This window comes from Porphyromonas canoris (assembly GCF_000769115.1).
Taxonomy (GTDB): Bacteria; Bacteroidota; Bacteroidia; order Bacteroidales; family Porphyromonadaceae; genus Porphyromonas_A; species Porphyromonas_A canoris.
In genome coordinates this window covers 57,672-115,342 of the sequence record NZ_JQZV01000008.1, presented here as the reverse complement: position 1 = coordinate 115,342, position 57,671 = coordinate 57,672, and the positions used below count along the sequence as shown (strand labels likewise).

52 protein-coding genes and 1 pseudogene (2 of these 53 cut by a window edge) are annotated in these 57,671 nt (G+C 45.8%); 30 read left to right on the top strand and 23 right to left on the bottom strand.

All coding sequences use genetic code 11. The features are described from left to right. Both HQ43_RS09455 and HQ43_RS04285 read right to left on the bottom strand, forming a co-directional pair. On the bottom strand, positions 1-133 hold the beginning of the coding sequence (locus HQ43_RS09455; protein ID WP_052089973.1) for a helix-turn-helix transcriptional regulator. 743 nt of this gene lie to the left of the window's left edge; 133 of the gene's 876 nt are visible here — the first part of the coding sequence; its start codon is at positions 131-133; its stop codon lies off the left edge, out of view. Between the two features lie 335 nt (positions 134-468). Further along, positions 469-1,623: an iron-containing alcohol dehydrogenase gene (locus HQ43_RS04285; protein WP_036790155.1), complete on the bottom strand. Its 1,155-nt coding sequence runs from the start codon at positions 1,621-1,623 to the stop codon at positions 469-471. 126 nt (positions 1,624-1,749) lie between these two features. Between HQ43_RS04285 and pepT the strand changes: the two genes are divergently transcribed. Next, the gene (gene pepT, locus HQ43_RS04280) at positions 1,750-2,988 is read left to right on the top strand and encodes a peptidase T (protein WP_036790153.1); all 1,239 of its coding nucleotides are present in this window, start codon (positions 1,750-1,752) and stop codon (positions 2,986-2,988) included. Between the two features lie 39 nt (positions 2,989-3,027). Further along, positions 3,028-4,116 (top strand): glycine cleavage system aminomethyltransferase GcvT, encoded by a 1,089-nt coding sequence (gene gcvT / locus HQ43_RS04275; protein ID WP_036790151.1) that lies wholly within the window; start codon positions 3,028-3,030, stop codon positions 4,114-4,116. Positions 4,117-4,586: 470 nt separating this feature from the next. On the opposite strand, the gene HQ43_RS04270 is transcribed toward gcvT, so the two are convergent. Continuing rightward, complete coding sequence (locus HQ43_RS04270; RefSeq protein ID WP_036790149.1) at positions 4,587-5,813, bottom strand: NADase-type glycan-binding domain-containing protein; 1,227 nt, start codon at positions 5,811-5,813, stop codon at positions 4,587-4,589. 202 nt (positions 5,814-6,015) lie between these two features. Between HQ43_RS04270 and nadB the strand changes: the two genes are divergently transcribed. The 3 genes from nadB to nadA are packed head-to-tail and all read left to right on the top strand — an operon-like array spanning position 6,016 to position 9,437. Further along, positions 6,016-7,593 carry an L-aspartate oxidase gene (gene nadB, locus HQ43_RS04265; protein WP_036790146.1) on the top strand — a complete coding sequence of 526 codons (1,578 nt, stop codon included), beginning with the start codon at positions 6,016-6,018 and terminating at the stop codon, positions 7,591-7,593. A 2-nt stretch (positions 7,594-7,595) separates the two neighbouring features. Further along, complete coding sequence (gene nadC, locus HQ43_RS04260; protein WP_036790143.1) at positions 7,596-8,438, top strand: carboxylating nicotinate-nucleotide diphosphorylase; 843 nt, start codon at positions 7,596-7,598, stop codon at positions 8,436-8,438. A gap of 9 nt (positions 8,439-8,447) precedes the next feature. After that, entirely contained in the window at positions 8,448-9,437 is a 990-nt protein-coding gene (nadA, locus tag HQ43_RS04255) for a quinolinate synthase NadA (protein ID WP_036790140.1), read from the top strand. 296 nt (positions 9,438-9,733) lie between these two features. Here the strand turns inward: nadA and HQ43_RS04250 are convergent, their stop codons facing one another. The 5 genes from HQ43_RS04250 to HQ43_RS04220 form a co-directional block, all read right to left on the bottom strand. Then, positions 9,734-10,786, bottom strand: a complete 1,053-nt coding sequence (locus tag HQ43_RS04250) for an RHS repeat domain-containing protein (RefSeq protein WP_036790137.1) — start codon at positions 10,784-10,786, stop codon at positions 9,734-9,736. Positions 10,787-10,928: 142 nt separating this feature from the next. Further along, complete coding sequence (locus tag HQ43_RS04245) at positions 10,929-12,629, bottom strand: glycosyltransferase (protein ID WP_036790218.1); 1,701 nt, start codon at positions 12,627-12,629, stop codon at positions 10,929-10,931. 113 nt (positions 12,630-12,742) lie between these two features. Continuing rightward, the gene (locus tag HQ43_RS04240) at positions 12,743-13,678 is read right to left on the bottom strand and encodes a DMT family transporter (protein WP_052079514.1); all 936 of its coding nucleotides are present in this window, start codon (positions 13,676-13,678) and stop codon (positions 12,743-12,745) included. 925 nt (positions 13,679-14,603) lie between these two features. Continuing rightward, on the bottom strand, positions 14,604-16,250 hold the full coding sequence (locus tag HQ43_RS04225) for a diphosphate--fructose-6-phosphate 1-phosphotransferase (RefSeq protein WP_036790212.1): 1,647 nt from the start codon (positions 16,248-16,250) through the stop codon (positions 14,604-14,606). A 41-nt stretch (positions 16,251-16,291) separates the two neighbouring features. Then, positions 16,292-16,507 carry a hypothetical protein gene (locus tag HQ43_RS04220; protein WP_036790128.1) on the bottom strand — a complete coding sequence of 72 codons (216 nt, stop codon included), beginning with the start codon at positions 16,505-16,507 and terminating at the stop codon, positions 16,292-16,294. An 80-nt stretch (positions 16,508-16,587) separates the two neighbouring features. Between HQ43_RS04220 and HQ43_RS04215 the strand changes: the two genes are divergently transcribed. The 16 genes and pseudogenes from HQ43_RS04215 (at position 16,588) to HQ43_RS04125 (ending at position 32,640) form a co-directional block, all read left to right on the top strand. Then, positions 16,588-16,911, top strand: a complete 324-nt coding sequence (locus tag HQ43_RS04215; RefSeq protein ID WP_152567480.1) for a hypothetical protein — start codon at positions 16,588-16,590, stop codon at positions 16,909-16,911. Positions 16,912-16,919: 8 nt separating this feature from the next. Next, positions 16,920-17,276, top strand: coding sequence for a cell division protein ZapA (locus HQ43_RS04210; protein ID WP_036790122.1), 357 nt, complete (start codon positions 16,920-16,922; stop codon positions 17,274-17,276). A 114-nt stretch (positions 17,277-17,390) separates the two neighbouring features. Continuing rightward, entirely contained in the window at positions 17,391-18,935 is a 1,545-nt protein-coding gene (rny, locus tag HQ43_RS04205) for a ribonuclease Y (protein WP_235305942.1), read from the top strand. Between the two features lie 810 nt (positions 18,936-19,745). Continuing rightward, a complete protein-coding gene (locus tag HQ43_RS04190; RefSeq protein WP_036790113.1) occupies positions 19,746-21,122 on the top strand; it encodes a zinc-dependent metalloproteinase lipoprotein in 1,377 nt (458 codons plus the stop codon). Positions 21,123-21,202: 80 nt separating this feature from the next. Continuing rightward, positions 21,203-22,319 (top strand): peptide chain release factor 2 gene (gene prfB, locus HQ43_RS04185; RefSeq protein ID WP_152567479.1). Its coding sequence is split into 2 segments (ribosomal slippage): positions 21,203-21,265 and positions 21,267-22,319, totalling 1,116 coding nucleotides; the frame shifts between segments, so codons are not numbered across the junction. 4 nt (positions 22,320-22,323) lie between these two features. Further along, complete coding sequence (locus HQ43_RS04180; RefSeq protein WP_235305941.1) at positions 22,324-24,450, top strand: alpha-L-fucosidase; 2,127 nt, start codon at positions 22,324-22,326, stop codon at positions 24,448-24,450. 36 nt (positions 24,451-24,486) lie between these two features. Beyond that, positions 24,487-25,053, top strand: coding sequence for an elongation factor P (gene efp / locus HQ43_RS04175; RefSeq protein WP_036790107.1), 567 nt, complete (start codon positions 24,487-24,489; stop codon positions 25,051-25,053). 19 nt (positions 25,054-25,072) lie between these two features. Then, positions 25,073-25,867: a RadC family protein gene (gene radC, locus HQ43_RS04170; protein WP_081964538.1), complete on the top strand. Its 795-nt coding sequence runs from the start codon at positions 25,073-25,075 to the stop codon at positions 25,865-25,867. A gap of 43 nt (positions 25,868-25,910) precedes the next feature. Beyond that, positions 25,911-26,375 carry a YkvA family protein gene (locus HQ43_RS04165; protein WP_161785879.1) on the top strand — a complete coding sequence of 155 codons (465 nt, stop codon included), beginning with the start codon at positions 25,911-25,913 and terminating at the stop codon, positions 26,373-26,375. Between the two features lie 43 nt (positions 26,376-26,418). Further along, entirely contained in the window at positions 26,419-27,357 is a 939-nt protein-coding gene (locus HQ43_RS04160; RefSeq protein ID WP_036790101.1) for a hypothetical protein, read from the top strand. Then, the gene (locus tag HQ43_RS04155; RefSeq protein WP_036790098.1) at positions 27,358-27,816 is read left to right on the top strand and encodes a hypothetical protein; all 459 of its coding nucleotides are present in this window, start codon (positions 27,358-27,360) and stop codon (positions 27,814-27,816) included. Between the two features lie 12 nt (positions 27,817-27,828). After that, the gene (gene rsmI / locus HQ43_RS04150; protein ID WP_036790095.1) at positions 27,829-28,542 is read left to right on the top strand and encodes a 16S rRNA (cytidine(1402)-2'-O)-methyltransferase; all 714 of its coding nucleotides are present in this window, start codon (positions 27,829-27,831) and stop codon (positions 28,540-28,542) included. Between the two features lie 50 nt (positions 28,543-28,592). Beyond that, positions 28,593-29,471 (top strand): Cbp1 family collagen-binding glycoprotein adhesin, encoded by an 879-nt coding sequence (locus HQ43_RS04145; protein WP_036790092.1) that lies wholly within the window; start codon positions 28,593-28,595, stop codon positions 29,469-29,471. Next, positions 29,468-30,238: a metal-dependent transcriptional regulator gene (locus HQ43_RS09450; RefSeq protein ID WP_052089968.1), complete on the top strand. Its 771-nt coding sequence runs from the start codon at positions 29,468-29,470 to the stop codon at positions 30,236-30,238. The genes HQ43_RS04145 and HQ43_RS09450 overlap by 4 nt, the downstream gene beginning before the upstream one ends. Then, positions 30,235-32,398: pseudogene (gene feoB, locus HQ43_RS04130) on the top strand (ferrous iron transport protein B). Before HQ43_RS09450 ends, feoB begins: the two are co-directional and overlap by 4 nt. Before the next feature lie 11 nt (positions 32,399-32,409). Beyond that, positions 32,410-32,640: a hypothetical protein gene (locus tag HQ43_RS04125; RefSeq protein ID WP_036790082.1), complete on the top strand. Its 231-nt coding sequence runs from the start codon at positions 32,410-32,412 to the stop codon at positions 32,638-32,640. A gap of 71 nt (positions 32,641-32,711) precedes the next feature. Here HQ43_RS04125 and HQ43_RS04120 read toward each other — a convergent pair whose 3' ends face one another. Together HQ43_RS04120 and HQ43_RS04115 are read right to left on the bottom strand one after the other, a co-directional pair. Beyond that, entirely contained in the window at positions 32,712-33,383 is a 672-nt protein-coding gene (locus tag HQ43_RS04120; protein ID WP_036790079.1) for a class I SAM-dependent methyltransferase, read from the bottom strand. A gap of 30 nt (positions 33,384-33,413) precedes the next feature. Further along, a complete protein-coding gene (locus HQ43_RS04115) occupies positions 33,414-34,391 on the bottom strand; it encodes a cation diffusion facilitator family transporter (protein WP_052079518.1) in 978 nt (325 codons plus the stop codon). A 219-nt stretch (positions 34,392-34,610) separates the two neighbouring features. Between HQ43_RS04115 and lptB the strand changes: the two genes are divergently transcribed. The 4 genes from lptB to HQ43_RS04095 are packed head-to-tail and all read left to right on the top strand — an operon-like array spanning position 34,611 to position 37,598. Then, complete coding sequence (gene lptB, locus HQ43_RS04110; protein WP_036790076.1) at positions 34,611-35,357, top strand: LPS export ABC transporter ATP-binding protein; 747 nt, start codon at positions 34,611-34,613, stop codon at positions 35,355-35,357. Then, a complete protein-coding gene (gene recR / locus HQ43_RS04105; RefSeq protein WP_036790073.1) occupies positions 35,354-35,980 on the top strand; it encodes a recombination mediator RecR in 627 nt (208 codons plus the stop codon). The genes lptB and recR overlap by 4 nt, the downstream gene beginning before the upstream one ends. A gap of 19 nt (positions 35,981-35,999) precedes the next feature. After that, positions 36,000-37,379, top strand: a complete 1,380-nt coding sequence (gene xseA, locus HQ43_RS04100; protein WP_052103065.1) for an exodeoxyribonuclease VII large subunit — start codon at positions 36,000-36,002, stop codon at positions 37,377-37,379. Positions 37,380-37,391: 12 nt separating this feature from the next. Beyond that, on the top strand, positions 37,392-37,598 hold the full coding sequence (locus HQ43_RS04095; RefSeq protein WP_036790070.1) for an exodeoxyribonuclease VII small subunit: 207 nt from the start codon (positions 37,392-37,394) through the stop codon (positions 37,596-37,598). 405 nt (positions 37,599-38,003) lie between these two features. Here the strand turns inward: HQ43_RS04095 and HQ43_RS04090 are convergent, their stop codons facing one another. Continuing rightward, positions 38,004-39,038 (bottom strand): YbjQ family protein, encoded by a 1,035-nt coding sequence (locus HQ43_RS04090; RefSeq protein ID WP_036790067.1) that lies wholly within the window; start codon positions 39,036-39,038, stop codon positions 38,004-38,006. A 677-nt stretch (positions 39,039-39,715) separates the two neighbouring features. Here HQ43_RS04090 and HQ43_RS04085 point away from each other — a divergent pair. Genes HQ43_RS04085 through HQ43_RS04070 form a run of 4 tightly spaced genes read left to right on the top strand, consistent with a single transcriptional unit; the run spans position 39,716 to position 44,970 of the window. After that, positions 39,716-40,570 carry a GLPGLI family protein gene (locus HQ43_RS04085; RefSeq protein WP_152567478.1) on the top strand — a complete coding sequence of 285 codons (855 nt, stop codon included), beginning with the start codon at positions 39,716-39,718 and terminating at the stop codon, positions 40,568-40,570. Beyond that, on the top strand, positions 40,512-41,432 hold the full coding sequence (locus tag HQ43_RS04080; protein WP_081964536.1) for a GLPGLI family protein: 921 nt from the start codon (positions 40,512-40,514) through the stop codon (positions 41,430-41,432). The genes HQ43_RS04085 and HQ43_RS04080 overlap by 59 nt, the downstream gene beginning before the upstream one ends. Continuing rightward, entirely contained in the window at positions 41,432-42,265 is an 834-nt protein-coding gene (locus tag HQ43_RS09445) for a GLPGLI family protein (protein WP_052103064.1), read from the top strand. The genes HQ43_RS04080 and HQ43_RS09445 overlap by 1 nt, the downstream gene beginning before the upstream one ends. Further along, on the top strand, positions 42,262-44,970 hold the full coding sequence (locus HQ43_RS04070; protein WP_036790058.1) for a hypothetical protein: 2,709 nt from the start codon (positions 42,262-42,264) through the stop codon (positions 44,968-44,970). The genes HQ43_RS09445 and HQ43_RS04070 overlap by 4 nt, the downstream gene beginning before the upstream one ends. Positions 44,971-44,998: 28 nt before the next feature. On the opposite strand, the gene HQ43_RS04065 is transcribed toward HQ43_RS04070, so the two are convergent. Further along, positions 44,999-45,916, bottom strand: coding sequence for a DUF5694 domain-containing protein (locus tag HQ43_RS04065; RefSeq protein ID WP_152565530.1), 918 nt, complete (start codon positions 45,914-45,916; stop codon positions 44,999-45,001). Between the two features lie 618 nt (positions 45,917-46,534). Here HQ43_RS04065 and HQ43_RS04060 point away from each other — a divergent pair. Then, a complete protein-coding gene (locus HQ43_RS04060) occupies positions 46,535-47,053 on the top strand; it encodes a hypothetical protein (RefSeq protein ID WP_036790053.1) in 519 nt (172 codons plus the stop codon). 222 nt (positions 47,054-47,275) lie between these two features. Here the strand turns inward: HQ43_RS04060 and nagB are convergent, their stop codons facing one another. The 11 genes from nagB to HQ43_RS04005 all read right to left on the bottom strand — a co-directional run. Next, positions 47,276-48,067, bottom strand: a complete 792-nt coding sequence (gene nagB / locus HQ43_RS04055) for a glucosamine-6-phosphate deaminase (protein WP_036790051.1) — start codon at positions 48,065-48,067, stop codon at positions 47,276-47,278. 36 nt (positions 48,068-48,103) lie between these two features. Further along, the gene (locus HQ43_RS04050) at positions 48,104-49,300 is read right to left on the bottom strand and encodes an FprA family A-type flavoprotein (RefSeq protein WP_036790048.1); all 1,197 of its coding nucleotides are present in this window, start codon (positions 49,298-49,300) and stop codon (positions 48,104-48,106) included. A 21-nt stretch (positions 49,301-49,321) separates the two neighbouring features. Further along, entirely contained in the window at positions 49,322-50,155 is an 834-nt protein-coding gene (lgt, locus tag HQ43_RS04045) for a prolipoprotein diacylglyceryl transferase (protein ID WP_036790045.1), read from the bottom strand. A 59-nt stretch (positions 50,156-50,214) separates the two neighbouring features. Continuing rightward, positions 50,215-50,895 (bottom strand): ComEA family DNA-binding protein, encoded by a 681-nt coding sequence (locus HQ43_RS04040; protein WP_052103063.1) that lies wholly within the window; start codon positions 50,893-50,895, stop codon positions 50,215-50,217. A 12-nt stretch (positions 50,896-50,907) separates the two neighbouring features. Continuing rightward, positions 50,908-51,570: an ABC transporter ATP-binding protein gene (locus tag HQ43_RS04035; RefSeq protein WP_036790042.1), complete on the bottom strand. Its 663-nt coding sequence runs from the start codon at positions 51,568-51,570 to the stop codon at positions 50,908-50,910. Beyond that, entirely contained in the window at positions 51,567-52,310 is a 744-nt protein-coding gene (locus HQ43_RS04030) for a tRNA threonylcarbamoyladenosine dehydratase (protein ID WP_036790039.1), read from the bottom strand. The genes HQ43_RS04035 and HQ43_RS04030 overlap by 4 nt, the downstream gene beginning before the upstream one ends. Before the next feature lie 225 nt (positions 52,311-52,535). Beyond that, positions 52,536-53,849 carry an ABC transporter permease gene (locus HQ43_RS04025; protein ID WP_036790036.1) on the bottom strand — a complete coding sequence of 438 codons (1,314 nt, stop codon included), beginning with the start codon at positions 53,847-53,849 and terminating at the stop codon, positions 52,536-52,538. Continuing rightward, positions 53,846-54,787 carry an ABC transporter ATP-binding protein gene (locus tag HQ43_RS04020; RefSeq protein WP_036790032.1) on the bottom strand — a complete coding sequence of 314 codons (942 nt, stop codon included), beginning with the start codon at positions 54,785-54,787 and terminating at the stop codon, positions 53,846-53,848. The genes HQ43_RS04025 and HQ43_RS04020 overlap by 4 nt, the downstream gene beginning before the upstream one ends. A 23-nt stretch (positions 54,788-54,810) precedes the next feature. After that, positions 54,811-56,829 (bottom strand): DNA primase, encoded by a 2,019-nt coding sequence (dnaG, locus tag HQ43_RS04015; RefSeq protein ID WP_036790029.1) that lies wholly within the window; start codon positions 56,827-56,829, stop codon positions 54,811-54,813. Beyond that, the gene (gene kdsB / locus HQ43_RS04010; RefSeq protein WP_036790026.1) at positions 56,799-57,560 is read right to left on the bottom strand and encodes a 3-deoxy-manno-octulosonate cytidylyltransferase; all 762 of its coding nucleotides are present in this window, start codon (positions 57,558-57,560) and stop codon (positions 56,799-56,801) included. Before kdsB ends, dnaG begins: the two co-directional genes overlap by 31 nt. 63 nt (positions 57,561-57,623) lie before the next feature. Further along, positions 57,624-57,671 carry the end of a gluzincin family metallopeptidase gene (locus HQ43_RS04005; RefSeq protein ID WP_036790023.1) on the bottom strand. Its footprint extends 2,019 nt past the window's final position, so 48 of the gene's 2,067 nt are visible here — the last part of the coding sequence; the start codon falls outside the window, past its right edge; the stop codon is at positions 57,624-57,626.

Here is a 57,671-nt window from a genome sequence, read left to right as displayed (position 1 = left end):
AGTCGCTTCTATCCACGTAAAATACACTACCTTCCTCTCCGCTCACACACTCAAAAGAGCAGGAATACTCTTGCTCATAGTGTTTACACTCAAAGTGGTGTTGAAGATCCGGAACACATCTTTCTTGTACCATATTAAACATCTGTTTTTCCGGTTATCTGTATTACCAATAGAGATAGCCGGAAACGGGTAATAACTTTATATCAAATTTTTAATTGAGATCTCCTCCATTTAACTAACAAGCTGAGAGGAAGTCCCATTATACAGAACAATACTGACTGATTCTTATACAATACTTAGTGTAACAATAGAAGGACAGTGCTTTTACCATCCTTATTCCCAGCCACATCCCCTCCTGAAATTACATATAGTGTCTCTCTTTAGAATTTCTGCTTGGCAAAATTACGCAAAAAGCATGAATAAGAAAACTTTTGGTTATAATTTAATATTTATTCAGCTTGATTCTTCTCAAAATTTCACCTGTTGCGATCGTCTTATTACAGCTTCTATCAGTTCGGGAGTACATATTTGACCTTCTCCCAAAGATGTATTTCTTTTATAAAAACGCTCAATAATTTCATTTCCCACCTCCGGATCGACATTTTTTTCAAGCATGGATGTTGCTAGACCTAAATCACGGAAGAATTTTACGGTACGCTCTATTGCCCTTAGAGCCAGCTTCCTTTCATCCTTTATATCTGTAATATGCCAAACTCGCCGTGCATACTGAGCCAGCTTTTCCTGTTTATGGTCAAGCAAAACATACCACAGATGCGGCAAAATCATCGTCAGCGTTTCGGCATGAGTGATAGAAGTCAGAGCCGTTATCTCATGTCCGATAAAATGAGTAGCCCAATCCGGTACCACCCCCATGCCGAGGAATCCATTTAGAGCGATGGTTGCCGTCAGCATATATTCCGAAGCCGTATCATAATCCAACTCTTCCTTGACGCATTTCGGTGCAATATCTATCAACTGTTTCAGCACACCCTCTGCCATTCTGTCCATGATACCGCTTTGCGGAAAAGTAAGATACTGTTCCAAGACATGCACATAAGCATCTGCAATACCGCATGCACGCTGTCTCTGCCCCAGCGTTAAGCAGAAAGAGGGATCCATGAATGATACTACGGGGAAACCGCAAGTGACGGGAAACTTCTCCCCTGTCCCCTTATTCGAGATCACCGCACCACTGTTCATTTCCGAACCTGTTGCGGGTACCGTAAGCACCGTATATAAAGGAAGATATGTCTTACATACTCCGGCTCGTGTGATCTCCCATGGATCCGCATCCGTTGTAAGAGCTGCCGCTATCAGCTTACAGGCATCGAGAACGCTCCCTCCGCCCACAGCCAACACGCAGGTAGCATTAAAAGATTTTCCTTCCGCAACAGCCGCACGCACAGTTTCCACTGATGGATTAGGCTCTATACCCCAAAACTCATGGACCGTATATCCCGACAGAGTCGCTTTCACCTGATTATAGACTCCGTTGGAGCGGACAGATCCACCTCCGAAGCAGACCAAAACGCGCTCTTTTTCCGGTATAAACTTATTCAATTTGGCTACACAGTCTTTGCCAAAAACGATTCGAGTAGGATTGTGAAAAGAAAAATTCTTCATTGTTCAATATATGTTTTCGTGTTTAGCAAATATAGCCAAAAGATATGACAGGTCTATGCTTTTTTTAGTATGTTTGTACGATAAAAGATACTTGGACCGTTCAGTAAAACCGTAATACAAATTATTATGAATACTCATCATCCCATAGTGGAGCGTTTCTTAAGATATGTATCTGTAGATACTAAGAGCGATCCTACCTCAAACGATACCCCCAGCACCAAGAAGCAGTTCGACCTTGCCAAGCTACTCAAAGAGGAGTTGGAGACACTCGGTTTGGAAGACATTTCATTAGACGACAAGTGCTACCTCATGGCTTCTCTTCCTGCCAACACAAGCAAGAAAGGAGTTCCGACCATAGGCTTTGTGGCACACATGGATACGGCTCCCGACATGAGCGGTAAGGATGTCAAGCCAAGAATAGTCCCCTTCACGGGAGAAGCCATAACACTCTGCGAAAAAGAGCAGATCCTGCTCTCCCCTGCCATGTTCCCCGAAATGAACAGGTATAAAGGGCAAGAGCTTATCGTTACGGACGGACACACTCTCTTGGGAGCCGATGACAAAGCCGGTGTGGCAGCCATCATGCAGATGCTTCACTACTTCAAAGAGCATCCGGAGATAGAGCACGGCACCATCCGGGTAGGCTTCACGCCGGACGAAGAGATCGGTCGCGGAGCAGACTTTTTCGATGTAGAAAAGTTCAAGGCAGACTTTGCATACACCATCGATGGTGGAGAAATAGGAGAGTTGGAGTATGAAAACTTCAATGCGGCAGGTGCAACCATTGCCATACGAGGCGTCAATGTGCATCCCGGATATGCCAAAGGCAAGATGGTGAACGCTCTCCTCTTGGCGATGGAACTCAATTCGCTCCTTCCGCCCATCACGCCTGCCAATACGGAAGGATACCAGGGATTCTTTCACCTTATCGGGATAGAAGGAGGCGTGGAAGATGCCAACGTACAGTACATCATACGAGATCACGACAGAGAGAAGTTTGAAAAGATGAAAGAGCAACTCACTCAAGCCGTGGAGACAATCAATAAAAGATACCCGACAGCCAAGTGTACGCTCTCGATGAAAGACCAATATTATAATATGCGTGAGATAGTGGAACCTCGCATGGAGATCGTTAATCTTGCCTCCGAAGCGATGCAGCGTGTGGGAGTAACACCGAACATCAAGCCCATCAGAGGCGGTACGGACGGCTCTCGTCTCTCTTTCATGGGACTGCCCTGCCCCAATATCTTTGCAGGCGGGCACAACTTCCACGGCAGATATGAGTTTATTCCCATTCCATCGCTCATTAAAAGCTACGAGGTTGTTTGTGAAATAGCCAAGCTTGCAGCCGAACAAACCAAATAGATACTACATACAAATTACTTATATACATACAACAACAAAATGAAAACAACCCCATTTACATCCATTCATGAGTCGTTGGGCGCCAAGATGGCACCATTCGCGGGCTTCAACATGCCCATAGAATACAGCGGCATTACCGATGAGCACCTCAATGTTATCGAGAACATGGGCGTGTTCGATGTCTCTCACATGGGAGCATTATGGGTATCCGGGCCAAACGCTCTACCTTTTCTTCAGAATGTTTGTAGCAATGACATCTCCAAGGTGGCAGTAGGCAAAGCGCAGTACAACTATATGCCAAACGATAAGGGAGGTATTGTAGACGACTTTATCCTCTACCATTACGAAGAGAGCAAGTATATGCTTGCCGTAAACGCTTCCAACATCGAGAAAGACTTTGCCTGGTTGCAAAAGCACGCTACGGACGGTGTAATCCTCGAAAACGGATCCGATAACATCGGTATCCTTGCCGTACAGGGACCAAAGGCAAAGGCTGTGTTGCAAAGCCTCACTCCGGTAAACCTTGACAATATCCCTTTCTACGCGTTTGAAGTAGGGGAGTTTGCGGGCGTGAAGAATGTCATCATCTCCAACACCGGCTATACCGGAGCAGGCGGTTTTGAACTATACTTCTACCCTGAAAACGGCGTTACCATCTGGAATGCACTCTTTGAAGCAGGAAAAGATGCAGGCATCAAGCCTACCGGTCTTGGTGCAAGAGACACACTTCGTTTGGAGATGGGCTACTGTCTGTATGGCAACGACATCGACGAAACAACCAATCCGCTCGAAGCCGGACTCGGTTGGGTAACCAAGCTGACCGACGACAAGAAGAACCTTCCATCACGTGAGATCTTGGAAGCAACCAAGATCAACGGCCCCGAAAAGAAGCTTACAGGATTTGAAATGGTGGGCAAAGGTATTCCTCGTCACGGCTATGAGATTGCAAACGAAGAGGGCAAAATCATAGGTCATGTTACTTCCGGCACCATGTCTCCTGCCTTGAAGAAAGGTATCGGACTCGGCTACTTGGAAAAAGCTTACACTGCTCCGGACTCCAAGATATTCATTGTGGTTCGTGGAAAGCAGATAGAAGCAAAGGTGATAAAGCTGCCATTCCGCAAATAATAAGATATTAGGGTCTTGCTAAGACCCTTAGACGGCTACGTTTTTTGCTTGTCTAAAAATTTGGGTTAATATGGAGGAGAGAGTTCCGGTTTCGGACTCTCTCTTTCTCTTTATGGGATTGTAATGTTTCCTGTACGTATTAAGAAAATCCTCCGAACCCGTTTATTTTTTCCCTTTAACCTGTTCAAAATTCAAAATCAAGCTCCGATGTGTAAACATCAAGTCTCGCTTTTTATCCATCAAACCCTGATTCGTAAAAATCAAGCCTTGATTTTCAACTCTGAACGGCTTTGAAGAAACTTTTATACCCTTTTAGCTCCACTTTTGATAGTGATAACCGGAGTTTAAGAATAAGGCAAAAGAAATCTCAAAACAAAAAACGCAGCCCGAAGGACTGCGTTTCTGTCTCGAATAGAACCTCTTAAAAGTAGAAGATCTTCTATATCCGGTTTTGTACGGAGAGTAATTTCCTAATTTTTCAGACTCTCTACTCCCACAAGCAGACCATTTGCAATGAAATGACCTCCGGCGCTCATTTTAGAGATAGTATAGGTCTCTTGGCTTCCCTCGACCTTGTCTATGGCAATGAGTCTGTCCGTTCCGCCCATGATGGAGAAGAGGTCGCCCACTCTTATCTTGCCTATATTTTCAAAACCTTTATACTGTGCGGACTTTTGCGGACGGAGCGAAGCCCAGCCTTTTTCCTTGAGCATGAAAGGGTGATCCTGCGTTGTGATGATCTCTCTGCCACTTTCAAATCTGTATTTTACCAGTGCATGGTGTACGGCTTTTTCCAGTTTTTCCACCTTCGCACTCTTGATCTGTCCGGAGGCTGAATCCCAATAAGCCACATCGTCTCCCACTTTAAGCTCCTCGATAGGCTTTTCCGACCGGTCGGACATCAATACCGGCGTTCCTTTTGCCAGACAGTGAACATCTATGCCGTCAAAGAAAATCTCGGATATTACAACGTCATCGTATTTATCGCCTTTATATACTTCCAAGATCTCAAACTTTATCGTCCAGTCCGGCTGAGCGCTCAGATCTTCGTCCTCTTTACCGGTTAGCTTTCCTATCGGAGGCACTGTGAATGTCTGGCTGCCCCGTACATCTTTCAGGTTCAGTATCGCATACGGCTTGTTGTCGATATAGACTTTGAGTTTCTTTACCCTCGAATTGTCCTTCCACGCAGCCTCGCTTTTGACATATCCGTTTACTACAATTATTTCGGTTATTCTCGCACTCTCTGCCCCAAAAGTATATAGCAGATACTCTCCTATTCCATATCCTTTTGCTCCTTCAGCCCATACGTTCAGATAGTTGAGGTCATGTGCGTTTTCAGCTTTATAGTTTACTTTCCCTTGCGGTTTGAGTGTACTGGACGCGGTTACTGCTTTAGGACCTCCTCCGCAGTACCAGGAACACCCATCTCCCAGTATATCCCAGTAGTTATCTGAAGCCATTTCGTCGTAGCTCTCAAGGATCTCCTTTTCTGCCTTGCTGAGGCTTTCGTAAGTTACTTTATCCGACAGCTTGCTCGATATCTCACGTGCTTTTTCCCGTTTTTGGCTGTACTCCTTGGCAGCTTGCGGGCTTAGGTTCAAAATCTCCACAGATGTAGGGTTAAGCTCTTTCACTTCGGGAGGAGTGGCTTGAACGAAGAGAAGCAGAGCCAAGAGCAGATAGATTCTTTTCATATTGATATTTTAATAATTGGTTTTCCTTATTCCGAATGGAGCGGCAATTTACGAATAAATTCTTTTGAAAAGATTGTCGACGGAGAGAGAATAGAACAATCTTTATATAAAACAGAGTCGAAGAAACTCTCATTCCACTTTCGGGCTGGGAAACTTGAGTTTTTATTCATACTTTTGCTCCCTGTAAAATAACCACGTAGATATGCACACATTCGACTATATTGTAGTTGGAGGAGGATTGGCAGGGCTATATACCGCCTACCTTTTATCTGATAAAGGAAGTATAGGACTGCTTGCCAAGACATCTTTGATCGATAGCAACTCATATATGGCTCAGGGTGGAATGGCTGCCGTAACCGATATAAACGATAGCCGGCACGCTCATCTATTGGACACATTAGAGGCCGGAAGAGGCCTTTGTAACGAGGAAGCCGTGCGTCTGCTCACGGAAGAAGCTCCAGATAGAATAGCCGAACTGATAGAGTTGGGTATGAAATTCGATCTGGAGAATGGACATCTTGCTTTGGGATTAGAGGGCGGACACAACCACAAACGCATCCTGCACGCAGGCGGAGATGCTACGGGGCGTCTTGTTACCTCATTTATCACGGAGCTTATACTCAAAGAGGGCAAGGTCTCCATCTTGGAACATCATACGGCAACAGACCTTATCTTGGGAGATAGTGGTTGTCGGGGCGTGTGGTGTTATGATGAAGCCAACCACCTCATCGCACCTCTCTTTGCATCTGCAGTGGTTCTCGCCACGGGAGGAGCGGCTGCAATCTATAATCCTACCACCAATCCCTCTACAAGTGTAGGAGACGGACTGGCATTGGCATACGAACAAGGAGCGGAGTTGATGGACTTGGAGTTTATACAATTTCACCCTACCGCTCTCTATATACCCAATAACTCCTCTTTCCTGGTAAGTGAAGCCGTGAGAGGAGAAGGTGCTCATCTTCTGGATCATACCGGCAACAGGTTCATGCTTACAAGGCATAAGCTTGCGGAATTGGCCCCAAGAGACGTTGTGGCAAGAGAGATCTTCTACACGATGCAAGAGAGTAAGATGCCCTACGTAACACTATCGCTGAAACATCTCGACCCCGTACACATCGCGGAAAGATTCCCTACCATCACGCAGTATTGCCGAAGAAACGGTCTGGATTTAAGTAGCGAAATTCCGGTTGCTCCCGCTGCGCACTACACGGTAGGCGGTATAAAGGTAGACCGGAACGGTCTCTCCTCCATCGGCAGGCTGTATGCGGTGGGAGAAGTAGCCGCTACGGGGGTGATGGGAGCCAATAGACTCGCCTCCAACTCCCTTATAGAGTGTCTCGTTTTCGGTAAACGCATTGCGGATCATATCCACAATCAGCCCCTCCCTACCCCGGACACCTCGGCTCTTCAGCAGCCATTCACGCTCGATTCTATGCAGATGGAGCTTGAACTTAAAACCAAAGGAGAGTCCATGATGCGTGTCTTGGGCAACACCATGATGCAGAATGTCGGCATTGTAAGAAAGGGCGAAGCTCTCAACGAGGGTATCAGAAAGATAGAAGATAGCCTGAAAGAGCTTGAGCCGTTCAAGGACACCTCATTCCATGGCAGGCTATTGTACAAACGGCATCAGGTAGCACTCATCATCACGAAAGCTGCTCTTTTGAGAGAAGAGAGCCGTGGCGGACATTACAGACAAGACTATCCCGAAACGCTTTCCCCTCAAAAGGCATATCACACCATTATCAAAGAAAACAGTATCACACATCAATCAGTATAATCATGCAGATCTTCAACTCTATTCAAGACGAACACTTGGAACAGCTTATCTCTCTCGCATTTGAGGAGGACCTCTTTTCCGGAGACATCGCAACGGAAGCAATCATGGCGCAAGAAGAGTACAAGGTGGCAACTCTTACGGCAAAAGCGGACGGAATAATCTCAGGTCTGAAAATTGCCGAACGTATCATCGCATATCTTGGAGAAGCAGAGTTTACTCCTCTTGTAGAGGATGGAGACGAGGTTAAGAAAGGAGAGGATATACTCAAAATACGCGCAAGGTACGACCACTTGCTAAAAAGCGAACGCATTATGCTCAACTTTCTTCAACGAATGTCGGGTATCGCCACAGCCACAAACAGGTTGGTCAAGCTGATCGGACACACCAACGCCAAACTGCTGGATACGAGAAAGACCGTTCCCGGACACCGTTTAACGGATAAGATGGCAGTAAGACACGGTGGAGGAACAAACCATCGGATGGGGCTTTATGACATGGCAATGCTGAAAGATAACCATATCAAGGCTGCAGGCGGTATCACTCCTGCCGTGCAGCAGGTACGTAAAGTTACGCCCATTTCGATACGCATAGAGGTTGAGACATCCACGTTGGAGCAGGTGGTGGAAGCCGTCGAAGCCGGAGCGGATGTGATTATGTTGGACAACATGGATACCGCTTCCATGAAAGAGGCAGTGGCTATAATCAATGGCAGAGCCAAGACAGAAGCATCCGGCAATATCAACGAAGGAACCATTGCAGCCGTTGCCGAGACCGGCGTGGACTATATAAGTGTAGGATCCCTCACGCACAGTGTACGTGCTTTGGACATCAGTATGAACTTTTAATCGGTAAAAATGAAACAAGAGTGGAGCTACAAAGGCTTTGTCGATGAGCCTGTCCCCGGCGATATAGATGTTAAAAGCGAAATCCGAGAGCTGTGCAGACAGAAGAATGCCATCATTCTGGCGCACTACTATACAGAGGGAGAGATTCAGGACATTGCGGACTATGTGGGAGACAGCCTCGGTTTGGCAAGAGTGGCAGCCGGTACGGATGCGGACATCATAGTGATGTGCGGTGTCCACTTCATGGCTGAAACCAACAAAATCCTCTGTCCGAACAAGAAGATACTCCTGCCAGATCTCAATGCAGACTGCTCTTTGGCTGAAAGCTGTCCGGCAAACGAGTTCGAGGCATTCGTCAAGAGACATCCGGACCATACCGTCCTCTCTTATGTCAATACAAGTGCCGCGATAAAGACGCTTACCGATGTCGTGGTTACTTCGGGCAATGCACGCCAGATCGTGGAGAGTTTTCCAAAGGATGCAAAGCTGATCTTCGGACCCGACTACAACCTTGGCAGATACATCAACAGCATTACCGGAAGAGAGATGCTGCTATGGGACGGAGGTTGCCACGTCCATGAGAGATTTTCCGTAACGGAACTGAAGAGACTGAAAGAGAGCTATCCTGATGCACCCGTACTAGCACACCCGGAGTGCAAAAAAGATATTCTGGATCTTGCAGATGTCATCGGCTCAACGGCAGCACTGCTGAAGTTTGTCTCTCGAAGCGATAAAAAGGCATTCATAATAGTTACCGAGAGCGGCATCTTACACCAAATGAAGAAAGAGGCTCCGGGTAAAGAGTTCATCACCGTGCCGTCGGACGAAAATCTTTCTGCCTGCAACGAGTGCAACTATATGCGCTTGAACACTCTCAACAAGCTCTACAACACTTTGAAGTTCGAGTGTCCCGAAGTAACTCTCCCTGCCGATGTCATAGAGCGAGCAGCAAAACCGATACAGAGGATGCTGGAAATATCGGATCGCTTAGGTCTCTGATCATACAGATCTTAGCATATAAAAATAAAAGAGAACCCGGATCTTGTACATGAAGGTCGGGGCTCTCTTTCGTGTTGAAGCTTCAAAAGAGTTGTTTTGAAGCTGTTTGAAAGCTCTTCTTAACGGCATCGGAAAATAGGCTGAATCCGTTCAACTTTGAAAATCAAGGTTCGTTTTATGGAAACCAAACTTTGCTCCAAACAAATCGGGGCTTGATTTTTACCAACCAAGCCCCGATTACGAACTCTGAATCTGTTTGCGATAAAATATAAAAAGGTCAAACAGATTTAACGAACCTATTCATAATAAGAAATAATCCACTCTTCTCTCATTGTCTCACAAAGGACGCCACGATCATCCAACGAGAAGAGAGAGCTCTTTATGATATTTCCCTTTGCATCGCAGACATACTCTATCCTTGAGAGGAGCACTCCATCCAAACCATAAGTCTGCTCCCAAACGGGATTTCCATTCTCATCATAAGAGCTAACTATCTTACTCCCTTCGGAGGTTTGCTGCGTCTTTTCAATGATGCGTCCGTTCTTGTAGACATAGCTGTAGGTGTACGAGTAAAGCTCTTTTCCATCTGAGAAGCAGACGGACTTTGTCATGTTGCCATGCTCATCATACTCATAGCGATCGAGAGTGTTTCCAAACTCTTCCGATCTTTCGGTTTTGTAAAACCTCTCCGAGAGTTGCCCCTTTGCATCATACTTCCATGTTATAACATCCGTAAATGGTTTACTCTCCGATAGAGCATAGCGAATATGCTCCTCTATCTTACGACCTGCCGCGTCGTATGTGTATCTTGTCTCGGTGGCATAAGGATCTTCGTAACCCTCATATACGATGGAGCTCTTCTTTATGAGACGATTTTCTCCGTCATAAGAGTAGAGGATATGCTCCGTAACCCGTCCTTCCTCTTCGGGCATCTCCCTTGTTATGGTCTTTTTCTCTATCAGGTTGCCGGCATTATCATAGGCATAGAGTGTCTCTTCGGGGTCTAAAGACTCGGAAAGAGAGACCTTCCGAACCAGCTTACCGTCTTTATATTCAAGGGAATCGCCGTACATCACGACATCAAGATTGCTATAAGACTTCTCCTCTTTAAGGCTGCCATCTTCGTTGAAGATCGTAACCACAGGACCGAGAGTGGTGTACCAATCCTCTTCATCCTCTGTCGGGGCGAAATATCTCGACATTCGCACCTCTTTCACTTTACCTTTATATCCGGCTTTTTCGCAGTCTGTCTGCGCTTTTTCTTCTGTTGCAGAGGATTTTTTTCCGCAGGCAGTCAAGCCAAAAGCCGATAAGAGCAGACTCACCATCAACGTATTGTACCACTTCATAATAGATCTGTATTTAGTTGTTAAGAATATCCGGTTGCGGGGTATGCGCATCTTTTTTCAGAGATGCTCCCACTCCTATGAAGCATAGAAGCAGGAGCATGAAGTAATAAAAACAAAATCGCTTCGCCTCGATAAGGCTGTATCATTCGTTGCTTAGTACACGGCTGTAAAGCTCCAAGTAGTGCTTGTAAAACTTACTCCACTCGGCATGAGAGGCAATAGTACGAGCAGACTTGGCTATCTTCTGTGTCTTCTTGTCGTAGAAGCAGTTCAGATAAGAGAGCGTTGCGCTTACGATCTGATCCACAGAGGCATTATAGTTATAATCTTCCCTGTGTGCCACAAAGCATCCTCCCGTATTGAGCTTGGGCTGATCCTCCGACAGAGTATTGACCCAAGAGCCGAAACCGGCAAGATCTGTGGTTATGGAAGGAACACCGAACGCAAGGCTCTCGAGCGGTGTATAGCCCCAAGGTTCGTAGTAAGAGGGAAAGAGAGAAAGATCGGCACCGACCAAGGTGTCGTAGTAAGAGAGATTAAGAATACCGTCGTGTCCGTTCAGATAGGACGGGATATAGAGTACTTTGACCTTTCTATCCCAGTAGCCGTTCATCTCCTCTATTTTGTTCACGATAGGATCCGTATGCAGGTTGTGCAACCAGTGTGTTATGTATCTGTGCTGCATGGGGGCGGTGTGCGTCTTTTTCTCGGTAAGGGCATATTCCAAATCGGCTCTCGGACTTTCTATCCAGCCGGGAACAAGGATCACTGCAAGTACCGATGCTCCCTCCGGCAGCTGTTCGCTGAGCCGTCCCATCACGTCCAGAAACATATCCACCCCCTTGTTGCGAAACTCTCCTCGCCCTGAGGTGATGGCTATAAAAGTATCTTCCGGTATTTCTTCACCGTAAAGCTTGGATGCTATCTCTATCAAGCGCGTTCTGGCACGCTTTCTAAGGCGACTTCTCGATGCGGAAGTTGCAGGGACAAAGTCCGGTTCAAAGCCGTTGGGCAGTACCACATCCGCCTTTTTCTGAAGCAGCTGGGCGCACTCTTTATCCGTTACTTCGCTCACCGTTCCAAAGCCATCGGCATGGTGTACTGCTGCCTTTTCGATATTGTGTTTACCCTGTATGTTGAGTTCCCATGCCATCTGATCGCCATTGTATGCAGGCAGTTCGCTGTACAGAGGTTTGCCATTGCTGCAGATGGAGCGTCCCGTTGAGGTGGCATGAGTAATGAATATCCGTCTGATTTCGGGAGCATGTGTCTTGAGATACAGCAGCCCGAAGCCGGTCATCCATTCGTTGAAGATCGCCAGGGCGTTTGCTTTCTGCTCTTGAGACAAAAGATGGTCGTACGCATCTTTCATCACCATCGCCGCAGCGGTGGAGAAGAGACAGCTCTCGTCATAATCACCGTAGCCGACATTGCCGTCTATGCCGTATCTCTCCCACGCTTCGTAGTAAAGGATTCCTTTCTGCTCGAACAGCGCGGAGTGATCCACCAAAGCGACGAACGGCTGTCCCGGAACATTCCACTGCCCGACCCGTATGGGGAGATTCAGCCTTTCGGATGCTTCTTCCGCCCAAGAAAACCATTTGCCGTGCTTACCTCTTTTGGAAGAAAAAGGAACAAATTCGCGCTTGGCAAGATCTCCGTCTCCGAACAGAGGTCCTACAAATAATATATTATCGGCTCCGTGCCCTTCCACCATTGTGCGAGCACGTGTGGAGAGGACCGTATGTATGCCTCCGACTTTGTAACACACTTCCCAACTTGTTTCAAAAACGAAACTTGCCGACAGGGAGTTTTTTCTGCTGTTGTTATTAAGATTCTTCATAATTTCTTCCATTTAGTTGGTACTTTGCCTTTATCAAAGATACGTTTTATTGTTGAATATTCCTATAAAAGAGGGGAAGGAGAGTGGTCTCGGAGCGGACTCTTTCCCGTCTGTCAGGCGATACGTTTTTTACTTGTCGTTACGAGATAGACTCCCAGAAAGATCATAGCCATGGAGGGGAGCTTGCTCCACTGCCAGCTGTCCAAGCCGAGTAAGATGGCGATGCCGATGGTGAGTATCGGCTGAATGTAGCCGTACATGCTCACGACCGTGGGGCGGATCTTCCGCTGTGCTATGGGGATGAGCAGATAAGCCACAAACGTGGCACCGAAGACGAGATAGGCAAGCATGCCGTAGTAGGAAGCAGTCTGTCCGAAGAGGTCGCTGCGGAGCAGACTCACGCCCGAAAAGGGTACGGAAGCGACCGTGGCGAAAAGAAACATCCACTTCATCAGCGTAACCGGTGTGTAGGTCATGATGATCCGCTTGAACAGAGTGAGATAGAAGGCATAGAAGAGCGATCCGACGAACAGGAGGAGTATGCCGAAAGAGTCGCCTCCGAACGAAAAATCCACGGTACCGCCCATGAGAGCCAGCCGGATAGCCCCCAGTGCTCCCAGCAGGACGCCGAACCCTTTCCTGAAAGTAAGCGGTTCTTTCTGCACGACCGTAGCGAGGATCAGTACCACGACAGGGCCCAAAGAGACGATCATCGCGGCATTCGTGGGAGAGGTCTGCTGCAGCCCGACGAGGAAGGCGATCTGGTTGCCCAGTACACCGAACAGAGATGCCAACGCGATATAGATGTAGTCTCTCCGGGCGACCCTTTCTTTCGGGAGGAACAGAGAGAGGATCCAAAACGACAGCATGGCTCCGCCGAACCGCAGGAACGATATACTGAGCGGATCCAAAGCTCCGGGATGGAGAATCATCTTTGTTACAGCCGTATTGACACCGAAAATGATGTTTGCCCCCAGTATTGCCATGTGTCCTTTGAGCTGTTCGGGGCCAAACGAGGCGGGAGCTATGTCTTTACGTTCTTTCAGCATTGGAGTCTTGAGTTGTTTTGCCCATTCCGGCGGGCATTTGTACGATTCGGTTCGGGCACAAAATTACACAATAGATTTCAGAAAGGAGGACGGTTGTGGCGACAAAATAGAGCAAGTCCGGCATCGGACAGCCTGAAACCGGGCAGCGAACCGGCACAATGTTTTGCAAACAAAGCGGATCAAGAGCCCTCGAAACTCTCCGCAAAAAGAGTAGAAACTTTTGGCGGAAACTTATGCAGAAAAAACGCCTTCGGCAGGGGGTAAAAATTCCATGCCCATAGAAATTTTTTTCCATGCCCATAGAAATTTTTTTTCATGCCCATAGAAATTTTTTTCCATGCCCATAGAAATTTTTTTCCATGCCCATAGAAATTTTTTTCCATGCCCATAGAAATTTTTTTCCNTTCCATGCCCATAGAAATTTTTTTCCATGCCCATAGAAATTTTTTTCCATGCCCATAGAAATTTTTTTCCATGCCCATAGAAATTTTTTTCCATGCCCATAGAAATTTTTTTCCATGCCATGAAACTTTTTTTCTGTGCGCACGTAAATAAATTTCTGTATATGCAGAAATATTTTTTCGTATATGCAAAAATAAATTTTCGTATATGCAGAAATATTTTTTCGTATATGCAGAAATATTTTTCCGTATATGCAGAAATATTTTTTCGTATATGCAGAAATATTTTTCCTTCCGCAAGCAGATATTTTTTCGTTCGGATGAAAATATTTCTCCCTCCGCAAGGGGATTTCCCTCCGGAGAGATCTCTCGGGAACAATATGGGAAAGGGATATATAAATAAAGGAGGTCGCCGATGGCTATTCATCGCACGACCTCCGCTCTGGTTTAATATTTATAGTATAAATCTCTGCGCTTCCACTCAAAACGTTCGAGCAGTATGCAAAGGTCTCAGATGGTGGGCATTATTTTTGCTGTTCCAGCTGAAGCGTTTTCGTGGGCTGGTCGCACACTTCTGTCGGACCGAAATACTGGATGGGTCCGGGATAGATATAGAGTGTCTCTTTCGCCCATATCTCACGCTCCGCAGCCATTGTCTTGAACGGCGCACCGTCGAGCTTCACGAGAGCTTTCTGTATAACGGGCTTCATCTCGCCATGACGTCGCTCCATGTTCATCATCATTGTGATGGGCACTCCTCCTGCCTTCCATTCGGATGCGGGGGCGGTGGTGTTGGAGATCGAACTCATGTATCCGGTCTTGCCTTCACCTATAAGGCAGGCGGCATTGTAGCCGAGGCTGTAACAGTAATCGGCATCGAAGTTGGACGGAGCGGCACATCTTCCTTCGTAACCGAAGAAGTGCGTCTGGGCAAGATACTTTCCGACATAAAGCCCGTCCTCTTTCCACTGCTTGAGCTTCGCGCCTACCATCTCCGCAACGAGCTTTTCGGTTTCGATGAGAGACACCTGTACGTTGCCGTGCGGATCTCTGTCGAGCGTAAGCTGTCGTGCCACATCATGAGGGAGGGAAGCAAACACCGCAGCATTCTTTGCAGAGAGTTTGGAAATGATATAGTTGCGTTGCTCCGAACGTTTGATACGTGCGTACTCCACGGCATTCTCGGCAAGGAAGTCGTTCAACTCCGCTATAAGTGCTTTCATTGCCGGTACGAACTCGATAAGCCCTTCAGGGATAAGCACCGTACCGAAGTTGTTCCCTGCCGCAGCTCTATCTGCCACAATCTGTGCGATGCGAGTGATCACGTCATCGAGCGAAAGGTTGTTAGCCTCGACCTCTTCCGAGATAATCACATAGTTGGGCTGCGTCTGAAGAGCACACTCCAAAGTGATGTGAGATGCCGAACGCCCCATCAGCTTGATAAAGTGCCAGTATTTCCTTGCAGAGTTGCAGTCTCTCTGGATGTTGCCGATCACTTCGGAGTACACCTTGCAGGCAGTATCGAACCCGAAGGAAGTCTCTATCTGCTCGTTCTTAAGGTCTCCGTCTATCGTTTTCGGGCAGCCTATCACCTGTACACCTGCTCCTATCTTGGCATAATATTCTGCCAGAACACAAGCGTTGGTATTGGAGTCGTCTCCTCCGATGATGACCAAAGCTCCGATATTCAGCTCTTGGAGAACTTCCAAACCTTTATCGAACTGCTCCTTAGTCTCCAACTTAGTCCGTCCGGAACCGATAATGTCGAAGCCGCCCGTATTGCGATACTCTTCTATGATATCTGCCGTGAGTTCCATGTACTTGTGCTCCACAAGTCCGCTTGGTCCCATCAGGAAACCGTACAGCTTGCTGTCCGGATGCAGAGCCTTAAGTCCGTCAAAGAGACCGGCTATAACGTTGTGTCCGCCCGGTGCTTGTCCGCCCGACAGAATCACTCCGGTGTGGATGGGAGCATATTCTCTCGTCTCCTTAGCCGGTTGAAACTCTATAAGAGGAAGTCCGTAAGTGTTGGGGAATAAGTTTTTGATAGCATCCTGATCCGCTACCGATTGAGTGGCATTGCCCTCCACGGCAATCACCTGTCCTCTAAGTGCCTTAGGCATCTTTGGCATATAAGATGCACGAGCCACTTGTAATGCACTTTTCTTAATCATCTAAATCTTTGTGTTTATATATTGTCTTGAAAATAGAATCACGTTCGATCTCCTTTTCGAGCAAGCTTCCGATAGTTGGTTCTTGCCATGAAAAAGATGAAAAACATATTCAACGCCAGAATCGCTCCGGCAAAAGAAAAGAACAGCTGACGCCATCCTTCCATAACGAAATAACATACAACGGCTGCCAGTAACAGCATCAATCCGAGAACAGAGGCAGCTATCATTATTTTTTTCAGAACTGTCGGATTCATACCTAAATACTTTGTACGGAGCAAAGATATAGAAAAATAGGAGAAAAGTTGGTGCTTCAAGGTTAAATTGCTAATTTTGTTTGAGTTTTCGTGTAATGGTACTGAAAGACTACAACATACTGCTTGAAGAACTTGAGGAGAGGATAGGACAGCTATTAAGGCAAAATAGTGATTTGTCTGTCCGGTTGCGTCAGTTGCAAATAGAGAATAAAGCTCTCTCCTTAAAATGCCGGAAACAGGATGAAGAGACAGAGGATCTCAAGCGAAAACTCAGCATTGCCGAGTCTTACCTGGAAGAGAGTCCCACATCCGTGGCACACCTTGTGGATTACAGGGATCACCTTCGAGAGTTGTCCGGCAAAGTGGCAGAATGCATAAAAACAATAAATAATAACAACCCCTGAGCCTCCCTATGTCTGTCCCTAAACAGAGTGAAAACAGTGTGGATAAACCTGCAAACAAGTTTACCATCCATCTCACTTTAATGGGAGAACGGATCTCGCTCAACATTCAGAGAGAGGAAGAAATATTCTTTCGCAAGGCTGAGACAGAAGTCAATCACTTTATCAATGCCTACAAAAGGAAGTTCCCGACCATCTCAGACACCAAGCTTCTTCTGTTTGTCGCCCTTCACTTTGCCACGTTGGTAGAGGAGAACAAAGCCGAGAAAGATAGTCAGACAGCATTGGCAACACGGATAGAGAGCATCATTGACAGGCTTCGTCGCCACTCCTTAGAGAGTTTTGAAGACCGCCATACTACCGCCTGAATTTATTGGGGAAAGGGGCACAACTATTTATCACTGTTTTATTCATCCTGTTCATTTACTTAGAAAGGTCTTCCTATGGAGGGAGACAGTGTTACACCCTTATATTTGAGTAGAATGAACAATATTGTTATTCCTGTACTTATCTGTGTTGCCATCCTCGTCATCGGAGGAGTATTGCTTTGGAAGTTCCTTTCCGATGCAGCCCGTACACGCAGCCAACACTTTCTACAAAAAGCCAAAGAGGAGGCTGAAGTCATAAAGAAAAACAAACTGCTGGAGGTAAAAGAGCAGTTCATAAAGCAAAAAGCCGCTCTCGAACGCGAAGTGGCACAGAGACAATCCAAGATCCAAAGCATAGAAAGCAAGCTCAAGAACAGAGACGAACAGCTCTCTGAGAGACAACAAGAGCTCAACAGAAAGATCGAATCCAACGAACAGTTGAGAAGAGATCTGGAATCACGTATGGAAGAGCTTACTGCTAGGGAGGACGAGCTTGCCCAAATCAAAGAACAACAGTTACTGGAACTCCAACACATTGCCGGTCTTACCACAGAGCAGGCAAGGGAAAAACTGGTAGAGTCTCAAATAGCCGAAGCACGCACTCAAGCCTCTGCAACGATCAACGATATCATGGAAGAGGCCAAGCTAACTGCCAACATGGAAGCGAAGAAAGTGGTAATAAAATCCATCCAGCGCCTTGCAACAGAAACGGCCATCGAAAATTCCATCACCGTCTTTCACATAGAATCGGATGAGATTAAAGGTAGAATAATAGGACGTGAAGGCAGAAACATCAGAGCATTGGAGGCAGCAACCGGAGTCGAAATCATCGTCGACGACACACCGGAAGCGATAGTCCTCAGCTGCTTCGACCCCGTTCGCCGTGAGATCGCTCGCCTTGTACTTCACCAGCTGGTTCAGGATGGCCGCATCCACCCTGCACGTATCGAAGAGGTGGTAGCCAAGGTTCGCAAACAGATAGAAGACGAGATAGTGGACACCGGTAAGCGCACGGTGATAGACTTGGGTATACATGGTCTCCACCCCGAACTTATCCGTCTCGTGGGAAAAATGAAGTACCGCTCCTCTTATGGGCAGAATCTTCTGCAACACTCTCGCGAAACAGCCAACCTCTGTGCCATTATGGCTGCCGAACTGGGGCTGAATCCGAAGAAGGCAAAACGTGCAGGTCTGCTACACGATATAGGCAAAGTACCCGATGACGAACCGGAACTTCCGCACGCCCTCCTCGGTATGCAGCTCTGCGAGAAGTACAAAGAAAAACCGGACATCTGCAACGCCGTGGGGGCTCACCACGATGAGATAGAGATGACATCCCTGCTCTCCCCTATCGTACAAGTGTGCGACGCCATATCCGGAGCACGTCCGGGAGCACGCAGAGAGATAGCCGAAGCGTACATCAAGCGTCTCAAAGATCTCGAAGAGCTGGCTCTATCTTATCCGGGAGTAGTGAAAACGTATGCCATCCAAGCAGGTAGAGAGCTTCGTGTGATCGTTGGATCCGATAAGGTTACAGATGCCGACACAGACATGTTGAGCGCAGACATCGCAAAACGGATTCAGGACGAGCTTACCTATCCGGGACAAGTAAAGATTACGGTAATCCGCGAAACCAGAGCCGTAAGCTACGCCAAGTAAATACTCCGGGCTTATATGCCCGACCGATGATACCGATCCGACACATTCGGCTCTCCTTTTCGGGGGTTCGAGTGTGCCGGATCTCTTTTTATTCTATCCCATTCAAGTGGGTCATCCCGTCCCTCATTTTTATATATTCCATCCCGAAAAATTCCCGCTTTTTTCTCGCTCTCTATTTTGATCGGAGGAGTCATTTTCAGAGCACGAACGAATTGTTAAATTTACCCCGTTTTATTAACACAAATTCAGATACCTGTTCACTCAAAACACTAAACAAGCATATTCTTTCGGCTTAACGTATTTAATTTTTCAATGAACACGTTTACCGATTTCATTTAATACGTTTACCGGATTCGATTAACGTGTTTAGCCAAAACAATTAATGCGCTAATAATCAGCAATCTACATATTTTCACCCTAAAAAGCCCCCAAAAAGGCAAATTTCTTTATTAGGAAACGTTCACAAGAACAAGCGTTAAAATTTATACTTATTAACGCAAAAAAGCCCCATAAAACGGACTGAGAAAAAATTTTTTCCAAATTTGCGATTTTCACTATACCACTCACAACCAACGATATAAATAAAGGAAAACTTTCTCGATTCTCTAAAATGCTCTCCCAAGAGTTTTCGGAGGATGATCTCGCACCCATCCGTTTTTATATAAAAGCTCCCTGCGAATGGTCATCTCTCCAATAGGAAAAAGGCTGAAATCGGAACATATTTTCTGCCGTACAGATCGCAAAGATTGTACTATGGCTTTTTTTTGCGTTCTTTGCCGCTGTAAAATCTAACCTAAAAGCATAGCAATAATGAGAAAATATCTTTTCCCTCTCCTATTCCTGACATCCATATTTCTGCTTGGAGGGTGTCGATCGAAAAACAGAAACGAAATAAATGATAAAGTTTTGTCGTTCTCCGAAAAAAGTATCGACTTCGACTTCAACAGCAACACCAAAAGAGTAACCATAAAAAGTCAAGGAGCTTGGAAAATAGAAGAGCCACCTCATTGGATCAAGCTATATCCTCTAAGCGGACAAGGCAACACCGTGCTGACGGTATCCGTAAACTCCTTCGACTCCTCATTAGAGCGCCAAGGAACAATAAAGGTCTCTTCAGGGATATATTCCGATAACCTGCAGATAAAGCAGTCCGGACTGCCTCTTGACAAAGCGAGTGCACGATACAAAATTCCGGTTATCTTCCACCTCCTTACGCACAAAGATGTTCCGGAGGTTGCAGCCGTAAAAACAGAAAAACTTGAAGAGTACCTTAAACATGTCAATGAAAGATATCGGGGAGCTTTGGGAGGAAACACCGTTGATAACAATGTCGAGTTTGTTTTGGCATCTGTGGATTCTGACGGAAAACCTCTTCCGGAAAGAGGTATCAAGAGACATGTATGGCACAAAGCGGAGACACCATTCGATGAGATTGTCGGCACAAAAACGCAGAATGTGATAGACATGTGCTGGGATTTCAATGCGTACATCAATGTATTCATCTTCAAATTCACAAGAAAAAAGAACAGCAATACGGTAACATTGGGAGTGGCAACTCTTCCATATATGCCCGAATCTCATCCCGTAAAGGGTCTTCCGCAGGTCAATACGAACTACATAGCAAGCAAAAACTGGATTTATGCCAGCAGTGTCGTGATCAACAGCGATTTTCTTAAATACAACTCCAACCACATAGCCACCTATGTGGGCAACACTCTTGCACACGAACTCGGACACTATGTAGGTCTGTATCATGCCTTCACGGAAAAAGATAAAGAAAGTAGCCCGCCACCTCCTCCCTGCACAGATAGTGATCACTGCCCGGATACCCAACAGTACGACAGAGAACACTACGTAAAGAAGGTACAGGAGTATGTCTCGTCTCCCTCTTTTGATAAAAATAACCCGGAGCATATCAAGCGTCTGTTTGAACGGGACAAGTGTGATTTTCAGGGTATATTTACCTCTTTCAACATAATGGACTACTTCTACTGTCGAAACCTTGGGTTTACCGCCGATCAGAGAAGCCGGATGAGGCAGGTTCTCTATCATGGTCTGTTGATTCCGGGAGCCAAGTATAGAGGCGGAGTGAGAGTGGGAAGAGGAGACGTTCCTCAAGACATGGAGGCTCCCAGAATATCGGATTGTCCTGAACATGACGTTCATATCTTGGAACATATACACTAAAACTCCCCCGGATTGGCAAGTTTTTACTATTTTTGCTGTTCAAATAATTGAAAATTTAAGTATTAACACCTATCATAAACATGATAACAACAGACCAACTAAGCAACTTGTTGGAGCGCCGAGATGCGCTGAGGGGGTATCTTTGACGTCGATACGAAGCGTATCGAATTAGAAGAAGAAGAGCTTCGCACGCAAGACCCTGTCTTTTGGCAGGATGCAAAACGTGCCGAAAGCGTCATGAAACGAGTAAAAGAGCTGAAAGGCTGGCTCAACGGATTCGATGCGGTAGACACTGCAACCGAAGAGCTCGCGCTCTCTTTAGAGTACCTGAAAGAGGGAATCATCTCCGAAGAGGAGATGGACGAAGCATACGCCAATGCTCTGAGGCTGACGGAAGATCTGGAACTGAAGAACATGCTGCGGAAAGAGGAGGATCACCTCGGAGCAGTACTGAAGATAAACTCCGGAGCAGGCGGTACGGAAGGACAAGATTGGGCTTCCATGCTTGCCAGAATGTACCAGAGATGGTGTGAGGATAAAGGTTACAGCGTTACCATTACCAACTGGCAAGACGGAGATGAAGCCGGCATAAAAACCTGTACGTTGCAGGTAGAAGGCGAAATGGCATACGGCTATCTCAAAAGCGAAAACGGTGTACACCGCCTTGTGCGCGTATCTCCCTATAATGCTCAAGGGAAGCGGATGACCTCTTTTGCCTCTGTATTTGTGGTTCCGTTGGTGGACGACAGTATAGAGATCAACATCAATCCTTCCGACATTACGTGGGATACGTTCCGAAGCGGAGGTGCAGGAGGACAGAACGTTAATAAGGTAGAAACCGGCGTTCGCCTGCATTACACCTACAAAGATCCCGATACGGGAGAAACGATGGAGATTGCCATCGAAAATACCGAAAGCCGTTCGCAGCTCGGTAATAGAGAGAATGCCATCCGCCTCTTGAAGAGTCAGCTCTACGATCTTGAACTTGCACGCCGTCGTCGTGCACAGAATGAGATAGAAGACTCTAAGCTGAAAATAGAGTGGGGTTCGCAGATACGCAGCTATGTATTCGACGATCGCCGCGTGAAGGATCACAGAACAGGATACCAAACATCGGATGTGGGTGGTGTCATGGATGGAGATATAGATGACTTCATAAAGGCTTACCTGATGGAGTTTGCCCAAACAGAAAAGTAGGAAGATGAAAATATCCGACATAAAAAAGAAGAATAGTTCGCATCCGATGAAGGCTTTATGGGGCTCTTTGGCTGCTATTGCCCTCTCCTCTATCGTGGGAGGCTGCTCTCTCTTACAGCCGCAAGCCAAAGTTAAAGCCCCAGCTCCAATATTCCCTATACCAACACCCGAACAGGTGGAGTGGCAAAAATTGGAGACCTATGCCTTTGTCCACTTCGGACTCAATACGTTCAACGATCTGGAGTGGGGCTATGGCAACACTCCGGCATCGACGTTCAATCCGAAGCGTCTCGACTGTGATCAGTGGGCAAGAATCATAAAAGCATCCGGTTTTAAGGGTATACTGCTGACGGCAAAACACCATGACGGCTTCTGCCTCTGGCCTACAAAGACTACGGATTACAGTGTGAAGAGCAGCCCATGGAAAGATGGGAAAGGAGACTTGGTCAAAGATCTCTCCGAGGCGTGCAGGAAATACGACCTAAAGTTCGGCATCTACCTCTCTCCATGGGACCGAAACAGCAAACACTATGGAATGTCGGAGTACGTGGATATATTCCATGAGCAAATGAGAGAGCTCCTGACAGGATATGGTCCGATCTTCGAGTACTGGTTCGATGGAGCCAATGGAGGGGATGGTTGGTATGGAGGAGCAGATACGCACAGGAATATAGACCCTAAGACATACTACCGCTACGAAGATGCCAAGAAGATCATCCGCGAGCTTCATCCTACAGCAATGATATTCGGAGGGACTGTTCCGGATATTCGCTGGATAGGAAACGAGATAGGTTATGCAGGGACAACCAACTGGAGCCCCATGACCATTGGAGAAGAAGGTGGACGTAAAAATATGGTCGGACAGGAACATGGTGAGGATTGGCTTCCCGGAGAGTGTGATGTTTCCATCCGTCCGGGATGGTTCTATCACCAAAGAGAGGATCATCAAGTGAAGTCTCCCGCCAAACTGATGGATATATATTATGGCAGTGTAGGGCGTAATGCCACTCTGCTTCTTAACTTTCCGGTTGATCTGAATGGCACTATTCATCCTAAGGATAGCGCTAGCATCATGGAGTGGAAAGCTCTGCTTGACCGTGAATTTGCCTCTCCTCTTCTTCTCGGCAAGGCTTCCGCGAAAGCAAGCAACGTAAGAGGAGAGCAATGGTCTGCATCTAATGTTCTAGACGATAACTATGACAGCTATTGGGCAACGGCGGATGGCGTTTCTTCCGGAGAGCTAGTCTTTTTCCTTCCAACAAAGCAAGCCATTAACCGACTTATGCTTCAAGAGTACATCCCATTAGGACAAAGAGTACGTAAGTTCTCGGTCTTCTATAAAGATGGAGAGAACTGGCTGCCTGTTTCGTTTGCAGAAGAGACCACTACAATAGGCTACAAAAGACTGTTAAGATTCAATTCCATAAAGACAGACGGCTTGAAGATTCTGTTTGAAGAGAGTCGAGGTCCTATCTGTATCAATAAGGTGGAAGCCTATATGGCTCCGGCGATAGTTTCGGATATTCCGGTTATACGCAGAGATCTTAATGATGAAGTGTCTATCTCTTTGTCTTCTCCCGGATTGGAGATATACTATACAACGGACGGCTCCGCTCCCTCCGTTTCGAATGGGATTAAGTACAGTAAACCATTCAGATTGCAAGATCACGGTGTGGTGAAAGCTATTGCCTATGACTCCGACTTCCATACAAGCGGAGATATGGCAGAGCGGACATTCTACCTTTCTGCAAGCAGGATAACACTATTTTCGCCACAAGAGAAAGAGGCAAAAGAAAAACTCCTCGACGGCAAGCCCTATTCTCTACTTCACTTTCCAAAGGGAGAAAGGAGCTTGGAGCTTCTTCTCGATACTCCTTATAAAATATCGGGTTTCAGACTGTTACCAAATCAACAAAGGGATGGAAGAGGACATATCCACTCTTATGTTCTGTACATAGATGACACAAAAGTGTTGGAAGGAGAGTTTTCCAATATCAAGAACAATCCGGTTCTGCAAACAGTACAATTCCATCCGGTCAAAGGACAAAAGGTAAAACTTGTGGCAAAGGAGATTGTGGACAACGTGGAGAGAATTATTCTCTCTGACTTTGATCTCATCATTGAGGAATAGAAATAGAATAATAACATTAAATACTTATTTAGAAGAATGGCAACAACAGCAGATTTTCGCAATGGTATGTGCCTTGACATTGATGGTGTGTACTTTACGATCGTAGAATTTCTCCATGTGAAACCAGGCAAGGGTCCTGCTTTTGTACGTACAAAGCTTAAAAACCTTTCTAACGGAAGAGTATTGGAGAAAACTTGGAACTCAGGTGTAAAAGTAGAAGAAGTGCGTATCGAACGCAGACCATACCAATACCTTTATAAGGATGATATGGGATATAACTTCATGCACCCTGAAACATTTGAGCAGATTCAAATTCCGGGAGAGACCATTTCCGGTGTGGAGTTTCTGAAAGAAGGAGATATGGTAGAAGCTATGGTACATGCAGGTAATGAGACAATACTAACCTGTGAACTTCCACCCCATGTTATCCTTGAAATAACATACACAGAACCCGGTGTTAAAGGAGATACCGCAACAAATGCTCTAAAGCCTGCAACGGTAGAAACAGGTGCTACGGTTCGTGTTCCTCTATTCATAACAGAAGGAGAAAAGATTGTGATAGACACTCGTGACGGCTCGTATGTAAGTAGAGCTAAAGAATAAAAGTGCTCCAATAGTATAAATGACATCTGCCTTTACACAAAATACGAAGGCAGATGTCATTTTCTTTTTACCACTTAGCGTATTCCTTATGTTTAATCAGGAGAAAACCAACCTTCATCTGAAAGTAAAAGAGATGTTGGAAGAGGAGCGTCCAAGAGAAAAACTCCTCAGATATGGAGTAAAAAATCTGGACACAACGGAGCTTCTTGCGCTCATCCTTAATACGGGGACAAAAGAGCAAAATGTAATAGAGATGGCTCGAAATATCTTGAAGAGTCATGACAACAACCTCTATTCCATGTATAAAACCCACGCCGAGCGTGTATCGGACAGTAAGATAAGAGGAATAGGTCCTGCAAAATTAGCAAAGATATTGGCAGCATTAGAGCTTGGAGTGCGTCTGGAAAAAGACAAAGAGTTTTACAGAGCAAAGGAAGAGATATTGAACGACAGCCAAAAGGTCTATAACTATATGAAACGATACCTCTTTGGTTTAGCTACGGAAAGTGTTTGGCTATTATGCTTCAACATCAGTCAGAAACTTACGATTCCACCTTTGGAAATATCTACCGGAGGAATGACTGAATCGGTGGCGGATATAAGGGTTATCCTCAAAAAGGCTTTGTACCATAATGCGACCGGTATAATACTCGTACACAACCATCCCAGTGGATCTCTACTACCATCTTCTGCGGATGATCAACTCACACAATCCTTAAATAAAGCGTGCCAAACAATCGGAATTAAGCTATCCGACCACCTCATCTACTCTGACTACGGATATTATAGCTATGCAGAAGAGGGATTACTATAGAAGATTTTTCTTACCTTTGGGGTGTATAGAACGCAAAAAAGCTATGAAACTATCACATGCAAAGATGGCTATAAAGGGCTTACGCGATATCAAAAGCTATGCATCTCACTTCTCGGAAGGCAATTGGGGAAAGAAGCTTTTGCAGGTGAAACATCTTGTTGGAGAGAGTGTTTTGCTTCCTATGATACGGCTTTACTATGTCATGAAAGCACCTTCTACCCCCATAGCAAAGAAGATTTACATCTCCGGAGCTTTAGGATACTTCATTCTCCCGATAGATATTATTCCGGATATGTTGATCCCGATTCTCGGCTTTACGGATGACCTTGCCGTGGCAACTTTAGTTCTGAAGTTGGTTAATGACAACCTCACACCGGAAATAGAAGAGAAAAGCAGGAGATTCTATGACTCTCTTGTAATATGTAAGAGAGGAAAAGGGAGTTTATCCGGAGAGTCTAAGAATGACACGATAACAGATCCCCTCCCAACCGAAGGGTCTTCTTTGTAAAACTTGGTTACACTATTACCAATCTAAAAACCATAAAAGCACTATGAACACAAACTTTATTAGACTGGTTGGATTGCTGTTTGCCACTTCCCTCTTATCCGGTTGTTTGGGGGGGAAAGGTCCGGATCCGACCCCAAATCCCGTTCCACCTCCCGAGACTCTTAACATCTCATCCGTAGTGATTCGTGAATATCTTTTTTCAGATGATACTCCGATATTTGTGCAAGAACAATTGTGGAAAGAAGGACACCTATCATTGGAAAATACAAATATTCTCGATCTGTTTCGTCCGGACATCAAGTATCATACAACCCTTAGTTATGTAAGATCAGGAGAGGATAAAGTAGAGATAAGAACCATTCCTAATATAAAAAAGCTCAATGAGACAAAGCCATATCTCACCGCTTCGCTGCAAAAAGGAGCAGATGGAGTCTATTCGGGATACGAGGTTAAGTTTGCAGAAAACATAACCAGAATTCCTCATATGCTTGGACATGAAACTTCCAAGATTGAAGGACAGGATAACTCTAAACCGACTCTTATCTCTAATAGCTTGCATGATATTGCTATGGATTGGGACATCAAAGGGAAATTGAGTTCTTACACGGTAACCAATAAGACAGAAAACAAAAATATCCCCCATATATCTTCAAGAAAGATTGTTCTGCGATATCAAGAGGTTCAGAGTCTGGATGTGAGTGTCAACAATATCAGACCTGGAGTTTTCTGGGCAATTTCCCCTGTTTTTGGGCTAAATCCATCTTTAGGTCTTCATACATATAATGTGCTGTCAGAAGCCCTGAAAGAGCCTAAGCATCTTCCTATATCAATGACAGAGATAGCAGAAGGTGTGACGAATGAGTACCAGTTCAGCTATGCGTGGTTCTCTCCAACCGAACTGCATATTGCCCGAATCATGAAAGAAGCCGCACCTTTCGACAGCAGAAACAGGAAGTTTATTATACATTTCAATGTCTTATAAATGGTATCTAACAAAAACATAGAACGTTATATTGAACAGATAGAAGATCTTATTACCGATTTGTCTCACAAGCTTGATGCTCTCAAGGCAGAGCTAAAGAGGGCAGATAGTGAGATACAAGAAGAAAGACAAATCGAAGAAGAAACTTCGGCTTCTGATGTTATGTTCATTCCTAAAGCTACGACAAGTCAGGTTGAGAAACCAACCATTGCTAACAGCATAAAAAAGGAGGTTGTAAACCCTCTGAGGGAGTACATCAGTATGTTTGACTATTTTTACTTCCGAAGAGAGCTATTCTTGGATAGCGAAAGTTTGATTGAAAGTGAGTTGGATACACTGACTCATTTGGCAGACTTCTCTTCTGCAACAAAACATCTTGCAGCTAACTATCCTTGGGTAAAAACGGATGAACCGGCAGCAAAAGCGTTTCTTGAAATAGTGGAAAGATATTACGCATAAAACTTTTGCAAAATGGGATGGCTGACTATCATACCAACCCCTATTGGGAATTTGGAAGATATTACTCTGAGAGCCTTGAGACTGCTTAGAGAAGCCGACGTCGTGCTTGCGGAAGATACTCGAACAACACTTAAACTTCTACGCCATTTCGAGATCTCTCCGAGAGAACTTCGTAGCCATCACATGCACAATGAGCATACTACGGCAAAGTCCATAGCTACTGCCATCGCGGATGGGCAAAAAGTAGTTTTGGTCTCTGATGCAGGAACACCGGGGATTTCAGATCCGGGATTTATTTTGGTACGGGAATGCTTACTGCTGAATCTTAAGGTTGAGTGTCTTCCCGGTGCCACGGCCTTTGTTCCTGCTCTTGTTGCCTCCGGCTTACCTTGTGACAGATTCTCGTTCGAGGGTTTTCTACCACAGAAAAAAGGAAGGCAAACTCTTTTGGAAGATATTTCCAAGCGTACAACTACAACCATTTTATATGAGGCTCCAACAAGATTGGTAAAGCTATTAGAGCAGCTATCAATACTTCTTGAACCGGGAAGAGAAGTCGTAGTAGTACGGGAAATATCAAAAATACATGAGGAGTACCATAGAGGGACATCCTCAGAATTGTGTGAATATTTTAGAAATCAACCGCCTCGTGGTGAGATTGTAGTGCTTATTGCTCCCTCTCCCACTCCGGAGCGTGTACATAAGAATAAGTATAAGGAGTCTTAATCTCCTTCATGTCCAACAAGTGAAAAGATCACTTTAAAACAGATTTGAATATGAAAAAAACAGCATTTATTACTCTCGCTATTTGCGCAATGACTCTTGTCTCTTCTTGTGGAAAGCATTCTTCCGCATATAAGAACCTGCAAGCGAAATATGATTCCTTGGAAATGGTATCCAGAACAACTGAAAGCAATCTGGAAGAAATGCTAACCGTAATCAATGAGGTAGAACAAAGCTTTGAAGAGATTCGTGCAGCAGAAAACTTTGTTGCGATCAAACACAAAAGTGGTGAGCTTACTGCTTCTACTCGTGAACAGATTAAGAATAACATGCAGTTGGTTGCAAGCACTCTTAAAGAGAATAGAGAAAAGATCGAACTTCTCAATGAGCAGCTGAAGAAAAACTCTGCAGCGGCAAAACTTTTGGGCAGCAAGATCAAGAGAATGACCGATGAAATTCAGAGAAAAGAGAGCGAACTCGTTGCTCTTCGTAATGAACTTGCAATGAGAGACGTCAAAATAGAACAGCTTGATAGTGCACTTGTGAGATCTGCTCAAAATGTGGATGTCCTTGCTCAAGAAAATGCAGCACAACAAGCAGCTATTGCACAACAAGATGCTGCTCTTAATGCAGTGTTCTATTGCTTCGGAACATCTTCGGAACTTAAGGAACACAAAATCCTTACCGGAGGATCTATCTTCTCCTCTCCAAAAGTTTTGGCAGAAGGTTTCAACAAAGATTACTTCATCAAGATGGACCGGAGAGAGCTTCACACCATTCCTCTATTTGAGAAAAAGGCTGTACTCCACACTAAACACCCTGCAAGTTCATACTCATTGGATAAGGGTTCCGACGGTAATCTTACTCTAAACATTAAGAACACAAAAGAGTTCTGGAGTTTAAGCCAGTACCTCGTGATCGAAGTTAAATGACAATAGTACTCATACTCTTACTTCTTCTGAGCCTGATATATATAGTCTGGCTCAGGAGAAGTCTCTTTATCTCCAAGAAGGAAGACGTTCCTCTTGAAGATCTTATGAAAAAAATGTACTCCAAACAGATGGAGTGCATCACGTTGGATTGTGCTACTTCTTTCTGGAATATCAGAGAGGAGGAAGCGCAATCTTTCTTATTGAAGGCAACCAAGCGAGGATGGCTGACAACTCTCGACTATAAGACATTCACTCTTACCGATGCAGGTAAAAATATGGGGCAACACCTCTCCAGAGCACACAGGCTATACGAGACCTATCTTGCCGAAAAGACAGGATACTCATCAGAGGAGTGGCATAAGCTTGCAGAGAAAATGGAACACAAACTCTCTCCTCAGAAGTTGGAAGAGCTCTCTGTAAGTCTTCATCACCCCAAGTACGACCCACATGGCTCCCCAATACCTCAGCCAAACGAAGAGATTCCAATAGCTCCTCCTTATAAGTATGATATTACTCCCAAAGGCAATAGTTCATTATGGGATCTTGAATTTGGAGAGGTTGCCAAAGTAAAAGGTCTTGGCTACCAATTGGCAGGAGACAGAAGAAAACGTCTGTTGGATCTTGGATTTGTGAAAGGCTCTCTTGTGAGACTATATCTCTGTAGCCCGACCGGAGAGACAAAAGCCTTTTTAGTACGAAACACTGCCATCGCATTGCGCAAAGAGCAAGCAGGCTATATTTATATAGACAAGGTAGAGCAGTCATGAAAAGACAAAATGTACTTCAAGGAGGCTCGAATACCATTGGAGCCAAGTACACCATAGCCCTTGCCGGTAATCCCAATACCGGTAAGAGTACTCTCTTCAATGGTCTTACAGGACTCCATCAGCATACAGGCAATTGGCCCGGAAAGACCGTAGCAAGAGCCGAAGGGAGTTATACCTATGAAGGAGAGAAGTATCGCATTGTGGACTTACCCGGTACTTATTCCCTTTTTTCTCGTAGCGAGGATGAAGAGATTGCACGCAACTTTATTCTCTTCGGTCAGCCGGACGCTACGATTATCGTTGCAGACGCAACCCGTTTGGAGCGTAATCTGAACCTAACTCTCCAAATCTTGGAAATAACAGAGAATGCTATTTTGGTTGTCAATCTCATAGATGAAGCTCGCTCCATGGGGATTATGATAGATGCCAAAATACTTGAAAGGAGGCTTGGCATACCCGTTGCACTTGTTTCAGCCAGAAGCGGAGAGGGCTTGGATCTTCTACTCAAGACCATTTCTCAGGTTATTAAAGGAGATATTGTCTGCCGGCCTCATCGAATACAGAATCTTAGCGGAAAAGCAGCCGAAGCCATAGAGGCTGTGGAGCAAGAAGTAAAAAATGTCTATCCCGATCTTCCCAATGCCAAATGGGTTGCGATGAGACTCATCGAGGGAGACGCAAAGATTATAGAAGCTGTAAGAAGCGGCAAATGGATAGACGAAGAAATACTACTTCAATGATATGAAAGAGAGAGAGCTTATTATACAAACAGCCAACAAATGGAAGTGGGAAGTCGGAAAAGACTTCCACGATAAAGTCTCCGAAGCTATATATGCCGATGCAGAGGATATCTGCAATGAAGCGATAAAGTACGAAGATAACAATAAAAGAAGAGGGTTTGATGCCAAACTGGATAAGATATTGGCAAGCAAGCGATGGGGTTATCCCATTATGATTTCTCTTCTTGCCGTAGTTCTCTGGATTACTATTGTCGGGAGCAATTATCCCTCCCAGCTGCTCTCCTCTTTTCTTGTGGGAAAACTGTACCCTCTCCTAAAAGGTTGGACCGAAAGTTTTCTGCCTGCTCTTTTATCCGGATTCCTTATAGATGGCGTCTATCTCACTACCGCATGGGTTGTCTCTGTGATGCTCCCTCCCATGGCTATCTTCTTTCCTCTGTTTACTCTTCTGGAAGATTTCGGCTACCTCCCAAGAGTGGCATTCAACATGGACGGACTTTTCAAAAGAGCAGGAGCACACGGCAAACAGGCACTCACAATGACCATGGGATTCGGATGCAATGCTGCGGCAATAGTCTCTACTCGTATTATAGACAGCCCCAGAGAGAGGCTGTTGGCAATAATCACCAACAACTTTTCCCTCTGCAATGGGCGTTGGCCGACACAAATACTTTTGGCATCCATATTCATAGGCCCTTTAGTTCCTGCCCGCCTCTCCGGCACACTCTCCATCTTGTCGGTATTGGCTGTTGCCCTTTTGGGAATCGTATTTATGTTTGGCAGTAGCTTCCTGCTTAGCAAGACACTACTCAAGGGGGAAGTCTCTACTTTCAACCTGGAACTTCCACCATATCGTCCACCACGTTTTTGGCAGACACTCTACTCCTCTTTGGTAGACAGGACACTGGTTGTATTGGGACGAGCAGTTGTTTTTGCGGCTCCGGCAGGAGCTCTCATTTGGCTGATTTGCAACATCGAAATCGGGAATGTCAGTCTGGCAGCCCATGTTGTGGATCTCTTTGACGAGTTTGGGCTTTTCTTTGGTCTGAATGGAGTTATTCTTCTTGCCTACATCGTAGCCATCCCTGCGAATGAAGTTGTCATCCCGACAATACTTATGCTTACTATACTTACGGTACCCGAACTCTCCGGATTGGGAGATGGTGCCGGAATACTCTTTGAAGGCGAAAATGCAGGCATTACCGAAAACATATTAAGAGCCGGAGGATGGACACCGCTTACAGCCATCTGCGTTATGCTTTTCAGTCTGTTGCACAACCCTTGTAGCACCACACTCTATACCATATACAAGGAGACCAAGAGCATCAAGTGGACAACCATCTCTGCCTTAATACCCATTGCTTTTGGCTTTATACTCTGTGGAATAGTGGCAGGAATTACCCGTTTCTTTTTATCATGAACTTAACTTAAATGTTCCTTCTTTACGATTTGGGAATAGAAAAGAACTCCTCACAACCGATATATGGTAAGGTTTCCGATATAGACTATTCTAAATACAAGCTGTTCGGTCTTCATTCAAGCGAGATAGCCTATTTGGGATGGATTAACCCTCCCGTGAATCTGCCGGAATACGAACTCACGGTAAAAATTATATTTGAAGATGGAGATTTAAGGACAGCTTCTACAAGTGTAGCTCCTTAAACAAAATCCATCCGATTTATTCAACAGAAAAAGGCATTCGGAAATTCTCGAATGCCTTTTCTCGTATCTGCTTATTTGATACACCTGAATACCATTATGGAGTTGTGGTTGCTGACCTCCACTCCGCCTTTATAAAGAGACTTAAACTTCTCCTCCATCTCCTCCTTGGTAAAATGAGGAGGGACAAAAACGCCCTTACGGTTCAGTACCAAACGTACAAGAGCATCACCGATCCTCCTTTCTCCCTTGACGTAGAAATTTCCAAGAAAGCAACCTCCCGGCTTCAGTACTCTGTACAGTTCGGCAAGAGCACGCTCTTTATCGGGAAAAGCGTGAAATCCGTTCATGCAAAGGACTATATCGAAACTCTCATCTTCATACGGCAGTTGCCCCACATCTCCCCATTCCAACGAGAGTTGAGAGAGTCCCATATCCTGTTTTCTCTGTTCTGCCACAGCAAGCATCTCGCGAGAGTAGTCCACTCCCACGATAGAAGCATTGGGCAGACCGGCATAGGTAGAAGCAGTAAAGACCAGCGTTCCGGAGGGTACATCCAGCAGGCGACCGGAAAAACCGGAGGGAATCATCCCCATTACCTCTCTTGCTATCTTATTATCGTCCACCTGCCAGAGGCAGCTCATGTAGAGATGAGACCACCAAGTGCTTCCCGTAATGAAGTTATCGTAAAACCGGATACCTTTTTTATAGGCATTTTTAGGCTTGGAAGATTGCTCGCTACACATAAGAATTACGCTTAAAAATATCTTTCCCTGCTATCTCAACTCATCCTTTTGTATCAGATCACGCCTGCCATTGCATCCGTCATATTCTATCTGAAGAGTGGTGTGTCCTATACCGAACTTCTGCATGAGCAGATGCTCCACCTGCTCTCTCAATGCTCCTGCTTCCGACAGTCTGAGATCCTCTTCCAGATTAACATGCGCCTCCAAGAGCATGTGTTCGTCATCCAGTCTCCAGATATGCAGGTGGTGCAGATTCTTTATTCCTTTGATTGCCTCTACCTCCTCTTTCAGCAGAGAAGGATCTATCTCTTCCGGAGCACTCTGCATCAGTATGCTCACAGTCTGCTTCACTATACCCCATGTATGCACAATGATATAGATGCCCACCAAGACCGTTACAAGAGGATCCAGCCAGTAAAGATTCCACAGCCATATTGCTATACCTCCCATGATTACAGCGACCGAAGAGAGTGTATCCCCAAGAAGATGAAGATATGCAGCCTTCACGTTCAGGTTGTGCTCACGATCCTTATGGAGTATGACCACAGAGATCAGATTTGCCAAAAGTCCGAATATCGCCACGGCAAGCATCATCGCCCCACGTATCGGCTCCGGATTCAAAAAGCGGTGATAGGCCTCCACGAAAAGGTAAACGCATATCCCTATAAGTACCACGGCATTAAACAGGGCAGCCAATATCTCTGTCCGCTTATAGCCAAATGTCTTTCTGGTATCTGGTTGCTTCTCTGCGTGCTTTCCTGCAAGGAATGCAATAAAGATTGCAGACGAGTCTCCCAGATTATGTATGGCATCGGAGATCAGGGAGAGACTGTTGGAAAGTATTCCTCCTACAATCTGAAAAATCGTGATGGAAAAGTTCAAGATCGTAACCCATAGCAGCTTTCTTCCCCTCAGATCCTTACCATGGTGGCAGTGATCATGCCCGTGATGTCCGTGCGAATGCTCATGACAGTGGGAGTGAGTGTGATTGTGGTGTTCTGTTTTCATATCGGTAAAATATCTGTAATAGAACTGTTTAATCGCATATACTTACACAAATATCCGTCAATTATCATTATCATGCAATACCTAAACCTAAGTATCCCTCGCTTGTCTTCTACCTTCTTCCGGTCTGCCACTCTCCGCAAGAGAGGGCATACGTATGCACTTGGCTGTATGGGGCAAAATGTCTATTTTTGAAAGGCATAACAAGCAAGCATATATCCTATGAAACTCCGGACGGAAGACTTAGTAAAAAAATATAAGAACAGAACCGTGGTCAACCACGTATCCATTGAAGTATCTCAAGGCGAGATTGTAGGACTCTTGGGACCCAATGGAGCAGGTAAGACCACTACATTTTACATGACCGTTGGTCTGGTTCTCCCCAATGAGGGAAAGATTTTCCTCGATGACGAAGAGATTACTCACGAGCCCATCTACAAGCGTGCGAGGAAAGGCATATCATATCTTGCTCAGGAGGCTTCCGTATTCAGAAAGATGACCGTAGAGGATAACATCCGCTCCGTATTGGAGATGACCAGTAAGCCTAAAGAGTATCAGAAAGAGAAGTTAGAAAGTCTCATCTCCGAGTTTGGTCTCCATAAAGTGAGACACAATCTGGGGGATCGTCTTTCGGGTGGTGAGCGTAGAAGAGCGGAGATAGCCCGTTGCCTTGCCATAGAGCCCAAGTTTGTGATGCTCGATGAACCTTTTGCCGGAGTAGACCCCATAGCGGTACAGGATATTCAGAGTATTGTTGCCAAGTTGCGTGAAAAGAATATCGGTATTCTCATCACCGACCACAACGTCTATGAGACACTATCCATCACAGACCGTGCTTATCTTCTGTTTGAGGGGCGAGTGCTTTTCCAGGGAACAGCCGAAGAGCTTGCCGAGAACGAGATCGTAAGAGAGAAGTATCTGGGTAAAGACTTCGTATTCCGCAAACGCACGTTCGACCGGGAAGGATGATACGGTTAGACCAACAGTCTCGCCTGCTGCAAGAAGCGGTAGATGCTCTAAGCACTCTGCCCGGAGTAGGCAGTAAAAGTGCATTGAAGCTGGCTCTCTATCTCCTGAGACAGGAGAAACAGTTTACCAAAAACATATCTGCCAAGATAGATGCTTTGGTCGAGGGCATTCACTACTGCGATCGTTGCCACAATCTTTCCGATACAGACCTCTGCATGATCTGCTCCAACCCAGCCAGAGACTCCCGTATCCTCTGCGTGGTGGAGAGTGTAAAGGAGGTTTTGGCTGTTGAGAACACCGGACGTTTCAATGGTCTATATCACGTTTTGGGCGGTGTCATCTCTCCGATAGACGGTGTCGGTCCCTCCGAACTGCACATCGACGATATTCCCGACAGGGTCAAAAGCGAAGGCGTGGAAGAGGTCTTGCTCGCACTGAGTACCACCATGGAGGGAGATACGACCAACTTCTACATCTACCGTCTCCTTAAAAATCTCGATGTCAAAGTCTCTGTGATCTCTCGTGGCATAGCCATAGGGGACGAGCTGGAGTATGCAGACCAACTCACTCTCGGTAGAAGCATAGACCACCGGATAGATTTCGAGTCTACCCTAAGAGGATAACCGCCATAAAGTATCAGATATGCCCCCTCCCAGCAGAACCTTTTATGCCGATGAGCACAGCAGTGTTGCATCCGGTCTACGCCTAAGCGAGCTTACCGGGATAGTGGAAGATCTCATCTCTTCATCGTTCACTCGTCCGCTGTGGGTGGTGGCAGAAGTTTCCGGCATGCAGGTCAATAGAAGCTCCGGACACTGCTACATGGATCTGATAGAGAAAAACGACCAGGGAAAGATAGTAGCATCCATTCGGGCAATGATATGGAGCAGTCAGTACAGACTCATCTCCGAAAAGTTTTACGAAGAGGCAGGGGTGGAGCTGAGCGAAGGTTTGGAACTGCTCCTTATGGTTTACGTCAGATACAGCCCGGTATATGGGCTTTCTCTGAATATTGTCGGCGTGGATGCCACCTACTCTTTGGGAGCCATGCGAAAGCAGAGAGAGGCTACCATAGCAGCACTGAAAGCATCCGGCATTTGGGATATGAACAGAGCTCTTCCACTCTCTCCTCTCCCACGAAAGATAGCAGTAATCTCTTCGGCTACGGCTGCCGGATGGGGCGACTTCCATAACCAACTCACACGCAACGACTATAACATCCGCTTTGCAGCTACACTCTTTCCTGCCATTATGCAGGGGAACGAAGCACCGGCAAGCATCATCTCCGCTCTTGATGCCATTATGGACTCCGGACAGGAGTACGATGCCGTTGTCATCATTCGGGGAGGAGGAAGCCGCTTAGACCTTTTGGCGTTTGACAATGCCACACTCTGCGAACATGTTGCACAATATCCCTACCCCGTCATATCCGGTATAGGGCACGACAGAGATCTATCTATCTTGGATATGGTGGCACACACCGCTCTAAAGACACCTACTGCCGTTGCCACCTTTCTCATAGATAAAAATCTGTGCTATATCTCTGCCGTCTCCTCCGCAGAGGAGCGTTTGGTAAGATTGATGGGTGGGCAGAAACAGCTGTTAGAGAGCAGACTCCGGGTATTGATGCACAAACAGAGACAGCTGCTATACCTGCGCACCTCGGAGATAGAGCAAAGAGTGGGCGCACACTACCTCCGTCTGCAACGCTTTTGGGCATCGCTGACGGCACGAACAGAGAGCAGAATAGCATCCGACACAGCTCGACTGAAACGCTCCATAGCATCATGGGAACCGCTGCAACGGCAAAGACTCTTCTCTTTGGAGGAACGGCTGCGCCTTTTAAGCCCGGACAGAATCCTCTCTTCCGGGTATGCGCTTTTTGTCGGATCGGATGGCAAGAGCATTCGCTCTGCTTCACAGACTCATCCGGGCGAAGATGTGAAAATATTATTGGGCGACGGAGCGGTATCTGCCACCGTTACCGGAGTGGAAAAGAGAGAAGAAGAGTACAACGATTAGACAAACAAAAATATGGCTAAAAAGAAATTCAACTATACCCAAACGCTGAAAGAGATTGAGGAGAACCTCTCCCTCATCGAGCGGAACGAGCTTCCGATAGAAGAGATCTTGAAGCTAAGCAGAGCCACAGCCTCGATGATAAAAGAGTGCAAAGGCGAGCTGAAAAGTCTGCAAGAAGAGATAGACAAAATAGTGGAAGAGATAGAGAGCAACGGATAACCTCTCTCCCTCTGCATCAAAACGGATTACGGTCTTCCCCATTCCATACTCTTTGGAATGGAGAAGACCGTTTCTCTTTTCAAGATAGCCGATTCAGGAAAAAGATTTTTGGCTTCTCACCTCGCTTCTACCCTGTTTGAAAATCGTTCTTCTACGATAGCAACCGATTTTAGAACAAATCCATAGAATATAAGTTCCGCATTACCCTTAGAGTCGTACCGAAGCTGTTTTCAAAGTCTATCGAGATAAGCAGAAGCAGCACTCCTTTATATCACTTATTCCTATTTTGTTGGAGAGAAATGTTTTTAGGGAACATTTTTGAAGTCTTTAGTTTACAACATAATTCATAGTTTTGTCTCAACAATGGCGCTGACTTAAATACTACTATTTGTCATTTATTCTGTTTCAAGCTTTGTTAAATAGTGTCCTAAGGCTTGATAACTTTTTCTTGAACTCGTTTATTGAATCTACTTGATAAGAAAACAGACCCTTAATGTTTAGTCCACAATTCAAGTCTTCACAAAACTCATTGCTCTCATCATTCTTGTGTCCATTAGGGCAAATGTATTGCCTCTTCTCCCCTTTGCTGAAAAGCCCTTTAGTAGAGATAAAACTACCAACATCCGGGAGATTATCTATTATATGCTCCATCTCTTCCATCCTTTTGAGGTCTTCAATATCGTATGAATCGGATTGAGTCCTTAAAAGATAAGTAGAGTTTGTAAGGTCTTCTTTTATTGCCAAGAGTATTCTCTCCGAGTCAAATAGATTGCAAGCAACTATGAGATCACCCATGACTGCTTTGTTCTCTTTTCTCTTTTCGTATGCTCTTCTCGTAACCATCTCTTTGGGTATCGCTCCCAAATATTGCGTGATAAAGCTTATTTCTTCTGTTGTCCTTCCAGAGTTTTGGATAAATCTGTCCAATAGATTGTCTATTATTTCTTCTTGTGGGTTTTCAAGAAGGAATGTCCTCCACTCTTCTTTTATCTCCTCTCCATCATTTATACCGGAAACGATGGATTGCCTTAGCATTTCCCTTTCCAACTCAGCCCCATCTATTGAGTATTCACTCAAAACTTTGAATTTATTATCTTCTTTTTCTTCTATGATACAAGCTGTCCCGGAAGCAGATAGCATTATCATAGATTTCCCCTTTCCGGAAATCTCATCAAAATCGACCTTGAAACCTAAAATACAGTTTGCTCCCTTTCTTTTTGCTTTCTCTTTTAGCTTATTGGTTGCATCCTTATATATAAGGTCCATTTTCTTTTGATAGGAATATGAATACCCTCCAAATATATCTGTTATTGAAGCTGAGAAATCAGAAAAGAAATTGGTTCCGAGAACCATATTTACGCAGATGGTTTCTACATAACGCTTAACAGCATAACCTTCTATATTGTTTGTTGTTGTAATGATAAAATCTCTATTCTTCATAATTAAATTTTTGTGAGTTTTCTCATAATGCAAATATTATAGATTCAATAGCAAATGAATGACAGCAAAACACCATTAAGGGCTGCAACATCCGCTTCTATATTAAGTCATCCGATGCAAATATAAAGTTTTTTAACAAGCATAACAAAAAGATTAGACTTTATCGGACTATGTCATACCCTACCAATAAAAAAGATAAAGAGCTGATTTTCATAATGAAATCAGCTCTTTATTTTTATCCCCTTTCGGTAAAGTTTGTGGAGCGGTAGAGTTCAAAAATCTACACAAACCTATTTACAAGTCTCTTTTAACGGGTTCAAAACGCTCTCCGAATACTTTCACTACCGTAAATCGGGGCTTGACTTCCAAAAATCGAAACTTGACTGCAACAAATCAAGCCTTGATTTGCAGAAATCCGGGCTTGATTTACACAATTATTCCTGTTTGTCCGAACTTCTGAACGTGATAAACAAAACTTCTATACGGGTTAAAAAGAGTTGTTCGACAGGGAGAAAGTTTCCTCCGTACAGAACGGCATCAACAGCTGAAAGGTGAGAGTTTCAATACAAATCTATTCAAGAAGCATTAAAAAAGTGCAAAAGAGAAAATATCCGACTTTTTATAGAAATATTTTACTTACCTTGCAAAGCAAACAACCACGAATACACCATACACTTATGAGACAAATCATTTTTCCTGTATGCCTGTTGCTCTCTCTGCTACTCGGAACAGCGGAAAGTGCCACCGCACAAAGCAGTGAAGTTTATAGAGCCATCTATCAGGTAAGAGGCTCGTACACGCCTCAAGAAGCCGTAGATAAGGATTCATATACAGAGGCTGTTCTGGAGATCTATCCGGATAGAAGTTTCTTCTTCGACAGCTGGTTTCAGGTCGGCGACTCCGTTTACCAAGCATCATTGGACTCGGACGGAGATATGCTTAGAGCCGCTCAGGCAAAACGGAGAACGGGTGTGGCTCCCGGTCTGAAAATAGGTGTGAAGAGCTTCTTTGCAGATAACAACAGAGAGACATCCCATGTCATCGGAGTGGATTTGTACTGTTACGAAGAGGAGCTGAACCGCCCTGCCTGGGAGGTGATACAGGATAGCACGGCAGTAAAGAGCGGTTACAACTGTGTCATGGCTAAGGCTCAATATCTCGGAAGAGAGTGGATAGCGTGGTACACATCCGATATTCCCTCTCCCACTGGACCATGGAAACTGTGGGGTCTGCCCGGGCTTATCGTCGAAGCTAAAGATAGTGAGGGACTTTTCTCATTTACTCTCGCCTCGTTCTCTGCCACTACTCCGGAAAGGCTGTACGGCGACTTCTCGAAGTATAAAGATGCCTGGAAGAAGCGACAGACAAGAAAGAAGAAACAGGTGGTGGAAACTCTTTCGTTCTTTATATCCGATCCGGTCGGGTATCTGCATACCACAATGCCGGGAAGAATAAAGCGCATAGAGGATAAAGATGGTAGAGAGATCACCGGAGAAGAGCTACGGAACGAGTTTGTTTATTTGGAAAGATAACGATATGAGAGCGAAACAGAATCTTACTTTTGCCTTGCTGGCTGCTCTGCTGTTCTGTATGGCAGGAAGTGCCATGGCGGAAAACAATGAGGTTTATAGAGCTGTCTACAAAGTACAAGGCTCGTATATGCCTAAGAAAGCAAAGAATAAATCTTCATATACAGAGGCTGTTTTGGAGATTTCATCGGATAAGAGCTTCTTCTTTGACCGCTGGTTCGAGGTGGGAGATTCCATATATCAAGCCTCTTTTGACAAGGACAAAGACCGCACCAAGGCTGTTCTGGCAAGGCAAAGATCGAGTGTAAGACCTAGTCTGAATATCGGTGTCAAGAATGATTTTTCGAGCAACAGCAGAGAGACTATTCATGCTGTCAATGTCGATTTATTCCACTACACGGAGGAGCTGACCCGCCCTGCCTGGGAAGTGGTGCAGGATAGCACCGCGGTAAAGAGCGGTTACAACTGCATCATGGCTAAGGCTCAATATCTCGGAAGAGAGTGGATAGCATGGTACACGCCCGATATTCCGTCTCCTGCGGGACCATGGAAACTGTGGGGTCTGCCCGGACTCATCGTCGAGGCTAAAGATAGTGAAGGTCTCTTCTCATTCGCTCTATCCTCGTTCTCTGCCACTACTCCGGAAAGGCTGTATGGCGACTTCTCGAAGTACAAGGACGCTTGGGAAAATAAACACATGGGGAAAAAGAAACAGGTATTGGAGGCTTTCGCTTTCTTTATATCCGATCCGGTCGGCTACTTTCGCTCTATATATCCGGGAGCAAAGGTTACCGTTACGGATCAGAATGGCAATAAACTGTCTCAGGAAGATCTGCTCAGAGATTTTGTTTATCTGGAAAAGTGATGAAAATGAGAAAGGCAACACTCCTTTCTGCCCTGCTCTTCGTGGCGACTTTATCTGTTTACGGGCAGACCTATGGCTATAAAGTTCACTATCTGTTGCATAAACAGTACGAAATCTCAAAGAATAAAAAGCCGGATCCGGAAGAGATGATTTTGGAGATTATGCCCGATGAGAGCCACTATTACAGCAAGGTATTGGCTTTCATGGACTCTACCATTTTATCCAAAATCGGTACCGGAAGCGGCGTAAAAGAGGCGATGTGGGAAGATCCGAATATCGAAGAGGAGGGAGAGCCAATATATATACGCTCCTCGTTTGATAAGCAACAGCGTAAGGTCTCATACCGGATACTCGAAGAGGAGTACTCCTACACCGAAAAGGTTACTGCCCCCGAATGGCGCATCTTAGCGGATAGCACCAAACGGATTGGAGCATACAGCTGCACTCTTGCCCGTGCTTCGTACATGGGACGAGAGTGGCAAGTGTGGTACACGCAAGAGATCCCGTCTTCCGCCGGACCTTGGAAGCTGTGGGGATTGCCGGGTCTGATACTTGAAGCGAAAGATATGGAAGGTATTTTTGAATTCTCTTTTCTCGGCTTTGAAGAGCAGACAGAGGAGAAGAGTTACGCTAAAGCGAGACGCTCTCTTATGCCTCATATCAGCAGCAAAAAGGCATCGAAGCAGAAGGTAGAAGAGCTTTACGGAAACTTTATAGCAGATCCTTTCGGCTTCTTGATGCAGACTTCGCCGGATGTTAAGATCATTTCCAATGGAGAACCAATGCTTACACCCACTTGGGAAAAGATGAACTATATACCGCTTGAAAGATGATAACGTCTAAGATAAACCTGCGTATTCTCTCTCTTTTTGCCCTCTTTTTGGTAGGCTCTACCGCTCTGCTTCATGCTCAAAACACAATCTCCGGATGGGTTAAAGAGAAAGGCAACAACAACGGAGTGCATCATGTCTCGGTGTCTGTCGTTTCCGGTGATAACGGGAAAATACTCGGCGGAACATTTACAGATGAAAAAGGATTCTTCAAAATAACGACCAAGCAGGAGATCGGTAAGGTTAAAGTGATCCTCTTATTCAATCACCTCTCTTATAAGAAGCTGACCAAAACGGATCTCGGAGCCGTTCTGAACGGTCAGAGTTTCTTTATGGAGCCTCGGACAGAGAAGTTGAAAGAGGTTGTTGTACACTCCACTCCCGTGCGCCAACGTGGAGACACGACGAGCTATTCGGTCAATCAGCTCAAAGCATTAGGCGATCGCTCTCTCGAAGATGTCTTAAAGCGGATACCGGGAATGAGTGTAGACACATCGGGAAAGATAAGATACCAAGGCAAAGACCTGAGCAAGCTGTACGTCGAAGGTATGGATCTGATGGGCGGACGCTATTCGCAGGTAACAAGAAACCTCACCACGGAAGATGTTGCATCCGTTGAGTTACTGGAAAATCACGAGGCAATAAAGATGGATAAAGATATTTCCAGAAGTGAAGAAACGGCTCTAAACATCCGTCTGACCGAGAAAGCGAAGTTGAACTGGATCTATTCGTTGGAGACCGGAACAGGCATTAACAAAGATGCCAAACCGCAATACTTGGCGGAGGGATCGGCTTCCACATTCGGAAAGACCTTTCAAACGATGCTGATAGCCAAGGGTAACAATGAGGGGAAAGAGATCCTTTCGGAAATGAATCGCTTTGGTTACGATGGTTCACCATGGAGCATCATAAGCCGTGGACAGAGTAAAGGCAGCGACTTTTTCTCTTCAAGTGCCGATCTTGGCGACCATATCGTGAGAGCCAAAGGCAGAATAAACCAATCCGCAAGCGGTTCTGCCAATCATATAAGGAAGTTTTCGGAAGATGCCCAATGGCGTATGAACGTGAACTATGGCTTTGACAAGGCAGACAGACGTGCGTTATACACCACTCTTTTCAGGACTTCTCCCACCGAACAGACCAAGATAGAGGAGGAGCAGATCCTGTCTCACAAGCACCATCAACTCTCTTTGGAGAGCAGCTATACGTTCAACGGACAGTCGAGATATACCAGAGTGAAGACCGAGTTTTCGCTTCTGCACAAAGAGCTGCAAGGAGAAAAGATAGCCAACAAACACCCTTACGAGGAGTTTACAAAGTCTCCATCCGGTACGCTATCCAATGATATAGAGTGGAGCAAAAAGTTCGGAAAGGGACGGATAAGGTTTTCGGATAATCTTTTTGGTACTTATCGCCCCAACTCTCTTGCGCTTCATGCGCCCAAAGGACTCTCTGACGGAGCCACGGACATACTTCAAAAGATCGAGAGCAAGAGCTTCGGCAATGCGGCTTCTCTCTCTTACTACTACACCGGAAAGGGATGGGAGCTTGATCTGGGTGTGAATGCAGACCTCAACAGAGAGGAACTCTCCAGCTCATTGACGGGTCTGAAGTTTGCCGGTACTCACCCCACTTCGGGCAGTATTACCTATCAGGAAGCCAAGACAACCCTTAATCCCTCCTTGATTTGGAACTATAAGTACATCCGTCTCGCCCTTACTCCTGCCGTAACATGGATGCTTGCCTCCTCGAATGAAAAGGGATCGAAAGAGAAGCCTATCCTAATCTCTCAAAACGATATTCGCTTCACCCCGTCTCTTTACTTGAGATACGAGCCATCTTCAAGCTTCTACTCCACTCTGGGATGCAGCTACAACGAGGGCGACGGCTCTTATCCTCTCTCTCTTTATACGCCATACATCTTCCGAGGGATAGGCAGAATAGGAACGGGCGAAGCCGCCTGGTGGAAGACAAGAGCCTCTTCGGCATGGCTCTACTCCGCTTATAAAGATGTGCTCAACTTCTTCTCCGCATCCTACAATCTGCGATACACGAACGCACTATCCCCTCGCAGCTCATCCTCTTACCTCGATGGCATTTACATCATATCCAAACCGGACTGGAGGGAGACCCATAGTGAGTCGTTCTATCAATCGCTCTCCGTGCAAAAGTCTTTCCGCTCCATCGGTCTCACGACCAACTTAGAGGTGAACCACTCCATAGCCAAAGGCAAGATCGTACAGCAGGAAAAAGTGTTCGATCACCGCACTCAAGGAGTCATGGCATCCCCTACAATAGAGTGGCTGGCTTCGAGAAAACTGAGCTTCAAATACAGTGGGAACTACTCTCTATCCCTTTTCGGACTGAAGGATAGCGACAGAAAGGAGGCTAAACAGACCAATATGTACCACTCGTTCTCCATGTATGCCCGCCCGACCTCACTGTGGACACTGAAAGCGAGTGCCAATATGTACGACAGCAAAAACTCGGACATCGAAGGCGGCAAACGCAGAGGGATATGGTTCTTTGATGGAGAATCTCAGTATGTATTCCCTTGGGCTACGGTGGTACTAAGTGTTCGGAACTTGGGACAGAACGATATATACCGCGTAGAGAGCCGAAATGGTCTGAACGCTCACTCCTCTACCTTCTTCCTCCGACCGAGTGAAGTTTTGCTCTCGTTCAGGTGGAATCTGACTAAAAAATAGGATGGGCAGATAGGGACGAGCGAAAAGGTTAGTGGTACATTAACCTCACTTTCAGCTCCGGATAGCATTTTTCGAGAGCCTCTTTCAGCCCCACAACGTGCCCTGCACCTACTATAACAATGCTTCTCAGGTGAGAATTGTCTCTTACTTGAGAAGCAATATTTTTTGCCATACGGCTGTTCCTTTCGTCCCAATACTTTGCAGCCTCTTCGCTGTACGGGGTGGAAGACTTCACGTATCGGAACGAATTGACAAGATGTTTCCGATACAGAGAAGCCGGACTATTGGTATACTTGCCGAGACGACCCAATAGAGCCGGAAGGATAGAGCGGTTGTAGTCTCTCTTTATCAACCGATCCCCCTCTCTGTTGTCTCCATTCTTCTCCCCTGCCTTACGGGTTTGAGACCATGCCTTGTAGTACTTATCCGTGGTCTGCTGGTCGTCCATGCAGTAGAGTTCCCTGATATTCATTGCAGTTGCGAGCTTGAAGGAGAGATCCTCATTCTCATTTCCAAACGCTTTATCCGCTCCTTTCACGCCATACTTTCGCAGATAGTTGTAGTAGAGATGGTTTACCCGGTCTCTCTTGATAAGATATGCTTCGGAAAGGAACCCGAAATCCTCCTCCGTCAGCTCTGCCAATGGCAGGGTGCGAAGCTCTTCAAATCGGCTCTCGTCCATGCTCTTTACGGCTCTGAGAGAGTCCGATATGTGGAGAAATCGGGGTGTAAAAAATTGCAGACTAACGGTATCGTTCGGGCAGATAAACTCCACATAAACCGCTTCCGGCTTATACTTCATGGCATAGCGTAGCAGAGGCTTGTAGCTGTTCTTTACAATGGCAGGTACGGAGTGCATCGTTCCCATGATCAGAACCTCTTTCTCCTGACTCGCCATGCTCATCGAAAGGGCAAAGAATAGCAGTAACCCAATGTATTTTTTCATATCTTATTCCTGTATCATTCTTACAAAGACGAAAGAGAAATACTCTGTTCATCAAGGTTTAACGCGCCTAAAGTTACAAAAAAACAGATACCGAAGCGTGAGGCATGGCGCAAAGATCTTTCTATATTCACTTTCAAAATCTCTTTTATAAGGCATTAAAAACTGCTTTGAAAGTGAACAGAATGAGACTTCAAGGCTCGAATGGCAGAAATCAAATCTTGAATCTTACAAACCAAGCCTCGATTTACAGGGAACAAGCCTTGATTTGCGGAGAATAAAGCTCGATTTGGAGTTTTTAATCTGTTCGGAAGCAAAAATAAACACATTAAATCTCTCTTGTAAACAGGTTCACATTTTGCTCTACCTGCAAAAAGCAGATCATCCGTACCGATACCGCCCGGCATATCGGTTCTATCTGATTACAAGGGAGTAAGCCTGACGCTCTTACCTCGACACGATCCATTAAAACCCCATCTGTTTCGCAACAGCACTACGTTCACAGCCGAAAAGTCCGGAGCAAGATTTATGGATCGGGGCGAGTTTGTTCTGAGAATAATTATTATATTTATGACCGTAAACTTTTATTTTTCAATACTAAATTCTAAAAAGCCAACAGCTATGAATGCAACAAAACTTACTAAACTTTTTTCTTTGGTCGTTTCGGCTATCTTGCCGATCCTTTTTGTTTCGTGTGATATAAATAACCAAGTGCCCGATTGCGGACAACCTCTTCTAAGAAATCATGTATGGCAAGGCACAGCCACACACGAAGATGGTTCCGGAGATGTTACCCTTGTTTTTATGTCGGGAGACTTGACCAAGCTCAACCCTAAGGCAACGATAAAAAATGAAAATGAGGGAAAGTCCGGTGGTAATGTAGAGGAGGGTGTTGTTTATATTACCTACAAAAAAGGGCTTACTTGGGAAAGAAAGGGAACGTATAGATTCCAAAATGATGCCTTGAGCATTGTTACTTATGTCGATATTGACAAAGAACCTTGGCTCAAAAAATGGCAGGAGTTTGTATTTGTAAAGAAAGAGTGGACAAAAAACAAGCTACATCTGGAAAACATCAATAAGGATGCCGAGGTACTTAGGGTATTGACTTTGAACCCGGTCTCTCAAAAAGAGAAGTAGAACCAATTGATATTATCATCATACAGGTAAGTGCGAAAGCACACTTTCAAACGGGACTGTTTACCGTCTGAAAACAAAAAAAATCACTACTAACAGGTGTTACAACCCTTTTAGTAGTGATTTTTTTGCTTTATGGATAAAGGTATGCTCTTAATCTTTTCTCGCTGAACCGATGTTATTCAAGCCTCCTTTATCTCATTACCGAACTCTCTTCAAAGCCTCTTAGAGGTTTGCACGCTCGATGTCTTTGAAATACTTATAGGTTCCCACTTTCAGCTCTGCCGTAGCATCTTCATCGCAGACAATGATGCCTTTCGGGTGCATCTGCAGTGCGGAGATGGTCCACATCTGATTGATGCTTCCCTCCACCGCATGGTAGAGCGCACGTGCCTTGCCTAAGCCATTGACCAGAATGATAACCTCTTTGGCGTCCATCACGGTACCCACACCCACTGTTACTGCTGTGGCAGGTACTTTAGATATATCGCCGCCGAAGAAACGGGAGTTTGCTGCTATCGTATCCGATGTCAGCGTCTTCACTCTTGTGCGTGAGGCAAGCGAAGATCCCGGCTCGTTGAATGCGATGTGTCCGTCCGGACCTATACCGCCAAGGAATATATCAACTCCGCCAACCTGCTTCATCTTTGCCTCGTATGCCTCACACTCGGCTTGTATATCGTAGGCATTGCCGTTGAGGATATTGACATTCTCTTTCGGGATGTCTATATGGGAGAAGAAGTTGGTCCACATAAAGGTGTGGTAGCTCTGTTCATGGTCTTGCGGCAGCCCGATGTACTCGTCCATGTTGAACGTTACAACGTTGCGGAAAGAGACCTTACCCTCCTTGTGAAGGCGGATAAGGTTCTTGTACAATCCCATCGGCGTAGAGCCGGTAGGCAGTCCCAATACAAATGGTCGGTCTGCGGTAGGAGCAGCATCGGCAATACGTTTTGCAACGTACTCTGCTGCCCATAGCGACATCCGATCATAGTCGGGTTGGATAATAAGTCTCATAAATCTTTTGTGTTGTATGGAATATACTTCTGTATCTTAGTCTTTCAACAGCTGTTCTGCCAGACGCTTTCCGAGATCCCATGCTGCGGCGATGTCTGCATCCTTCATCTCCATCTGGATCTCCACGCTGTTCTCTTCGAGTGTCTCCCATTTCATGGTTTCGGCAAAGGGTTTGAGATTCTTCACGGCAGCACCATTCCATGTGTAAGAACCAAAGCAGGCAAAAAGCTTACCCTTGACACCACGGCTCTCGATCATGTTCATCGCTGTCTCTACCACAGGATAAAGTCCGTTGTTGTACGTTGGGCAACCAAGTACCACAGCCTTATAACGGAAGACATTGGAGAGGACATAAGAGGGGTGCATCGTGGATGCGTTGCAGAGTACCACATTCTTCACGCCGTGATGAGCCAATGAACGTCCGATCACTTCCGCCACCTCTTCGGTGTGTCCGTACATGGAACCGTAGATAATGGTGGCTCCCACTTCCCACTCATCCTTGCTGAGCTTGTCGTAAAGAGCAATGATCTCTCCGGCATACTTTCTCCAAACAGGTCCGTGAGTGGCACAAATGGTTCCGATTTCAAGACCGGCACACTTGGCTATCGCTTTTTGTGTAAACGAGCCATACTTGCCCACGATGTTGGAATAGTAGCGATACACTTCGTTGTAGAACGCTGTACGATCTACCTCTTCATCGAAAATACCGCCGTCCAACGTACCGAAAGATCCGAACGCATCGGCAGAAAAGAGCACCTTTTCCTTAGCATCGTAAGTGAACATCACTTCTGGCCAGTGCACCATGGGAGCAAAGATGAATTGGAGTTCGCGGGATCCGATGTTGAGCTTAGTGCTTTCGTCAACGATCACGACATTGTCCGTGATGTCGAAGTAGCCCTTAAGCATATCGGCACTTTTCTTATTCACCACAAACTGAATATCGGGATACTTGTGTTTAAGAACACGGATAGAACCTGAGTGATCCGGCTCCATGTGATCCACGATCAGATAGTGAAGCGGTTCATCACCAAGTATTCTCTCAAGATTGTTAAGGAATCTGTCTGCATAGCAAATATCAACGGTGTCTATGAGTACATTCTTTTCGTCTTTGATCAGATAAGAGTTGTACGCCACACCGGCAGGCAGAGGCCACAGGTTTTCAAAGAGATGTTTTGTTCTGTCGTTTACGCCAAGATAGTAGGTAGAGTCGTTTACCTTTGGAATGTAATACATTTTGTATCGTAGTTTTTAGTGTTAAATATTATTCTGTTTTGCCTTTTGGCTGTACACTATGGAAGCAATCCCCACAATGATAAAAGGAATACTGAGCAGCTGCCCCATATTCAGGAGCATATCTACCTCGAAATCTTCCTGAGGATTCTTCAAAAACTCTATGAAGAAACGAGCAGTAAAGAGAAGGGTCATAAACACTCCGAAGATGAGACCGGTCTTTTTATACGCATCGCGTTTCCAGTAGAGATACATACATATCGCGAATATGATAAGATAAGCAAGAGCTTCATAGATCTGCGTAGGGTGAGACGGAAGAGAGAATATAGGCTCTCCGCCGTAGATCTCACCACCGTAAAGATTGGTGATAAAGCGAAATCCCCAAGGAAGATCCGTAGGTCTGCCGTATATCTCATGGTTCATAAGGTTTCCGGTACGTATCATTGCCGCAACCAATCCGCTCGGTACGGCAAGACGGTCGAACACCCAGAGCATACTCTTATGACTCACTTTCTTACTATAAAAATAGATGGCAATGATGATACCGAGCACGCCTCCGTGACTTGCCAAACCTCCTTCCCATGTCTTGAGAATCTCTATCGGATTTGCCAGATAGTAGGATGGATTGTAGAAGAGAACGTGTCCCAACCGTGCACCGATAAATGTTCCGAGAACGGTATAAATAACAAGATAGGTAAACCATTTCTCAGGTAACTGCTCTCTTTTCCACATCTTATCGAGGATGTAGTACCCGAAAACCAAAAGTCCGACAGCGAACAACAGACCATACCAACTCAACCGAACTCTTCCCAGAGTAAGGATGATAGGATCTGCTTCCCATGTTATGTATGCCAACATATAGTTACTTCATTATAATTTTAGACATTGCAAATTTAGTCATAATATACGAGACGCCCTTACTCTAATATGATATAAGGCGACAATCTAAGGCTATCATCCACAGAGAAGAGCGAGGTCTCGTACAATCCTTTCCACGTGGGGAGATCTCCTTTGGTGAGAATACGCTTGAGAGCGGACGCCTGACGGAATGAGACATAAGGATGTCTGCGCAGCTCTCCACCTTCAAAAGATGAGATCCTGACAGGCATCGGAAGCTCTTTTACATAGAAGTAGGGCTTTATCCGGCTGTATCGCTCTCTATCCATTCCATAGACCTCCTGAAGCTGTTCCGTACAATAATAATAGCCCCAAAGCAGCTCCCTATACTTCACAATCCTTTTGGCAAAAGAGGGACCGATGCCGGGCACACGGACGAGTAGGACAGAGTCGGCACTGTTGAGGTCTATCTTCTCTCCTTTTTTCATCTTCTCCGGGAGCTGCTCACGTTTCGGAGGTCCGGGATAATGCTTTGTGCGAGAGACCGTATCTCTTGTTTCTCCGAAAGTGGCAGGAATATTCGGGACGGTATCGTTCAAAATCTCCGGACTTTCTTGTGCCACGATAGCTCCGTGGGATGTTTCGGACGGATCGGAATAGAGCAGATACCCGGCAAAGAGAGCGACAAAAAGGAGAAGAACGATGATGGCGATTACATCCGAACGTTTGAGATAAAACCAAGCAGGTCTTTTCTTACCCATGGGAAGCGGCTTTTATTGACAGATCCCGTCCGCAAGTCTGACGGTACGATCGGCTATCTTGGTCAGCGCATCGTCATGAGTTACGATGACGAAAGTGAGACCTTTTTCCTCTCTAAGCTTCAGGAACAGACTGTGCAGCTCCTCTTTGTGTGCCTTATCCAATGCTCCCGACGGCTCGTCTGCAAGGATCACCGTAGGGTTATTGATAAGAGCGCGACCCACGGCCACGCGTTGCTTTTCTCCGCCACTTAGTGCTGCCGGTTTGTGATGAAGCCTCTCTCCCATATTGAGATAACGGAGCAGCTCTTCCGCTTTGGCGTAGGCATCTTTCTTGGACACCCCTGCGATGAGAGCGGGTATTGCGACATTTTCGAGAGCGGTAAGCTCCGGCAGGATCTGATGAAACTGAAACACGAAGCCAATGTGTTTGTTGCGAAATCTTGCCTGCTCGTCTCCTTTAAGCGTTACTACGTCCGTGCCGTTGATCCGGACAGATCCTCCGTCCGGACTGTCCAGCGTCCCCAATATCTGCAGCAGGGTCGTCTTCCCGGTGCCACTTGCTCCCACGACGGCTACTATCTCTCGTTCGTACACCTCTATCGAGAGACCTTTCAGTATATGTAGCGGACCGAAGCTCTTCTCTATTCCTTGGGCGGATATTACAGCTTTGCTCATTCGTTTTCTTCTTTTTGGGTTATCACACTTACGGCATAATAAGCCGCGTAACATCCGGCTACGGCGGGCAGATAAGCCACGGTTCCGTTCACCGATTTCTTATTGTTTTCTCCGTCTGTTACTTCAAGCGTCTCCTTATCCGACAGCTCTTCGGAGTAGACAACGGGGAAAGAGACCGAGACGCCGAGCTTTCTCAATCTTTTCCGGACGACTCTTGAGAGAGGACATCCGCCTACTTTCTTCATGTCGCCCACTCTAAGCTTTGTGGGATCGAACTTCGAGCCGGCGCCCATGGCGGATATGAACGGCATGGAACGGCGTTGAAGCGAGGCGATCAGAAAGACCTTTGGGCTCAATGTATCTATTGCATCTATGACGAAAGCGTAGGGTTCTGCGTCCAGCAACTCTTCGGTGAATTCATCTTTCAGGAATAGCCGGTGAGTCCTAACAACACACTCCGGGGCAATATCTCTGATGCGCTCTTCCCATAAATCCACTTTAGCCTTTCCAACAGTCGAGCAGGCGGCAATGATCTGTCTGTTGCGGTTGCTCTCCTGAACCTCATCGGCATCCACGATAGTGAGGTGTCCCACTCCGACACGAGCCAACATCTCCAAAGCGTATCCTCCCACACCGCCTGCGCCCACCACCAGCACGTGAGCCTCTCTAAGCTTCTGCATGGCTTCGGTACCCATCAAGAGTTCGGTACGCTCCTGCCATCCGTAAACGTTCTCAATCATAGGCACAAAAATACGAAAAACGAAGAAGAGAGTGCTATCGTGACTCCTTTTTCGTATGTCAAACTTACAAACGAATATTTACTCTCTAAGGTGAAAAACAAAGATCTGCAAACCGGAAGTCCTAAAGCGTTTCCGGCTTGCAGATTCGTCTGCGAAAGAGATCGGCTAAGTCTTATCTGTATTCAAACAAAGCTCCTCTCTGTTTCATCTTGACTTTTTCGCCCACTACTTATAGCGCAACCACTGCATCAAGGTCTTGTAGGACGGTTTCTTGCCGTACATCAATATACCGACACGATATATTCTGGAAGCAAACCAGATAGAACCGAGAGCCGAAGCAATAAGTATTACAATGGATAGTACCAACTGCCACATCGGAGGCTCGAAAGGCAAACGAACCATCATCACCACCGGAGAAGAGAGTGGGAACATGGAAGCAAAAATAGTAAGCGGAGCATCCGGATTATTTGCAGCATAGAAGCCGAAGTAAAATGCCAACAAAGAAATGATCGTTACGGGCATCATCAGTTGTTGTCCGTCTTCATCGTTGTCTATCGCCGAGCCCACTGCGGCATAAAGAGAGGCATAGATCAGATAACCTCCAAGGAAGTAGAGGATGAATGACACGAAGATGAGCGAGAAGTTGATGCTCTGCAACGGCACAAGAATCTCTTCGATGAAGCCCTCCATCATGACACTTTCCTGTGCGGCAGAGATCTGCTTCATCTCCGCAACGGATGTAGTGAAGGTGTCGAACATGAAGAGCTGAAGCAGGAAGACTCCCCCGACAAACACCACAGCCCAAATAAAGAGCTGAGTGAAACCTATGAGAAGTGCAGCGATAATCTTGCCCATAAGAAGCTCAAAAGGCTGCACGGAGGAGATGATCACCTCCACGACACGATTCTTCTTCTCTTCCCGAACGGAGGCAAATACCATCATCCCGTACATGAAGATGAAGAAGTACATCACGAAATTGGTTATCATACCCAAAGCAGATGCCAAACCGGCAGAAGAAGAAACACTGTCCTCTCCGGATGCAACGATCTTTGCGGTTTGTATATCCAGACGCACCTTGGTATCATCAATAATGTTTTTCAGGTTCGGAATATCGAAAGAAGCGATCTTCTCCTCTTGAAGCACCGGCATGATCTGATCATAAACAAGATCCGAAAGCTCCGATGTAACCTGCTTTTCCGTAAAGATTTTTATCCCTCTGGGATTCTCCAACAAGTCCTCCGAGATGAGCACATAGGCATACATCTCTGTTCCTTCGGCTCGCTCCTCATCTAAGCTCTTGGAAGTGGTTATGAAACGAAAACCGTCCTTGTTCTTAAGGTGGGAGAAGTACTTTCCGGGCTGGTCTGCAACAAGAACCACTTTCTCTTCGTCCGTTGTACTCTTGGTGTTCATCAATATCGCCGGGATAAAGCTGATGGCGATAAAGAAGATCGGGGTGAGAATCGTAAAAATAATGAACGACTTCTTGAGTACCTTCTCACGATACTCACGAGATATTATTACTCCTAACTTTTTCATGCTTCTACTGCTACTGGTTCTGTTTTGGTTACAGTGTCTATGAATATGTCCTGTATGGACGGAATGATCTCTTCAAACTTCACAAGCTCGCCAAGTGGAACAAAGTCCGCGATAATCTCGTTCACGCTCGCCTGATTCGGGTTCAGCACCTCCACTTCCCAAAATCCGGCTCTCTCGTTATGATGCATACTGACACCGTAACGCTCCTTAAGAGATGACGGTATCTCAAATCCGTTGTTGGCGTAGTAGCTGATACCATATTTAGATCCCTTGAAACGCTGTTTGATTTCGCTTACTGAACCTTGAAGTACAAGGCGAGACTTATTGATCAGTCCCATATCATCGCACACCTCTTCCACGCTCTGCATATTGTGTGTGGAGAATATAATGGTGTGTCCTTTATCTTTGAAACCGAGGATTTCATCTTTTAGGAGCTTGGCATTGACGGGGTCGAAACCGCTGAAAGGCTCGTCAAAGATGAGCAGTTCGGGCTCATGAAGGACAGTGGCAACGAATTGCACCTTCTGCTGCATCCCTTTGGAGAGCTCTTCTACCTTGCGATTCCACCAAGGCATGATATCAAACTTCTCGAACCATTCTGTCAGCTTCTTCACGGCATCCTGTCTGGAAAGTCCTTTAAGTCTTGCCAGATAGATGGCCTGCTCTCCTACTTTCATCTTGCGGAAGAGTCCTCTCTCTTCAGGAAGGTATCCGATGTTCTGCGTATCCTCCTGTACCATTTTTCTTCCCTTAAACAACACTTCTCCGCTATCGGATATACCAATGCGGTTAAGTATGCGTATAAGAGTGGTCTTACCTGCTCCGTTGGGACCAAGTAAACCATAAACTCTTCCTTGCTGCACCTCTATGCTGACATGATCCAATGCACGATGAGCGGAAAAGTCTTTTACAATCTCTTTTGTTTCTATAAAAATCATCTGGTTCGTATGTGTGTGGATTATTATTTCAGTATGATATTGTTTGGGATGAGAACACGCTCTCCCAATCGGTTTGCCATATTGTTCCTAATGGCTGTCCAGCGTTGTATCTCTTTCAGAATCTCTGTACGCCGTTCGATATTCTCCTCATCTGGCTCCTTCAAGCTCTCCATAAGGTGGTCTATCTTCTCTCTGACGTAGTTGAACTTCAGGTTCAGAATAAGCTTATAGACAGCTGTTACCAGCTTGTGAGCCTCTTCCGTCTTATCTTTCTCTCCTCCATGAATGGCACTCAAAGGTCTTTCGTCCGTGATGATACGAGTACCCAACAGACGGATACCATCTTCCGGATGAGAGAGAAGCTGCTTGTAAATCTGCTCCTTATCCATATTCGGGATCATCTCTTTGTAGAGAAGGCGATAGAAACGCGTGAATGCTTCGGAGAAGAAGCCGGTGTCTTCCAGTTCGGACAGCTCTCCCTCCACCAGCTCGAATACTGCCGGAGAGTAAAGTTCGCCCGACTCGGTCTCAAACTTGATGGGATCAAGGATCGTAAAAATATCTTTGAGCAGAGCATGGAGCAAGGCAAACTCACCCGGTTTGAGGTTGTGATCCTTTGCCGGAGTCTGCACAAGTCGCTCTGTCTGCCCTTCTGTTGTGGGAGTCTCTGCCTCTTGTTCTATCCGTGAAAGAGATTGCTCGGAATGTTTCTGCCTCTCGCTCCTCTTCTCGCTGATGGATGAGAATGCCACTTCTTCCGATATTCCGGTATGAGCAACGGCTTCTTTGATGTAAAACTCCCTTGTCAGCTCATCCGGAATGAGTGCGATAGAGGATAGAATACTGCTCGTCATCTGCACGCGAGCCTGTACGTCCTGTCCCTTGTTTCGCATCAGAACATCGCTCTTAAAGCTCACAAAGTCCTGTTCATTGGCATCGACATAGGCGTAAAACTCCTCCGGTGTTTTCTCTTTGACAAATGTATCGGGGTCGTGTTCGGGAGGAAGCGTGAGGATCTTAACGTTCAATCCCTGCTCCAATCCCACATCAATACCACGAAGAGCCGCTTTAAGTCCCGGAGCATCACCGTCAAAAAAGAGCGTTATATTGTGAGTAAACCTCTTGATTTTACGCACTTGAGACTCTGTCAAAGCCGTACCGGAAGATGCCACCACATGCTTTATTCCTGCCTGATGAAGTGCCAAAACATCCATGTAACCCTCCACGACGAAGCATTTGTCCTGCTTTCCGATCTCCTGTTTTGCCTGAAAAAGTCCGTATAGCTCGTCTCCTTTACTATAAATATCCGTTTCGGGAGAGTTGACGTACTTCGCTGCTTTTTGAGAAGGTTTGAGGATGCGGCCTCCAAAACCAACGACACCTCCGGAGAGAGTATGTATCGGGAATATGATCCGACCTTGGAAACGTTCCCAGATGCGCCCGTCTTCTCCTTTCGTTATAAGTCCTGCCTTGATAAGAGATTCCTCCTTGAGACCTTTTTTCATAGCCTCTGAGTGGAGATACCCTTGCTTATCGGGAGAAAAGCCTATCTGAAACGCTTTCAAGACCTCTTCATGGAAGCCTCGTTCTCTGAAGTAGGATAGACCGATGGTGCGACCCTCTTGCACTTCAAACAGTTCGCGGACAAAAAGGTCGCGGGCAAAGCTGTTTGCCATGAAAAGAGCCTCTCTCTCGTTTCGGACTTCAAGCTCCTCCGCCGAGAGTTCGCGCTCCACAATCTCTATTCCATACTTTTTGGCAAGGTACCGAATGGCATCGACCCACGAGAGTTGCTCGTGTTTCATGATGAAATTGAGAGGAGAACCGCCCTCTCCACAGCTGAAACACTTGCATATATTCTTGGAAGGAGAAACGTAGAAAGAGGGATTGCGATCTTGATGAAAAGGACAGAGACCTATATAATTCTGTCCACGACGATGCAGAGATACGAAGTCGCTCACCACGTCTACTATCTCTGCTCTGTCCAGAACCTCATCTACTGTTCGGGCATCTATCCTATATTTTCCGCCAACACCCTCCATGCTGTTTCAAGATCCTCCTCTGTATCTATTCCGATAGTCGGGATGTTTGTCTCTCTGCATACTATCCGGAAGCCGTTTTGTAACCAACGGAGCTGCTCCAGCATCTCTATACACTCGTATGGAGAGCGCGGAAGTGCGCAGACTTTTTCCAATGCTTCCGGTCGGTAAGCGTACATACCAAGATGCTTGTAGTAAACCCCGGAAAGATCTGCCGGTATGCCTCCCTCATCTTTTCGGGAGTACGGAATCGGCAGGCGAGAGAAATAGAGTGCATTATCGGAGAGATCCCTAACCACTTTCACCACATTCGGATTCTTTGCCAGCTCCGAGACATCCCCCTCTTTAGCCAAATCTATGCAGAGTGTCGCTATATCCGTCCGTGCATCTTCAAATGCACCGCGAAGCAGATCCAAGTGTTCTTTTGAAACAAAAGGCTCATCCCCCTGCACATTGATGATGACATCCGCCACAAATCCGCTCTTCCTGTACGCCTCGAGGCAACGATCCGTTCCGCTTTGATGGTCCGGAGAGGTCATGATGGCTTTTCCGCCGTGTGCCTCCACGGCATCCACAATCTCTTGAGAATCCGTTGCGACAACGGCAAGATCCGCATACCGACTTGCACGATTGTAGACATGTACCACTATGGGCAGCTCTCCGAGCAGTCTCAACGGCTTACGGGGCAGGCGTTGAGAGCCTATCCGGGCAGGAATGATTGCTATTGTTTTCATCGACATTGCTATACTTAAAGATCTCTCTGCAAAGATAGCGGAAAAAGCCTATGGTGTCCCGATTTATTTTCTCAAGACACGCAAGGCTTCCGAAGTGGATGTCAGGATCGG

What these genes read in the sequence shown, in the direction of transcription:
- HQ43_RS04285 (WP_036790155.1), bottom strand. Translation starts at nt 1,623, where the DNA reads ATGAAGAATTTTTCTTTTCACAATCCTACTCGAATCGTTTTTGGCAAA.
- pepT (WP_036790153.1), top strand. Translation starts at nt 1,750, where the DNA reads ATGAATACTCATCATCCCATAGTGGAGCGTTTCTTAAGATATGTATCT.
- gcvT (WP_036790151.1), top strand. Translation starts at nt 3,028, where the DNA reads ATGAAAACAACCCCATTTACATCCATTCATGAGTCGTTGGGCGCCAAG.
- HQ43_RS04270 (WP_036790149.1), bottom strand. Translation starts at nt 5,813, where the DNA reads ATGAAAAGAATCTATCTGCTCTTGGCTCTGCTTCTCTTCGTTCAAGCC.
- nadB (WP_036790146.1), top strand. Translation starts at nt 6,016, where the DNA reads ATGCACACATTCGACTATATTGTAGTTGGAGGAGGATTGGCAGGGCTA.
- nadC (WP_036790143.1), top strand. Translation starts at nt 7,596, where the DNA reads ATGCAGATCTTCAACTCTATTCAAGACGAACACTTGGAACAGCTTATC.
- nadA (WP_036790140.1), top strand. Translation starts at nt 8,448, where the DNA reads ATGAAACAAGAGTGGAGCTACAAAGGCTTTGTCGATGAGCCTGTCCCC.
- HQ43_RS04250 (WP_036790137.1), bottom strand. Translation starts at nt 10,786, where the DNA reads ATGAAGTGGTACAATACGTTGATGGTGAGTCTGCTCTTATCGGCTTTT.
- HQ43_RS04245 (WP_036790218.1), bottom strand. Translation starts at nt 12,629, where the DNA reads ATGAAGAATCTTAATAACAACAGCAGAAAAAACTCCCTGTCGGCAAGT.
- HQ43_RS04240 (WP_052079514.1), bottom strand. Translation starts at nt 13,678, where the DNA reads ATGCTGAAAGAACGTAAAGACATAGCTCCCGCCTCGTTTGGCCCCGAA.
- HQ43_RS04220 (WP_036790128.1), bottom strand. Translation starts at nt 16,507, where the DNA reads ATGAATCCGACAGTTCTGAAAAAAATAATGATAGCTGCCTCTGTTCTC.
- HQ43_RS04210 (WP_036790122.1), top strand. Translation starts at nt 16,920, where the DNA reads ATGTCTGTCCCTAAACAGAGTGAAAACAGTGTGGATAAACCTGCAAAC.
- rny (WP_235305942.1), top strand. Translation starts at nt 17,391, where the DNA reads ATGAACAATATTGTTATTCCTGTACTTATCTGTGTTGCCATCCTCGTC.
- HQ43_RS04190 (WP_036790113.1), top strand. Translation starts at nt 19,746, where the DNA reads ATGAGAAAATATCTTTTCCCTCTCCTATTCCTGACATCCATATTTCTG.
- HQ43_RS04180 (WP_235305941.1), top strand. Translation starts at nt 22,324, where the DNA reads ATGAAAATATCCGACATAAAAAAGAAGAATAGTTCGCATCCGATGAAG.
- efp (WP_036790107.1), top strand. Translation starts at nt 24,487, where the DNA reads ATGGCAACAACAGCAGATTTTCGCAATGGTATGTGCCTTGACATTGAT.
- radC (WP_081964538.1), top strand. Translation starts at nt 25,073, where the DNA reads ATGACATCTGCCTTTACACAAAATACGAAGGCAGATGTCATTTTCTTT.
- HQ43_RS04165 (WP_161785879.1), top strand. Translation starts at nt 25,911, where the DNA reads ATGAAACTATCACATGCAAAGATGGCTATAAAGGGCTTACGCGATATC.
- HQ43_RS04160 (WP_036790101.1), top strand. Translation starts at nt 26,419, where the DNA reads ATGAACACAAACTTTATTAGACTGGTTGGATTGCTGTTTGCCACTTCC.
- HQ43_RS04155 (WP_036790098.1), top strand. Translation starts at nt 27,358, where the DNA reads ATGGTATCTAACAAAAACATAGAACGTTATATTGAACAGATAGAAGAT.
- rsmI (WP_036790095.1), top strand. Translation starts at nt 27,829, where the DNA reads ATGGGATGGCTGACTATCATACCAACCCCTATTGGGAATTTGGAAGAT.
- HQ43_RS04145 (WP_036790092.1), top strand. Translation starts at nt 28,593, where the DNA reads ATGAAAAAAACAGCATTTATTACTCTCGCTATTTGCGCAATGACTCTT.
- HQ43_RS09450 (WP_052089968.1), top strand. Translation starts at nt 29,468, where the DNA reads ATGACAATAGTACTCATACTCTTACTTCTTCTGAGCCTGATATATATA.
- HQ43_RS04125 (WP_036790082.1), top strand. Translation starts at nt 32,410, where the DNA reads ATGTTCCTTCTTTACGATTTGGGAATAGAAAAGAACTCCTCACAACCG.
- HQ43_RS04120 (WP_036790079.1), bottom strand. Translation starts at nt 33,383, where the DNA reads ATGTGTAGCGAGCAATCTTCCAAGCCTAAAAATGCCTATAAAAAAGGT.
- HQ43_RS04115 (WP_052079518.1), bottom strand. Translation starts at nt 34,391, where the DNA reads ATGAAAACAGAACACCACAATCACACTCACTCCCACTGTCATGAGCAT.
- lptB (WP_036790076.1), top strand. Translation starts at nt 34,611, where the DNA reads ATGAAACTCCGGACGGAAGACTTAGTAAAAAAATATAAGAACAGAACC.
- recR (WP_036790073.1), top strand. Translation starts at nt 35,354, where the DNA reads ATGATACGGTTAGACCAACAGTCTCGCCTGCTGCAAGAAGCGGTAGAT.
- xseA (WP_052103065.1), top strand. Translation starts at nt 36,000, where the DNA reads ATGCCCCCTCCCAGCAGAACCTTTTATGCCGATGAGCACAGCAGTGTT.
- HQ43_RS04095 (WP_036790070.1), top strand. Translation starts at nt 37,392, where the DNA reads ATGGCTAAAAAGAAATTCAACTATACCCAAACGCTGAAAGAGATTGAG.
- HQ43_RS04090 (WP_036790067.1), bottom strand. Translation starts at nt 39,038, where the DNA reads ATGAAGAATAGAGATTTTATCATTACAACAACAAACAATATAGAAGGT.
- HQ43_RS04085 (WP_152567478.1), top strand. Translation starts at nt 39,716, where the DNA reads ATGAGACAAATCATTTTTCCTGTATGCCTGTTGCTCTCTCTGCTACTC.
- HQ43_RS04080 (WP_081964536.1), top strand. Translation starts at nt 40,512, where the DNA reads ATGGTAGAGAGATCACCGGAGAAGAGCTACGGAACGAGTTTGTTTATT.
- HQ43_RS09445 (WP_052103064.1), top strand. Translation starts at nt 41,432, where the DNA reads ATGAAAATGAGAAAGGCAACACTCCTTTCTGCCCTGCTCTTCGTGGCG.
- HQ43_RS04070 (WP_036790058.1), top strand. Translation starts at nt 42,262, where the DNA reads ATGATAACGTCTAAGATAAACCTGCGTATTCTCTCTCTTTTTGCCCTC.
- HQ43_RS04065 (WP_152565530.1), bottom strand. Translation starts at nt 45,916, where the DNA reads ATGAAAAAATACATTGGGTTACTGCTATTCTTTGCCCTTTCGATGAGC.
- HQ43_RS04060 (WP_036790053.1), top strand. Translation starts at nt 46,535, where the DNA reads ATGAATGCAACAAAACTTACTAAACTTTTTTCTTTGGTCGTTTCGGCT.
- nagB (WP_036790051.1), bottom strand. Translation starts at nt 48,067, where the DNA reads ATGAGACTTATTATCCAACCCGACTATGATCGGATGTCGCTATGGGCA.
- HQ43_RS04050 (WP_036790048.1), bottom strand. Translation starts at nt 49,300, where the DNA reads ATGTATTACATTCCAAAGGTAAACGACTCTACCTACTATCTTGGCGTA.
- lgt (WP_036790045.1), bottom strand. Translation starts at nt 50,155, where the DNA reads ATGTTGGCATACATAACATGGGAAGCAGATCCTATCATCCTTACTCTG.
- HQ43_RS04040 (WP_052103063.1), bottom strand. Translation starts at nt 50,895, where the DNA reads ATGGGTAAGAAAAGACCTGCTTGGTTTTATCTCAAACGTTCGGATGTA.
- HQ43_RS04035 (WP_036790042.1), bottom strand. Translation starts at nt 51,570, where the DNA reads ATGAGCAAAGCTGTAATATCCGCCCAAGGAATAGAGAAGAGCTTCGGT.
- HQ43_RS04030 (WP_036790039.1), bottom strand. Translation starts at nt 52,310, where the DNA reads ATGATTGAGAACGTTTACGGATGGCAGGAGCGTACCGAACTCTTGATG.
- HQ43_RS04025 (WP_036790036.1), bottom strand. Translation starts at nt 53,849, where the DNA reads ATGAAAAAGTTAGGAGTAATAATATCTCGTGAGTATCGTGAGAAGGTA.
- HQ43_RS04020 (WP_036790032.1), bottom strand. Translation starts at nt 54,787, where the DNA reads ATGATTTTTATAGAAACAAAAGAGATTGTAAAAGACTTTTCCGCTCAT.
- dnaG (WP_036790029.1), bottom strand. Translation starts at nt 56,829, where the DNA reads ATGGAGGGTGTTGGCGGAAAATATAGGATAGATGCCCGAACAGTAGAT.
- kdsB (WP_036790026.1), bottom strand. Translation starts at nt 57,560, where the DNA reads ATGAAAACAATAGCAATCATTCCTGCCCGGATAGGCTCTCAACGCCTG.